The 57671-nt window shown below is 62.0% G+C and carries 48 protein-coding genes and 1 pseudogene (1 of these 49 only partly in view); 38 read left to right on the forward strand and 11 right to left on the reverse strand.

Annotated elements, in window-relative coordinates; translation table 11 throughout:
- Together IDH44_RS15535 and IDH44_RS15540 are read left to right on the forward strand one after the other, a co-directional pair.
- A protein-coding gene (locus tag IDH44_RS15535; RefSeq protein WP_190919179.1) for a sulfatase family protein crosses the window boundary here: on the forward strand, positions 1–419 show its 3' end. 1045 nt of this gene lie to the left of the window's left edge; the window shows 419 of its 1464 coding nt (coding positions 1046–1464); its start codon lies beyond the left edge, outside the window; it ends in the stop codon at positions 417–419.
- Between the two features lie 425 nt (positions 420–844).
- Positions 845–1615, forward strand: coding sequence for a nuclease-related domain-containing protein (locus IDH44_RS15540; protein ID WP_190919181.1), 771 nt, complete (start codon positions 845–847; stop codon positions 1613–1615).
- A gap of 408 nt (positions 1616–2023) precedes the next feature.
- Here IDH44_RS15540 and IDH44_RS26615 read toward each other — a convergent pair whose 3' ends face one another.
- Positions 2024–2263 (reverse strand): hypothetical protein, encoded by a 240-nt coding sequence (locus IDH44_RS26615; RefSeq protein WP_223869715.1) that lies wholly within the window; start codon positions 2261–2263, stop codon positions 2024–2026.
- Positions 2238–2495 (reverse strand): Rpn family recombination-promoting nuclease/putative transposase, encoded by a 258-nt coding sequence (locus tag IDH44_RS26620; protein ID WP_223869716.1) that lies wholly within the window; start codon positions 2493–2495, stop codon positions 2238–2240. The genes IDH44_RS26615 and IDH44_RS26620 overlap by 26 nt, the downstream gene beginning before the upstream one ends.
- Positions 2496–2705: 210 nt before the next feature.
- On the opposite strand from IDH44_RS26620, the gene IDH44_RS15550 reads away from it, so the two are divergent.
- The 7 genes from IDH44_RS15550 to IDH44_RS15580 all read left to right on the forward strand — a co-directional run bounded on the left by IDH44_RS15550 (position 2706) and on the right by IDH44_RS15580 (position 11229).
- Positions 2706–3857, forward strand: a complete 1152-nt coding sequence (locus tag IDH44_RS15550; protein WP_397326786.1) for a GntR family transcriptional regulator — start codon at positions 2706–2708, stop codon at positions 3855–3857.
- 378 nt (positions 3858–4235) lie between these two features.
- On the forward strand, positions 4236–5561 hold the full coding sequence (locus IDH44_RS15555) for an ABC transporter substrate-binding protein (protein WP_190919182.1): 1326 nt from the start codon (positions 4236–4238) through the stop codon (positions 5559–5561).
- Positions 5562–5619: 58 nt separating this feature from the next.
- The gene (locus tag IDH44_RS15560; protein ID WP_190919184.1) at positions 5620–6507 is read left to right on the forward strand and encodes a carbohydrate ABC transporter permease; all 888 of its coding nucleotides are present in this window, start codon (positions 5620–5622) and stop codon (positions 6505–6507) included.
- A 12-nt stretch (positions 6508–6519) separates the two neighbouring features.
- Positions 6520–7401 carry a carbohydrate ABC transporter permease gene (locus tag IDH44_RS15565; RefSeq protein WP_190919186.1) on the forward strand — a complete coding sequence of 294 codons (882 nt, stop codon included), beginning with the start codon at positions 6520–6522 and terminating at the stop codon, positions 7399–7401.
- 31 nt (positions 7402–7432) lie between these two features.
- Complete coding sequence (locus IDH44_RS15570; protein ID WP_190919188.1) at positions 7433–8551, forward strand: glycoside hydrolase family 76 protein; 1119 nt, start codon at positions 7433–7435, stop codon at positions 8549–8551.
- Positions 8548–9627, forward strand: coding sequence for a glycoside hydrolase family 76 protein (locus IDH44_RS15575; RefSeq protein ID WP_190919190.1), 1080 nt, complete (start codon positions 8548–8550; stop codon positions 9625–9627). Before IDH44_RS15570 ends, IDH44_RS15575 begins: the two co-directional genes overlap by 4 nt.
- A gap of 39 nt (positions 9628–9666) precedes the next feature.
- Entirely contained in the window at positions 9667–11229 is a 1563-nt protein-coding gene (locus tag IDH44_RS15580; protein WP_190919192.1) for a glycoside hydrolase family 76 protein, read from the forward strand.
- A 194-nt stretch (positions 11230–11423) separates the two neighbouring features.
- Here IDH44_RS15580 and IDH44_RS15585 read toward each other — a convergent pair whose 3' ends face one another.
- Positions 11424–12452 (reverse strand): Rpn family recombination-promoting nuclease/putative transposase, encoded by a 1029-nt coding sequence (locus IDH44_RS15585; RefSeq protein WP_190919194.1) that lies wholly within the window; start codon positions 12450–12452, stop codon positions 11424–11426.
- Between the two features lie 325 nt (positions 12453–12777).
- Here IDH44_RS15585 and IDH44_RS15590 point away from each other — a divergent pair, with 325 nt between their 5' ends.
- Complete coding sequence (locus IDH44_RS15590; RefSeq protein WP_190919195.1) at positions 12778–13677, forward strand: DUF5655 domain-containing protein; 900 nt, start codon at positions 12778–12780, stop codon at positions 13675–13677.
- A gap of 233 nt (positions 13678–13910) precedes the next feature.
- Here the strand turns inward: IDH44_RS15590 and IDH44_RS15595 are convergent, their stop codons facing one another.
- Positions 13911–14156, reverse strand: coding sequence for a helix-turn-helix domain-containing protein (locus tag IDH44_RS15595; RefSeq protein ID WP_190919197.1), 246 nt, complete (start codon positions 14154–14156; stop codon positions 13911–13913).
- Positions 14157–14327: 171 nt separating this feature from the next.
- On the opposite strand from IDH44_RS15595, the gene IDH44_RS15600 reads away from it, so the two are divergent.
- The 4 genes from IDH44_RS15600 to IDH44_RS15615 all read left to right on the forward strand — a co-directional run bounded on the left by IDH44_RS15600 (position 14328) and on the right by IDH44_RS15615 (position 17956).
- Positions 14328–14513, forward strand: coding sequence for an aspartyl-phosphate phosphatase Spo0E family protein (locus IDH44_RS15600; RefSeq protein ID WP_190919198.1), 186 nt, complete (start codon positions 14328–14330; stop codon positions 14511–14513).
- A 17-nt stretch (positions 14514–14530) separates the two neighbouring features.
- A complete protein-coding gene (locus IDH44_RS15605) occupies positions 14531–14914 on the forward strand; it encodes a hypothetical protein (protein ID WP_190919200.1) in 384 nt (127 codons plus the stop codon).
- 281 nt (positions 14915–15195) lie between these two features.
- Positions 15196–15522, forward strand: a complete 327-nt coding sequence (locus IDH44_RS15610; protein ID WP_190919201.1) for a nucleoside triphosphate pyrophosphohydrolase — start codon at positions 15196–15198, stop codon at positions 15520–15522.
- Positions 15506–17956, forward strand: coding sequence for a DEAD/DEAH box helicase family protein (locus tag IDH44_RS15615; protein ID WP_190919203.1), 2451 nt, complete (start codon positions 15506–15508; stop codon positions 17954–17956). The genes IDH44_RS15610 and IDH44_RS15615 overlap by 17 nt, the downstream gene beginning before the upstream one ends.
- A gap of 193 nt (positions 17957–18149) precedes the next feature.
- Here IDH44_RS15615 and IDH44_RS27435 read toward each other — a convergent pair whose 3' ends face one another.
- Positions 18150–18236, reverse strand: a complete 87-nt coding sequence (locus tag IDH44_RS27435) for a putative holin-like toxin (protein ID WP_223869731.1) — start codon at positions 18234–18236, stop codon at positions 18150–18152.
- 374 nt (positions 18237–18610) lie between these two features.
- Here IDH44_RS27435 and IDH44_RS15620 point away from each other — a divergent pair, with 374 nt between their 5' ends.
- The 6 genes from IDH44_RS15620 to IDH44_RS15645 all read left to right on the forward strand — a co-directional run bounded on the left by IDH44_RS15620 (position 18611) and on the right by IDH44_RS15645 (position 29915).
- Positions 18611–22474, forward strand: a complete 3864-nt coding sequence (locus IDH44_RS15620; RefSeq protein WP_190919205.1) for an AAA domain-containing protein — start codon at positions 18611–18613, stop codon at positions 22472–22474.
- Positions 22475–23113: 639 nt separating this feature from the next.
- Positions 23114–24043, forward strand: a complete 930-nt coding sequence (locus tag IDH44_RS15625) for a dihydrodipicolinate synthase family protein (protein WP_190919206.1) — start codon at positions 23114–23116, stop codon at positions 24041–24043.
- A gap of 178 nt (positions 24044–24221) precedes the next feature.
- Complete coding sequence (locus IDH44_RS15630; protein ID WP_190919208.1) at positions 24222–25613, forward strand: ABC transporter substrate-binding protein; 1392 nt, start codon at positions 24222–24224, stop codon at positions 25611–25613.
- A gap of 16 nt (positions 25614–25629) precedes the next feature.
- Entirely contained in the window at positions 25630–26508 is an 879-nt protein-coding gene (locus IDH44_RS15635; protein ID WP_190919209.1) for a carbohydrate ABC transporter permease, read from the forward strand.
- 24 nt (positions 26509–26532) lie between these two features.
- A complete protein-coding gene (locus tag IDH44_RS15640) occupies positions 26533–27378 on the forward strand; it encodes a carbohydrate ABC transporter permease (protein WP_190919211.1) in 846 nt (281 codons plus the stop codon).
- A 179-nt stretch (positions 27379–27557) separates the two neighbouring features.
- Positions 27558–29915 carry a sialidase family protein gene (locus IDH44_RS15645; protein WP_190919213.1) on the forward strand — a complete coding sequence of 786 codons (2358 nt, stop codon included), beginning with the start codon at positions 27558–27560 and terminating at the stop codon, positions 29913–29915.
- A gap of 344 nt (positions 29916–30259) precedes the next feature.
- On the opposite strand, the gene IDH44_RS15650 is transcribed toward IDH44_RS15645, so the two are convergent.
- Both IDH44_RS15650 and IDH44_RS15655 read right to left on the reverse strand, forming a co-directional pair.
- Positions 30260–30433, reverse strand: coding sequence for a hypothetical protein (locus IDH44_RS15650; RefSeq protein WP_190919214.1), 174 nt, complete (start codon positions 30431–30433; stop codon positions 30260–30262).
- Positions 30434–30481: 48 nt separating this feature from the next.
- Positions 30482–32359 (reverse strand): FAD-dependent oxidoreductase, encoded by a 1878-nt coding sequence (locus IDH44_RS15655; RefSeq protein ID WP_190919216.1) that lies wholly within the window; start codon positions 32357–32359, stop codon positions 30482–30484.
- 185 nt (positions 32360–32544) lie between these two features.
- Here IDH44_RS15655 and IDH44_RS15660 point away from each other — a divergent pair, with 185 nt between their 5' ends.
- Positions 32545–33360, forward strand: coding sequence for a helix-turn-helix domain-containing protein (locus IDH44_RS15660; RefSeq protein ID WP_190919217.1), 816 nt, complete (start codon positions 32545–32547; stop codon positions 33358–33360).
- Here IDH44_RS15660 and IDH44_RS15665 read toward each other — a convergent pair.
- Entirely contained in the window at positions 33348–34172 is an 825-nt protein-coding gene (locus tag IDH44_RS15665) for an IclR family transcriptional regulator (protein WP_190919219.1), read from the reverse strand. The two genes, IDH44_RS15660 and IDH44_RS15665, sit on opposite strands and share 13 nt — an antisense overlap.
- Positions 34173–34423: 251 nt before the next feature.
- On the opposite strand from IDH44_RS15665, the gene IDH44_RS15670 reads away from it, so the two are divergent.
- Positions 34424–34795, forward strand: a complete 372-nt coding sequence (locus IDH44_RS15670; protein ID WP_190919221.1) for a hypothetical protein — start codon at positions 34424–34426, stop codon at positions 34793–34795.
- Between the two features lie 3 nt (positions 34796–34798).
- Here IDH44_RS15670 and IDH44_RS15675 read toward each other — a convergent pair whose 3' ends face one another.
- Positions 34799–36007, reverse strand: a complete 1209-nt coding sequence (locus IDH44_RS15675) for an FAD-dependent oxidoreductase (RefSeq protein WP_190919222.1) — start codon at positions 36005–36007, stop codon at positions 34799–34801.
- Positions 36008–36235: 228 nt separating this feature from the next.
- Between IDH44_RS15675 and IDH44_RS15680 the strand changes: the two genes are divergently transcribed.
- The 3 genes from IDH44_RS15680 to IDH44_RS15690 all read left to right on the forward strand — a co-directional run bounded on the left by IDH44_RS15680 (position 36236) and on the right by IDH44_RS15690 (position 39704).
- Positions 36236–36727, forward strand: coding sequence for a MarR family winged helix-turn-helix transcriptional regulator (locus IDH44_RS15680; RefSeq protein WP_190919224.1), 492 nt, complete (start codon positions 36236–36238; stop codon positions 36725–36727).
- A gap of 34 nt (positions 36728–36761) precedes the next feature.
- Complete coding sequence (locus IDH44_RS15685) at positions 36762–37709, forward strand: ArsR/SmtB family transcription factor (protein ID WP_190919225.1); 948 nt, start codon at positions 36762–36764, stop codon at positions 37707–37709.
- A gap of 297 nt (positions 37710–38006) precedes the next feature.
- Positions 38007–39704: a glycoside hydrolase family 2 protein gene (locus tag IDH44_RS15690; RefSeq protein ID WP_223869732.1), complete on the forward strand. Its 1698-nt coding sequence runs from the start codon at positions 38007–38009 to the stop codon at positions 39702–39704.
- A 53-nt stretch (positions 39705–39757) separates the two neighbouring features.
- On the opposite strand, the gene IDH44_RS15695 is transcribed toward IDH44_RS15690, so the two are convergent.
- Positions 39758–40567 carry a helix-turn-helix transcriptional regulator gene (locus IDH44_RS15695; protein WP_190919230.1) on the reverse strand — a complete coding sequence of 270 codons (810 nt, stop codon included), beginning with the start codon at positions 40565–40567 and terminating at the stop codon, positions 39758–39760.
- Positions 40568–40751: 184 nt separating this feature from the next.
- Here IDH44_RS15695 and IDH44_RS15700 point away from each other — a divergent pair, with 184 nt between their 5' ends.
- Together IDH44_RS15700 and thpR are read left to right on the forward strand one after the other, a co-directional pair.
- On the forward strand, positions 40752–42134 hold the full coding sequence (locus tag IDH44_RS15700) for a TolB-like translocation protein (protein WP_190919232.1): 1383 nt from the start codon (positions 40752–40754) through the stop codon (positions 42132–42134).
- 70 nt (positions 42135–42204) lie between these two features.
- The gene (thpR, locus tag IDH44_RS15705; RefSeq protein ID WP_190919234.1) at positions 42205–42843 is read left to right on the forward strand and encodes an RNA 2',3'-cyclic phosphodiesterase; all 639 of its coding nucleotides are present in this window, start codon (positions 42205–42207) and stop codon (positions 42841–42843) included.
- A gap of 91 nt (positions 42844–42934) precedes the next feature.
- Here thpR and IDH44_RS15710 read toward each other — a convergent pair whose 3' ends face one another.
- The gene (locus IDH44_RS15710) at positions 42935–43252 is read right to left on the reverse strand and encodes a hypothetical protein (protein ID WP_190919236.1); all 318 of its coding nucleotides are present in this window, start codon (positions 43250–43252) and stop codon (positions 42935–42937) included.
- Positions 43253–43708: 456 nt separating this feature from the next.
- Here IDH44_RS15710 and IDH44_RS26630 point away from each other — a divergent pair.
- The 11 genes and pseudogenes from IDH44_RS26630 to IDH44_RS15760 form a co-directional block, all read left to right on the forward strand.
- Positions 43709–44305 (forward strand): annotated as a pseudogene (locus IDH44_RS26630) (rhamnogalacturonan acetylesterase); the annotation flags it as partial.
- Between the two features lie 93 nt (positions 44306–44398).
- A complete protein-coding gene (locus IDH44_RS15715) occupies positions 44399–46120 on the forward strand; it encodes a glycoside hydrolase 43 family protein (RefSeq protein WP_397326791.1) in 1722 nt (573 codons plus the stop codon).
- A gap of 370 nt (positions 46121–46490) precedes the next feature.
- A complete protein-coding gene (locus tag IDH44_RS15720; protein WP_190919239.1) occupies positions 46491–46949 on the forward strand; it encodes a RidA family protein in 459 nt (152 codons plus the stop codon).
- 551 nt (positions 46950–47500) lie between these two features.
- Positions 47501–48514 carry a tripartite tricarboxylate transporter substrate binding protein gene (locus tag IDH44_RS15725; RefSeq protein WP_190919241.1) on the forward strand — a complete coding sequence of 338 codons (1014 nt, stop codon included), beginning with the start codon at positions 47501–47503 and terminating at the stop codon, positions 48512–48514.
- A 42-nt stretch (positions 48515–48556) separates the two neighbouring features.
- Entirely contained in the window at positions 48557–49075 is a 519-nt protein-coding gene (locus IDH44_RS15730) for a tripartite tricarboxylate transporter TctB family protein (protein ID WP_190919243.1), read from the forward strand.
- Between the two features lie 12 nt (positions 49076–49087).
- Positions 49088–50593, forward strand: coding sequence for a tripartite tricarboxylate transporter permease (locus IDH44_RS15735; RefSeq protein ID WP_190919245.1), 1506 nt, complete (start codon positions 49088–49090; stop codon positions 50591–50593).
- A 62-nt stretch (positions 50594–50655) separates the two neighbouring features.
- Complete coding sequence (locus tag IDH44_RS15740) at positions 50656–52101, forward strand: sulfatase-like hydrolase/transferase (RefSeq protein ID WP_317890195.1); 1446 nt, start codon at positions 50656–50658, stop codon at positions 52099–52101.
- A gap of 88 nt (positions 52102–52189) precedes the next feature.
- Positions 52190–53395: an ROK family transcriptional regulator gene (locus IDH44_RS15745; RefSeq protein WP_190919249.1), complete on the forward strand. Its 1206-nt coding sequence runs from the start codon at positions 52190–52192 to the stop codon at positions 53393–53395.
- A gap of 268 nt (positions 53396–53663) precedes the next feature.
- Entirely contained in the window at positions 53664–54662 is a 999-nt protein-coding gene (locus tag IDH44_RS15750; RefSeq protein WP_190919251.1) for a LacI family DNA-binding transcriptional regulator, read from the forward strand.
- 142 nt (positions 54663–54804) lie between these two features.
- Positions 54805–56595 carry an L-fucose isomerase gene (locus tag IDH44_RS15755; RefSeq protein ID WP_190919253.1) on the forward strand — a complete coding sequence of 597 codons (1791 nt, stop codon included), beginning with the start codon at positions 54805–54807 and terminating at the stop codon, positions 56593–56595.
- 398 nt (positions 56596–56993) lie between these two features.
- A complete protein-coding gene (locus tag IDH44_RS15760) occupies positions 56994–57551 on the forward strand; it encodes a DinB family protein (RefSeq protein WP_190919255.1) in 558 nt (185 codons plus the stop codon).
- The last annotated feature ends 120 nt before the right edge of the window (positions 57552–57671 follow it).

Below are 57671 nucleotides of genomic sequence, written 5' to 3' on the forward strand. Positions count from 1 at the left end.
GCGAGGGGGACGAGGGGGGCGAACAGAAGGGCCGTCCGTATCTCGTCGTCAGCCAGATGGCCTGGAGCTGCCAGCGCGCGGTGCGCTTCGATCAGTGGATGCTGATCCGCACCTACCACGACGGGCTCAAGGAGCTGCCGCCGCTCATGCTGTTCGACGTCGAGCGCGACCCGCACGAGACGCGTAATCTGGCGGACGAGCGGCCGCAGGAGGTCGCCAAGGGGCTGCGCCTGCTGGACGAGTGGCTGACGGAGCGGATGTACGAGGCGGACAGCCCCGTCGATCCGATGTGGCAGGTCATCCGCGAGGGCGGACCGTATCACACGCGCGGTCTGCTGGACGACTATCTCCAGCGGCTCCGGGAGACCGGCCGGGAGGCCGCGGCGGAGCGGCTGGCGGCCCGGCATGCGGGGGCGTAAGGCAGGAGCGCGATGCAGGACGTAAGGTAGAACCTCTGGATGTACGTGAGGCAGGAGCCATGTCGGGAACCTGGGAAGCCAGACACGGGAAGGCGACGTTGCGAACGAGTGACGTCGTCTTTTTGGCATCCCCTTCGCTGATTCACGCCGCGGGTACACGCCGAAAAGCTGCTCCATGCGTCCTGCCCGCGTTAGCGCCTCGATATGGGCGAAAGCCATCTGTAATGGACATGAGAGTCGTGTCTTTTCGTCTGTAACTTGCGCCGCCATCTATACTACGGGGGGACCTGGTCTACAATGCTTGGTGCTATATCCCCTTCGCTCAGAATGGAAGAGCTTGACATGCCGTCGAATGTCAATGTCCAGAGGCGTGGGAGGGAAGCGAGGATAACGGATCTTAATAAGTGTGAAAGGGGGCGGGTGAAATGTTGGAAAAAATAAAGGCCTTTTTTCAAATGCGCACGCAATCGGAAAGCGGGAAGAAACAGACAGGTAAGGAGATAGACAAGGCCAAGCGCTCCTCTGGCTCGCAGGCAGCGCCCAAGCCGCCAAAGCAAAAGGTCGCAGCGGCTCGCATCGGCGAGCTGGGCGAGCATAAAATTGATCTGCAGCTCGATCAATTGCCCAAGGACTGCATGTACATGAGCGATCTGCTGCTGCCCAATTCGAAATCGCGGACCGGCTATTCGCAGCTTGATCATGCAGTGGTTTCGCCTTATGGCATCTTCGTCATCGAAACGAAAAACTATGCCGGCGAGATCAAGGGCGCTCGGCAAGACCGAAATTGGAGGGTCAGCAACCGCTACAATCTGTATAATCCACTGCTGCAAAATAAAGGACATATCAAGGCGTTGCAGGCCCACCTGTCGGAATTTAACGGCGTGAAATACATTTCGATGATTTCCTTCACGATGCGGTGCCGATTCAGCCTGGATCCTGATCTGCGCAAAATCCATTCGGACGAGCTGGTCGTCTACGATGTCGAGCTGTCTGAATACATTGCCCGGAAGCTGTTGCGCTTAAAGGCAGAGCTGCCGCAGCGGACGCTTAGTCGCGACGAGGTGGAAGCAATCTGCACAAAAATTAACGGTCTGAATGTCGATGATGCGAAAGCACGGGCGGAACACGCGAGGCTGGCCGGCGGAAGAAAAAAGGAGACGGGGGGAGTCGGCTATACGGGGGACGCCCAATCGTAGGGGCATTAGCCTGTTACATAACTATGCATACTGTGTGAAATAAAGGCGGTAGAAAGTTTGGCTGCCCAGCTAGCCTATGCTTATGGCATGTGGTCGTTCGGCTGTCGTCATGGCGCCGGGCCCGGCTCGCTGGGAGCTGCGCGAGAAAGCTTTTTTTGGCGGCAAGCGACGCCATGTGCCGAATAGGTGAGTGAAGCGAGTGGTCATATGAAGCGCCCCTTTGTACCAGTACGTCATTGCCAACAGTATAGCCTTTGGCTTGGCAGATTGCCAAATGAAGTGGATGAATAGGGTTTGGTTTGCGACTTCATAAATTGGCGGATTGGAAACAAAAAAGACCGCGCGCAGCGGTCTTTTTGATAGCATGGTGCAAAATGCGCGGATATGGAGATTCATGTGCCGCCCTAGTCAAGGCAAGCGATCGCGGAGCTGCTCCACCTCTTCAGGCGTGAAGCCGGTGGCTGCAGCGATCAGCGTGACGTCCATGTCCAGATCAATCATGCGCTTGGCGATTTCCTGTCTGCCTTCGAGCTTGCCCTCCAGCTTGCCCTCCAGCTTGCCCTCCAGCTTGCCTTCCAACTTGCCCTCGAGCTTGCCTTCAAGCTTACTTTCCCGCTTAATATCATCCAATACTTTTTCGAAGCCCATGATCGCTGCATCTCCTTTCGCATTCTGTATAGCGCGCGACGTCAATCAGCAAATATTCAAAGTTGAGCAATTCGGAGCCGAACATGTCTTCATGGCCGAGCAGCTTGCGAAATTGACGCTCGGCTGTCCACCGCTGTTTTCCGTTGTAGAGCACAATGGGCACAATCGGGGACAGGCGGTACGATGTGTCGTGACGCTGGTGGATCGATTCCCGGTGTTCGTCGGATGGCAAATCGGATCCTCCCTTTCGGTTCCTCCTCACCATTATACTGCGAACGGCAAACGAGGACAATGAAGGGTCACATTTGAATGGCTTGCAAGTAGCACGTATTCGGAAGCCTGGGCGTGTGCGCATGCAGGAGGCGGTTGCCAAAATCGGAATTGTCATATATCATGATATATTATTATGAGCTATATGGCTTGATGGAAATGAGGGAGCATCGTGGAAGAGACATCCTCGAAACCGCTATACGAGAAAATCTTTGAAAACGTGAAGCAAGACATCGTGGCCGCGAAATACGGCATCGGCGAACGAATCCCGTCGGAGAAGGAACTGGCGGACGCTTATGGCGTGAGCCGAATTACTAGCAAAAAGGCGCTGGAGCTGCTGGCAGCGGAGCGGCTGATCGTCCGCAAGCCGGGCAAGGGCTCGTTCGTGGCCGACGCCGAACGCGATTTTGCGGACAGCGCAGTGGCGGTACAGGAGCCCCCGGGTGCGGCGCCGACGAAAATGGTATCGATCGGCCTGGTCATTACCGACTTTGGCAATAGCTACGGTACCGGTCTTATCTACGGCATGGAGGAGGCGGCCCGCGAGCATGATTGCTTCCTGGTGCTGCGGCGTTCGTTCGGCATTCCGGACAATGAGGACGCCTCGATCCAGAAGCTGCTCGAGCTCGGCGTGGACGGGCTGATCGTGTTCCCCGCACAAGGCGAATACTTCAGCGCGGAGATCCTCAAGCTGGTCATCGAGCACTTCCCGCTGGTGCTGGTCGATCGCCATCTCAAGGGCGTGGCGGCGGCTTCGATCTCGACGGCGCACGCCGATGCGGCCCGCAATGCCACGGAGTATTTGTTCGACCTCGGGCACCGGCATATCGCCTTCCTCTCGCCGCCGACCGACACGACGGCCGTCGAGGAACGGATCGAAGGATTCATCCAGGCGCATGCCGAGCAGGGGGTGGCGGTGGACCGGGAGCTGTGGATCAACGCGGTCACCTCGACGCTGCCCAATTCGTTCAATGAGGCGAATATCGAGCGCGACATTGCGATAATCATGCGGCATCTGCAGGAACACCCGGCCATCACGGCCGTATTCGCGGTCGAGTACAACATTGCCCTGCTGGCACGCGAGGCCATCGTGCGCCTGGGACGCCGCATCCCAGAGGATTATTCGGTGGTGTGCTTCGATTCACCACCGACCTCGCTGGGCGGGGGATATGCCTTCACGCATATCCGCCAGGACGAGGAGCAGATCGGCCGGCTGGCGGTGGAGAATGTGCTGCGGATCATGAAGGGCGAAACTGTGCCGCGCAAACGGCTGCTCGGCGCCGAGCTGATGGTCGGCGAATCGACGGGCCCGGCGCGCGCTTAAGGTGCTTCCGTGCAGGCGGGCCCTGCAGCGCCGTTTTGCCGTTACCGGATTGGCAATGTCCGTCACCGGATGGGCGATAAGGGTACAAAGACTTCCGGCGGGAAGTCTTTTTGTTGTGGCGCTTCGCTTGAGACGAGGCGGCGAGCCCTCACTTGCGGAGCTGTAGCCCGGGTCGCTTTGCGGCGGGCGGGACTTTACTCCCTTTGTCATCTTGGTATATCAACTATACGGAATTTTAGAAAATTAAATATTGACATCATACTAATATAACAATATACTGACTGGTGTAAGCGCTATCCATTATGCAATATGGACTTTATGCAAGCGTATTCATTCATCTGTGCAAGACCTCGATTATAAAAAAGGGAGGCATCACCAATGAAGAAGAAATGGATGACCTTGACGGCAACTGTGCTGACGACGGCGCTGCTCGCCGGCTGCAGCGGCAATAGCGGCGGCAGCGCAGGCGGCAATGCAGGCGAGGGAGGGACCAACTCCGGCGCCGCCGGGAGCGGCGAATCGGGCGGTGCGCCGGTCGAGCTGACCTTCTGGGGCGATTGGGGCGGCGAAGGGCAGGCCCAGTTCGAGACGATGGCGGGCGCCTTCAATGCATCGCAGGACGACATTCGCGTCAAGTACGTGCTCCAGCAGGACATGATTACCAAGTTCCTGACCTCCGCGACCTCGGGCGGCACGCCGGACATTCTATTCTGGGATCGCTGGCGGACGTCGCTGTACGCGCCGAAGAACGTGCTGCACCCGATCGACGAGCTGATGGCTCGCGACGGGGTTGAGCGCGACCACTACTTCGAGGAGTCGCTCAAGGAGCTGACGTACAACGATCAGTTGTACGGCCTGCCGCTTACCGTCGATGCGCGGGCGTTGTTCTACAACAAGACGATGCTGGAGGAGGCCGGGCTCGAGCTGCCGACCACCTGGGAAGAGCTGGCGACGGCCGCCAAGGCGCTGACCAAGCGCAGCGGCGACCGGCTGGAGGTGGCTGGCTTCTCGATGGGCGATCCGGGACTGTTCAGCATGTATCTGCAGCAAGCGGGCGGCCAGATGCTGACCGCGGACGGCAAGACCAATTTCAATAATGCGCAGGGCCTGGAGGTCTTGTCCTTCTGGGATCGGCTGATGAATGAAGACAAGGTGTACAAGATCGGCTTCGAGCAGGGGCTGGGCGAGGGCACCGACGCCTTTGTCACCGGCAAGCTGGCGATGCACTACACCGGACCGTGGATGCTCAGCACCTACAAGAAGTACGGCAGCGAGCTCGACTTCGGCATTGTGCCGCCGCCGGCCGGACCCGGCGGCGATCTGGCCAGCGTGATGGGCGGCTTCGGCCTGGTCATTCCCGAGGGCTCGCAGCACAAGGAGGAGGCGTGGACGTTCATCAAGTGGTGGCTCGCCAACAAGGACAACGCCATGCTCTGGGCCGAGACGTCGCTTAATCTGCCCGGCTACAAGCCGGCGCTGGAGGACCCGTTCTTCGCCGACGATCCGCTGTGGCAGCCGTTCCTGGAGACGCTGGAGTTCGCCAAGATCCGGCCGCAGCACCCCGGCTATTCCGTCATGGAGGTCGATGGCCTGATCCCTAATCTGGAGCTGTTCCTGCAGCGCAAGCAGAGCGCCGAGGAGACGCTGGCCAAGGCGCAGACGCAAGGCGACAAGCTGCTCAAGGATAACGAGGTGATCGAGTAAGCCGCCGTCCGCGCGCAAGGCGGGAGGAGCAGGAGAAAGAGAAGAAGGAGGGATCCCGGTGTCCGCGATCAACAAGCTGGAGCGTCATCAGGCCAGAACCGCATACCTGTTCATCGCGCCGACGATGCTGCTGTTCGTCATCTTCATGGTCATCCCGGTCGGGATGGCGCTGTACCTGAGCTTCACCAACTACGATGTGCTCAGCCGCATGGACTGGGTCGGGCTGGACAATTACCGCAGGCTATGGGACGACAGCTTGCTCTGGCTGACTTTTCGCAATGTGCTGCTGTATGCGGTGCTCTTCGTCCCGCTCAATATCGTCGTCTCCTTCGGACTGGGGCTGCTGGTGAACAAGGCCTGGCGCGGCATCAAGCTGCTGCGCACCTTGTACTACCTGCCGACGCTGACCTCGGCAGTCGCAGCCGCCACCGTCTGGCTGTGGCTGCTGCATCCCGAGTTCGGCCTGGTCAACGGCGTGCTGTCCGGGCTGGGGATCACCGGGCCGGCTTGGGTCGCCGAGACGGAGACGGCGATGGTGGCGATCGTGCTCGTGACGCTCTGGCAGTCGGTCGGCTCTAATATGATCATCTATCTGGCGGGTCTGCAGGGCGTGCCGGGACATCTGTACGAGTCGGCGCGCCTGGACGGGGCCAACCGCTGGGACATGATCCGCTATATCACCTGGCCGCAATTGCGGCCGACGACGTTCCTCGTCAGCACGATGGCGATCATCGGCGCGCTGCAGCTGTTCGATCAGGCCTTCGTCCTGACCCAGGGCGGACCGGCCAATACGACCAAGACGCCCGTCTATCTGATCTATCAGCAGGGCTTCAATCAATTGCAGATGGGCTATGCCTCTGCGCAGGCCTTCGTGCTGGCGATGGCGATCCTGATCTTCACGATCGTCAACATGCGCATTACCCGAGCGGAAGAATCGGTTATATAGGAGGTGAATCCGATGGCGAACAGACTGACGGGGGCCGCGGCGGTGCGGCGGACACTCTTTTATGCAGGCAGCGCGATGATCGCGATCGTCATGTTCCTGCCGTTCTACTGGAGCTTGCTGACCGCCGTCAAGCCGAATGAGGAGATCTTCACCATCCCGATTCGCTGGGTCCCGACTTCGATCACCTTCGAGCATTTCGTGACGGCGTTTACGACGGTGCCGTTCGGCTTGTACTTTTGGAATTCCTTCGTACTGGCGGTGCTGGGCGTTGCGTTCAATCTGTTTTTCGGCTCCCTGAGCGGCTACGCCTTCGCCAAGCTGCGCTTCCGGCTCAATCAGCCGCTGTTCCGCATCCTGCTGGCGGCGATGATGATCCCGGGCGTCGTCACGATGATTCCGAGCGTGTACGTGCTGCAGCATTTCCCGCTGCTCGGCGGCAACAACCTGCTGGGCGAGGGCGGCTTCGGCCTGATGAACACGATCTGGGGCGTGATCCTGCCGGGCGCGTCGGGGTCGTTCGCGGTGTTCTTCATGCGCCAGTTCTTCGTCTCGCTGCCGAGCGACATGCAGGAGGTGGCGCGCATCGAGGGGGCGGGCGAGTTCCGCATCTTTTGGCGCATCTATCTGCCGCTGACGGCGCCGGCGCTGGCGACGCTGGGCATCTTCACCTTCCAGGCCGGATGGAACAGCTTCCTGTGGCCGATGATCGTGCTCAGCGATCCGCAGAAGCATACGATTCAGATGGGCCTGCAGGCCTTCTCGTACAATTACCAGACTGACTTCGGACCGATGATGGCGGGCGCGCTGGTGGCCATCGCCCCGATCCTGGTGCTGTTCCTGCTGCTGCAGCGCTATTTCGTCCAGGGCATCGCCTTCAGCGGGGTCAAGGGCTAGCGACACACTTCACAGGGAGGAGACACAAGCGATGAATCAAGCACGACACGCGCACGCCGCGTCGATCTGGCAAGCCCGGGCCGACGCGGCGCAGCGCACGCTCGATGAGCAGTACTGGAACACGGGGATAGGCATGTACAATATTCAGACGCCCTGTCCGAACGGCGATTGCAATACGATCTTCCACTACTGGTGGATGGCCCATGCGGTCGAAGCGCTGACCGACGCGCTGGAGCGTACAGGCGAGGCGCGATATGCCCGGCGGCTGGGGGAGCTGTACGACGGCCTGCTGGCGCGCAACGGAGGCGTATGGCCGAATCCGCTCTACGACGACATGGAATGGATGGCGATCGGCTGGCTGCGCGCGCATCGCGCGACCGGAGAGGCGCGCTATCAGGAGGCGGCGCTGGAGCTGTGGGCAGACATCCAGACCGGCTGGAACAATCATATGGGCGGCGGCATCGCCTGGCAGAAGTCGCAGCCGGACTACAAGAATACGCCGGCCAATGCGCCGGCCGCGATCCTCGCGGCGCGGCTGTACGACGCCTTCGGCGATCCGGCCGACCTGGCCTGGGCCCGCAGGATCTACGCGTGGGTGCGCGACGCGCTGGTCGACCCGCAGACGGGCTTCGTCTGGGACGGGATGAACCGGCTGCAGGATGGCGCGATCGACAAGGACTGGCGGTTCACCTACTGCCAGGGCGTGTATATAGGCGCCGCCTTGGAGCTGTACCGGATCACCGGCGAGCATGCGTACAGAGCGGATGCCGAGCGCACCTGGGCGGCGGCGCTGGCGGAGCTGACCCGTCCGGGGGACCGGCTGTTCCCGTACGAGGGCACGGGTGACGGCGGCTTGTTCAAGGGCATCCTGGCCCGCTATGCCGGTCAGTTGGCCCTGCTGCCGGAGCAGGATCGCGGTGTGGCGGAGGTGCTGGCGGCGAATGCCCGGGCGCTCTGGCAGGCGGCCGGGGCTGCAGCCGAGGACGGCGGCGATAATGGTGGCGCTGCTGGCAGCGGAGCGCTGCTGTTCGGCGGGAGCTGGGAGGAGCGGCCTGTAGGGGATGTGGAGCTCAGCACGCAGCTGAGCGGCGTCATCCTGCTGGAGACGGCGGCGCGGCTGGAGGCGGCGGCCCTGTCGGAGGGGAGGTGACAGGCGGCGCGGCGGGCTGGTCCGAGCGGGCGGAGTGGCTGCAGGAGCGACTGTATGCGAACTTCCACGATCGGCAGTCCGGTATCCTGCGGCAGTGGCATCCGGCGGAGGCCGGGGCGCCGGGCGAGAACTTCTACTATTGGTGGCAGGCGCATGTCATCGATGTCTGGGTCGACGGATATACGCGCACGCGGGACGCACGGTACCTGGCGCGCATTCGCTCCCATGCCGAGCAGCTGCGCCGGATCAACGGCGGCACCTTCCTGCACCCGTACTATGACGATATGGAGTGGCTGGCGCTCGCGCTGCTGCGGGTGTACGACGTCACCGGGGAGGCGTGCTGGCACGATCGGGTCCTGGAGCTGTGGGCGGATATCAAGGCCGGCTGGAACGACCAGATGGGTGGCGGCGTGGCCTGGAACAAGCATCAGCTGGATTACAAAAATACGCCGGCCAATGCGCCGGCGGCGATCCTCGCGGCACGGCTGCATCAGCGCTTCGGCGCTCCGGAGGATCTGGCGTGGGCGGAGCGGATCTATGCCTGGAACCGCACGCATCTGGTCGATCCGGCGAGCGGCTTCGTCTGGGACGGCATCAACCGGCTCGGGGACGGCGCGATCGACAAGGACTGGACGTTCACCTACTGCCAGGGCGTCATGATCGGCGCGGGACTGGCGCTGCATGCCTGCACGGGTGCGGCGGGATATCTGGCGCACGCCCGCCAGACGGCGGAAGCGGCGCGACAGCGCTACGTCGATCCCCGGAGCGGCCTGCTGCCGGACGAAGGCATCGACGATACCGGGCTGTTCAAGGGCATCCTGGTCCGGTACATCGCACTGTTGGTGGAGACGGGCGAGGCGCCCGGGTGGGAGGAGGCGTTGCTGCGCAGCGGCGAGACGCTCTGGTCGGCCGGCCTGTGCCGGGCGAGCGGCCTCGTCGGTCCGTCCTGGGCGGACCGCCCGGACGGACCGGTCCAACTGAGCGTGCAGCTCAGCGGCATCATGCTGTTCGAGGCGCTGGCCCGTCTCGCGCAGCGGCGGCATGCGGAGTGCGGCTCGAATACAAGCCAAGGGTAACGGGTAACGTGAACGATCTCTGAGAGAAGAGGTGTGAACATGAGGAAGTGGGAAAAAAGCGCGGCCGCCGTCCTGGCGGGTCTGCTGCTCCTGTCGCTGCTCGCCGCATCCGGCGGGCGCAGGGCGGAGGCCTTCACGGCGGCCAATGCCGACGACGCGATGACGGACTTTATCGATGTGTTCTACGATCCGGCAGCCCAATACTTCTATACGAACAGCGATCATCTGATCCATCCCGAGCATGCGCACGGCCCGGACGGCGGGCTGTACACCGACTTCTGGTGGGGGGCGCAGCTGTGGGAGACTGTGATGGATGCCTATGAGCGGACGAGCGACCCGGCGTATCGCACTCTGATCGACGACATCTATGCCGGCTTCAACGCCAAGTACCCGGATATGATGGCCAATGCCTTCAACGACGATCTCGGCTGGTGGGCGCTGGCTTGCCTGCGCGCCTACGAGCTGACCGGGACGGCGGAGTATCGCAATCGGGGCTCGTTCCTCTTCGACCGCATCGACGAGGAATGGGATACGAGCTACTACGGCGGCGGCATCTGGTGGCGTCGCGACGCCCACGATCCGACCGTCTCGGCCAACGCCCAGAAGAACGTCGCCACCAACGCGCCGCTGGTCATGACGGCGGTGAAGCTGTACCAGGCGACGGGGGACAGCGCCTACCTGACCAGCGCGACGCAGATCTACACCTGGGTCAAGACGAAGCTCGTGTCGGGCAGCAAGGTCAACGATCATCTGGAGGGTACGGGTGCCGGTACGGTCGTCGATTGGGACTTCACGTACAACTACGGCAATTATCTGGGCGCGGCCGTCTCGCTGTATGAGGCGACGGGGAACAGCGCCTACCTGAGCGATGCCAATACGGCTGCGACCTATGCGGTCAACAACCTGGTGTCGGCACAGACGCTGCTGTACGAGGGCGAGAATGACGGCGCCGGCTTCAAGATGATCTTCGCCCGCAATCTCAATCGGCTGCGCGTCATCGGCGGCCAGTCCCAATACTTGAACTTCCTGCAGCAGAATGCGACGCAGGCATGGAACCACCGCCGAACGAGCGACGGGATCATCGGCAGCGACTGGCTGCGGCCGACGGGCTCCAGTTACGTGCAGAGCCTCGCAGCAGCGGCGGGCGCATCGATCCTGCAGCTGACGCCGCCGGACAACTACACGGGCTACATCGCCGGCAATGGCGCGTACGAGGCCGAGAACGCACGGCGCACGCTGGTCAGCGGCGGCGGCATGATCAACGAGAGCACGCAGGGCGGCTATACCGGCCGCGGCTACGTCGCGGGGTGGAACACGAGCGGCACGTCGCTTGACTTCTACGTCAATCAGAATAGCGCCGGCACTCGCACCATCACGTTCCGCTATGCCGCGGGCGCAGGCGACGCTTCGCGCTATGTGCGCGTGAACGGCGCGTATGTGGCGAACAACCTGGTCTTCGGCAGCACCGCGGGCTGGGGCAGCTGGAACACCGTCTCGCTGACCGTACCGCTCAATGCCGGGTCCAATACGATTCAGCTCGGCTACGACAGTACAAGAGGCAACGGCAACTTCCTGAATGTGGATATCCTCAGCGGGTTGTAGATGCGGCGAACTGACGGGCATGTGCCGCCGTGGTCAAGTTGACGTCGACCAGATAAGTGGTTCGTCATGATCCAGGCAGTGGTTCGTCATGAAAGAGGAAAAAGACCGCGCGCAGCGCGGTCTTTTTGAATAGATAGAAAGCAATGACTTATGCAATGCGCGCGCCAACTTTGGAGAGACCGTGTGGCGCCTGGTCAGGGCAAGCGATCGCGAAGCTCTTCCACCTCTTCGGGCGTGAAGCCGGTGGCTGTAGCGATTAGCGTGACGTCCATGTCCAGATCAATCATGCGCTTGGCGATTTCCTGTCTGCCTTCGAGCTTGCCCTCCAGCTTGCCTTCACGTTTGCCTTCGAGCTTGCCTTCACGTTTGCCTTCCAACTTGCCCTCGAGCTTGCCCTCGAGCCTGCCTTCAAGCCTACCTTCACGCTTAATATCATCCAGTACTTTTTCGAAGCCCATGATCGCTGCATCTCCTTTCGCATTCTGAATAAACGCTTGTACCTCGGGCTCGTGCTCAGGTAATTTCTGGAGAAGGATGTTGGCCATCCATGCTATAAATTGTTGCAGGTGATCGTCCGGTAGTCGCTGCATCGTCTGCATCAGCTTGGCGAGACGCGCCAACAGCTGCGTCTGGTCCTCCGTCTGATCCAGCAAGAAGACAGAGCCAATGGTATTGGACAGGGAGAGAAGTTCTTCTTCGGTATAGCGCGCGACGTCAATCAGCAAATATTCAAAGTTGAGCAATTCGGAGCCGAACATCTCTTCATGGCCGAGCAGCTTGCGAAATTGACGCTCGGCTGTCCACCGCTGTTTTCCGTTGTACAGCACAATCGGCACAATCGGGGGCAGGCGGTACGATTTTTTGTTGAGTTGCGCCTTCTTCTGATCCTTCAACAAGTATCGCCAGATCTCCGTTTGGTATAACAGCAGGCGATAAGGCATCTGGAAGTCGACCTTGGACTGCATTTCTAATAGTAAATAGAACACAACTTCCTGTCCGTTTAACTGCACGCGGTAGACCAGATCGGCTTCCTTGCGTTTGAAATCCTGGAGTACGAAGGAATGCGGGATTTCCTGCACGCTGCTCTCGTCGATGTCTTGCACCCATCCTTTGTGAACAAAGGAACGGAGCAGCTCCACAAAGATCTTTTTGCTGGAAAGCAGGAAGCGGTACGATGTGTCGTGACGCTGGTGGATCGATTCCCGGTGTTCGTCGGATGGCAAATCGGATCCTCCCCCTCGATTCTTTCCTTCTATTATATCGCGATCGGCAAGTGAGGACAATGCAGTGTTGCATCTGAACGGCTTGCAATTAGCACTTTTTCGGAAGCCGGGGCCGAAGTTTGGGATGGAGCAATTGGTGGCGGATCAGCGTTGTTCGGCGGGAGCTGGGGTTTGTCGTGGTAACGCCGGGTGAGATAATCGACCTGCACGGGATTTCGCCATGGTGGGAATGCTAGGGTGCGAAGTTTTTCTAGGATGTGGTATGCTGTAAAAGTATGACCGTTACAGTTCTGGGGATTAAGAAGGGGAAAGGAAACTATAAAAAATGTCCGACATTAAGCTTTTTCATACAACGGGAGAGGTGAAAGAATTGCCGGCCAGCTCCGTTGTGCTGGAGAGAGAATTGCAACTATTAATTGAGAAGCATATGCCTATATTTTTTGGTGTTACGTTTCTGAAGAGCGAATATATCACATCTAACGGCGGTAGAATCGACAGCCTGGGCTTGGATGAAAACAACTGTCCGGTTATATTTGAATATAAAAGAACCAGTAACGAGAATGTCATTAACCAGGGGTTGTTTTATCTCGACTGGTTACTTGATCATAAAGCAGAATTTGAGTTGCTGGTGATGAAAACGCTTGGGAAAGAATGTTCGGATAAGCTGGATTGGAGTATGCCCAGACTGATTTGTGTGGCAGGAGATTTTACGAAATATGATGAATATGCAGTGAAACAAATTAATCGAAACATTGATCTGATTCGCTACAAAAAGTTTGGGGCAGATTTATTGATGCTAGAGCTTGTTAATTCAAGTACGGTGAAGCCCTTCAATATCCAAGAACAAGGAGAGAAAGGGACGAAGCCCTCGTGGGACAAGACCTTTCAAGAACAGCTCCGGTCCACCACGCCCATGCTTAGAGAAATGTACTATTCCATCCGAGCCTATATTCTTGCACTCGGGGATGACGTGACCGAAAATCAGCTTAAATTGTATACCGCGTTCAAAAAAATGAAAAACATCGTGTGTGCAGAGGTCTATCAAAAGCAGATCCTTTTACATATGAGATTGAATCCAGATGATCTTGACCTTGAGGATGGCTTTACTCGAGATATGCGGAATGTAGGACATTATGGCACCGGTGATGTACAAGTGATCATAAAATCGCCTGAGGATATGGAAAAGGCGAAGCCCTTAATTGAGCAAGCTTATTACTCAAACTAGGGCAGAGGAATCTTAGCAAGCTTAGCGTCTTGTTCAACCTTAGAAAAAGTGAGGAGTGTGTTAAATTGCAAAATTTAACACAGTCGCTTCCAGTGCTGTAGAAAACTTGCGTAGTGGATGTCTCCGAATACAAGATATCGTTATAGTTGAGCTTAAAACGTCTCCCAAATCAACGTTTTAAGCTCATTTTCATTCCTATTATTCCAGTCTATAATAATCCCCAAGTAACTCCGCTACTTCGAGCCCAACAACTCCGCCACCGTCACCTCGAGCGCCTGCGCGATGGCGAGGAGCTCGTAGTCCTGGACGAGCCGGTCCTGGCCCTCGAGCCGGGAGAGGCTGGTCGGGCTGATGTCGAGGCCGGCCGTCTGGAGGCGGGCGAGGAATTCCTTCTGCTTCATGCCCTTGGCCTTGCGGATCGCGGTGACCCGGGTGCCGATGATGTTTTTGTCGCCGGGCGGCGTCTTGCGTGGCTTCATCGTTCGCGCACCTCCCTGTTTTTTCTTCACATTGTAGAAGAGCTTCGTCTTGTTTTAATCCGATATTCGCATTAAAATAAAATAAACCGATAATCGCATTAAAATACGAGGGCAGGCATCACGGTCAGGCACAGGACGCGCTTAAGACGAAGAATGGGGGCTGACCCGCGAATGAAGGAACTGCTGCATCGATTCGAGGAAGAAAAGCGCAGGCTGCACGAGCTGGCGAGACAATCGCTGGAGCAAGGCATCCCGCTCGGACGCAACGAGGCGGTCCAGGCGCAGAGCCGCAAGGTGGACGAGTGGATACTGCGGCTGTATGAGATCAAAGGACGGCGCGGGCACAAGTCGCGCTGAGCCGGAAGGAGGTACCTATGTCGGATATCCCGCCCTGGTTCGAGCTGGCGATCCAGCAGCGCCTGGACACGGTGTCTGCCCGCATCGAGCGCGATCCCGATCTGCGCGTCCGCCGCTCGGAGGAGGCCGCCGCGCTGGAGTCGCTGCTGGACGGGCTGGAGCAGTCCCGGCTGCCGCAATACCTGGATTGGGAGGACAAGCATCATTACCGCCGGGCGCTCGAGCAGGAGCAGCTCTATGCTCAGGGGCTGCGCGACGGCGTGCAGCTCGTCGTGGCGCTGCTCGGCGAGCCGCAAGGGCCGTCGCTGGAGGAGGATGCAGCGACGGCGGCGGATGGCGATTCGCCGCGATCCGCGCCCGATCGCGATCCTACGCGCCATACCGAGCGCGACTCGGAGTAGCGTGTGACCGTAGATTGGAGTAGCGCGTGACCGTAGATTGGTGAGCCGTAGGGACGGCCTGCGAGCCGGTCTTTTGGACCCATCGGCTCATGATCGTACCAGCGGACGGCTCGCCCGGCCCATGTGTCAGGTCGTACGCCTGCGAGACGGGCAGCGCCGCCCAATAACGGCACAGTCCAATAACGGCACAGTCCGATTCGCAATTGGCGAAATATGGCGCTGCAGACCGAACGGGCGTGCTATAATAGGGGCACTAGAGCGCAGCAAAGGATGGAGATCGAATGCCCGTATACAACAAGCTCGTACGCGACCGGATCCCGGAGATCATCGCAGCGGGTGGCAAGACCTGCCGCACACGCACACTGGACGAGGCGGCGTACCGCAGTGAGCTGCTCGCCAAGCTCAAGGAGGAGTCGGCGGAATACTTCGCGGCGGAGCGGCCGGAGGAAGCGCTGGAGGAGCTGGCGGATATGCTGGAGGTGATGCGCGCGCTCGCCGTGACGCACGGCGTATCGTGGGAGGCGCTGGAGGCGCTGCGGGAGCGCAAGGCCGAGGCGCGCGGCGGATTCGCGGAGCGGGTGTACCTGATCGATGTCAGCGACGCTTAATGTCAAGCTGATCACGGAGAATCTGGCGGACGAGCTGATCGCCGGGATGCAGCAGGCCTCCGGCATCTATATCCTGACCTCCTTCGTGATGCAGTCGGGCGTGCGGCTGCTGGCCCCCCATCTGCGGCGAGCGCTGGAGCGCGGCGCAGAGGTCAAGGCACTGGCCGGCGACTACCTGTTCGTGACGCAGCCGGAGGGCCTGCAGGCGCTGACGGACATCGATTCGCGCATCGAGGCGCGGCTGTGGCGCAGCAACGGCACGTCCTTTCACCCCAAGGCGTACCTGTTCGACTATGACAACGGCGAAGGGCTGCTCGTCGTCGGCTCCTCGAACTTCTCGATGTCGGCGATGCGGATGGGGATGGAGTGGAACCTGGCGATGAACGCAAAGGCCGAACCGTACACGTTCCAGGTGGCGCTGGAGAAGTTCATGCACAGCTACTACCACGAGGCGACGCAGCCGCTCAATGCGCACACGATCGCCCGCTATGCCGAGGAATACCGCGAGTGCCACCGGCTCAATCCGGAGCTGACGCGCCTGATCGCCGAGATGGAGGAGGCGGAGGTGCGCGGGGGCGGCGAGGCAGACCCGGCGGGCGCATCGCCGGACGGCGGGACGGATTCGGCCGCGGTGACGCCGCGCTATGCGCAGATTGAGGCGCTGGAGGCGCTGGAGCGCACGTGCGAGGAGGAGTACGACAAGGCGATGGTCGTGATGGCGACCGGGCTGGGCAAGACGTACCTGGCGGCCTTCTTCGCCCGGCGCTATCCGCGCGTGCTGTTCGTCGCGCATCGCGAGGAGATCCTGCATCAGGGGCGGCGTTCCTTCCGCCATGTGCTGCCCGATCGCTCGCACGGCCTGTACAACGGCACGGTCAAGGAAGGCGGCGCCGACTGCGTGTTCGCCTCGATCTATACGCTCGGGATGAAGAAGCACCGCGAGGCGTTCGCGCCGGAGCGCTTCGATCTGATCGTGGTGGACGAGTTCCACCACGCCGCGGCGGCGTCGTATCAGGCGGTGATCGGCTATTTCCGGCCGCGCTTCCTGCTCGGCATCACGGCGACCCCCGACCGGATGGACGGCAAGGACGTGTACGCGCTATGCGAAGGCAATGTGGCGTACCAGTTGCACTTCATCGAGGCGATCCGGCGCGGCTGGCTGGCGCCGTTCCGGTATTACGGCGTCTACGACGATACCGACTACAGCACAATTCGCCGGATGGGCGGACGCTACGACGAGGAGCAGCTGGCGGCGGCGCAGCTGCGGCAGACGATGGCGGCGCGCATCCTGGAGGCGTGGGAGCGGCACCGGCAGACGCGGACGATCGGATTCTGCTCGTCGATCCGGCAGGCGGACTTTCTCGCGGGAGCGTTCCGAGCGCAAGGTCACGCGGCGCTAAGCCTCCACTCCGGCACGGTCGACGTGACGCGGGAGGCGGCGATCCGGCAGCTGACGGCGGGCGAGCTGGACGTGATCTTCACGGTCGATCTGTTCAACGAAGGGGTGGACATCCCCAGCGTGGACACGCTGCTGTTCGTGCGGCCGACGGAATCGCTGACGGTGTTCACCCAGCAGGTCGGGCGCGGGCTGCGGCTGTCGGAGACGAAGACGCACTGCGCGATCATCGACCTGATCGGCAATTACCGCAATGCCGACATCAAGCTGCGGCTGTTCGCCGGCGAGGCGGCGCAGCAGGCGGACGCGGGCGCGCGGGCCGCGATCGCCCCGGCCGTGCCGGACGGCTGCGCGCTGCAGCTGGAGACGGCGGTCGTCGATCTGCTGGAGGCGCTGCGCCGCAAGCGGATGCCGCAGCGGGAGCGGCTGCATCATGCCTTCGTGACGCTGCAGCAGGAGCTCGGGCGCATCCCGACGTATCTGGAGCTGCACCTGCACGGCGGCGCTTCGGGCCTGGAGTACCGCGCCGCATTCGGCTCGTATGTCGGCTTCCTGCACTGGGCGGGCTGTCTGAGCGAGGCGGCGGCGCAGGTGTACGAGCGGCATGCGGACTGGCTGCGCGACGTGGAGACGACGGGCATGACGAAGAGCTACAAGATGGTCGTGCTGCTCTACATGCTGGAGCGCGGCCCGCAGGCGTGGACGGACCCGGTGACGCCGGGGCAGGCGGCGCCGTTCTTCCATCGCTATCTGACGGTCAAGGCGCATCGGCGCCGCATTGATTTCTCCGACCGCGAGTCGCGGCGGCTCTGGACGTACGACGAGGCCGGGGTGAGCCGGCTGATCGCCCGCATGCCGATGGCCAAGTGGAGCGCGGCGCGCGGCAGCATGACCCGGTACGAGGACGGTGTGTTCCGCCTCGCCTTCGGGGCGGGTGCGGCGGACCGCGCTACGCTGCACCGCTGGACGCGGGAGGTGTGCCTGTACCGGCTGCACGCGCATTTCGAGCGGCGGGCAGGGCGGGGGGACGAGGCATGATTGCCGGGAGGCTGGTCTGCGGCCCCGAGCAGGTGACGCACCCCCCGACTCGTGGTATAATGTAATTATTCAAGCCGTATCTTGCAAAGAGAGCCGTGCTGCTAACACGACTCTCTCGGCAATAGCCGCTTTTAAGGGCTGTAGGCTTCTCAAAGAGTAGTCAAATAGACCGCGTCCTTGGTGGGTGGGCGGTCTATTTGCGTTGATGAGACAGTATCGCTACAATTAGCAGTCCGAAGGTCAATGTAAGCATGAGTGCTTCGAATACTGTCACAGGCATCCCTCCCTTCTGCAGAGAGGTAGCCGACCGCCCAAGGCGAAACGGCTACCGCCGTCCTTTGACGGCGGCGCACGTTTCGTTCCGAGAATATAGAGACCGTTTATAAGCGTGAAACTTATAAATGCTATATATTCAATAAAGCCTATTCTATTGCCTGGTCAGTATAGCACAGCGTGAAGCTTGCGACGAAGAGAATTCGTCCAGATGAATTTCGTTTGGGTATACCGCGTTGCCCCTTCAGGCACCGTGGTTTTTTGACGTACCCATTTCGCATGAAGGAATAAAATTTGACAAATCAGGAGGGATAAGTCGAATGGTGGAGAAAGTTTAGTATAGAGAGTTAGGTATTTCGAAGTGGCCCCGGAGGTTGTAGGATGTCGAATGAACTAAATCAAATGTTGAACTATTTTATTCTGTACGAAAAGTACGCCCGCTTTCTAACCAATACGCTTGAGTTGAAAGATGGAGAGCATCTGCCGGAAGCGGCGTTGGCCCAGCCGCAGGAGATGCAGGAAGCGATTCGCAACAGACAGGTCGCGGCTGTACTCGCGCTGTGGGAGCAATTTCCGGACATTAAAGGTCTGCTGCATAGGGACACGCGACAAGGTTGGCAGGCACGCATAGCAGACATATTGGAGGGCAAGGCGTCCCTGGATTCGCTAGTGGATGAGCTTGGTTTTGAGTATCCCGACAACCGCAATCAATTCACTGCATATGTACGGGAAATTAAAGATCAAGAAGAAATCACGATCTGCTACCCGCTGTTTTTGAACGGGCAATACAAAAGAAACGGCGTGCAGACATTCAGGCCGGTGATGACGTTTCGGTGCGGTCCTGCGATAGAAGGGCTCCCGGTCCGGTCATTCGTCATGAACCGGGAGTCGCTGGAAATCATACTCGCGCGCGGCTTGCAATGCGAGGTCGAGGATGCGCGAGCCTTCGCCGGGCAGGCCTATTCCGAGCTGTGCGACAAAATCGACAGCCTGGTGTCGACCAGCATCCCGCATATGATCGACCTTTTGGATCAATGCATTCGGGATGCCTTGCCGGGCAGATCGTTCGAAGGCATATTACGCTTCGACGGCTATGCTGATTGGACATTGATGCGGGCGGTCTATGTCACGCAGGACGATCTTCAGGATGTCGCGGAGCCGATCTTCCGCCACGAGCTGGAGCGGCTCGGACAGCGGCTTGCGGTGCAGCCCTCCGAATTACTGCGTCAATATATGCTCGGTCAGGAGCAGGCGCTGGATTTTGCGTCGCTGCCGGTAGCCGGTGGCTTCCACATGGGCAGCTATTCCGACGCCTATCCCGTCAATGAGAAGCAATGGCGGATCGTGCGCGCGCTGCCTGCTGCCGGATTATTCGCAGTCAGCGGTCCGCCGGGCACAGGGAAGACAACGCTCGTCAAGGAGATGATCGCGGACGCCCTTGTGCGAAAGGCGCGCCTGATCCTGGAGCAGTGGGATGCGCCATGGACGGAAGTGGACAAGGGGCAGTACCGAGCGTACCATCAATCGCCGCTGAAAGGAACCAACCCGTATTCGATGGTCATCGCCAGCACCAATAACAATGCGGTGGACAACATCGGCCTGGAGCTGTCGCGGGAGATTCCGTACCTATCCGATAGGCTGGCTCATGCATTGGAGCGGGATTCGGACTCGGGGGCGGGGGCGGAGTCGTCCGCGGAGGGGACGTTCTGCGCCCGATTGGGCAAGCATGCGAATCGCGAGGCCTTTCAGCGAGAAAAGCTGGAGCCGCTGCTCAGAGGACTGGAGCAGGCGGTATTCGATGAAGGGGACGCCAATGCCGCATGCGAGCGGTTCAATACGGTTCTGGAACACCAACAGCAGTTGAACGAAGGGGTAAATCGATTGTGGAGTGGCGTGCGCAAAGCGATCGAGCAAGGCGAGCTGGAAGCGGGGGGCGATCTCCGCGCCGGCGTGCGCGCCGCAGAAGAGAGGCTGGCAGCGCTGACGCAAGCGCGCGAGCATCGCATGCTCGTGCAGGCAGAGTGGATGCTGGTCGAGCTGGAACGGGCGGATGAACAGGTCGCGTTGGAGCGCGAGCAAGAGGAACTGGCGATCACCATCGGGCAGCAAGAAGAGCTGCGACGCCAGGCTTATCGGGATCTCGACAGGTATGGCAAGTGGAAGAGGCTGCCGAATCGTCTATTCAATTTTTTGCCCGGTCGGCGCGCCTTTTTGCGCGAGAATCCTTCGGAAGCCTATATTCGGGACACGCGCATTCAGCCGGCGACAGAGGCGATGGATCGCAGTCAGCGGCGAAGACTGGAGGGCGGTGAGCGGCTCGCGGCATGCCGATCGGAACTGGACGCGGCACGGATTCGCATACAAGAGGAAGAACGGGAAATGAATGCGCTGGGGGAGCAGACGGCGGCGGCGCAAGCCGCGCTGAGGGAACTCGGCATGCTGCGGGAGCTGGAGCAACGGCTTGATCTGGAGCTTGGACTCGGCGGGGGCTCGTCGGCTCGCACGCTTCATCAGTTGGCGAATGCGCCGGCGATTTTGCAATTGCGCAAGCAACTGTTCGACGCGTCGCTTGCCGTGCTTGAGCAGTATGTCGTGAAGAACAGCGCGGTCATTTTGCACAATTTGAGCATGGTCATGGAGGAGCAGAAGTGGTTCAAACGGTTTTACAGCCATGACGGCGTCAGACTGGATCAGTACCAAAAAGCGATCCGGGCCGTCTGGGAAACGTTCTTCCTCTGCTTCCCGGTCGTGACGACGACGCTGCATTCGTTCTCGGCGCAGACTTTCCACCCGCTCCATGAGCTGTTCGATCTGCTGTTCGTGGACGAGGCGGGTCAGATTATGCCGCATTACTTGTGCGCGCCATTGTACCGTGCCCGGCGCGCGGTGATTGTCGGCGATCCGGAGCAACTGGAGCCGGTGCGCACCTTCACGAAGAATCTGATCGAGCACAGCGAGGTGGATGAAGCGCGGCAGGAGACGACCTGCGTGCTGCGCAATAGCGCACAGGACTACGCCGATCGCGGTGGCATCTATTACGAGCGGATGGGCGAGAAGCAGAAGGGCGTCATTCTGAACGAGCACCGCCGCTGCGAAGCGACGATCATGGCGTTCTCCAATCGATATGTGTACGAAAGTGTGCTTCGGCTCATGCGACCGGATGATCAGGACAAGCCGTTCGGGGCCAATCTGGTGGGCTTTGACATTCGCGGCTTGAAGGAAGGGCAGGCGCATCGCAATACGGCCGAGGTTGCCGCCTGCCGCACGATTGTAGACATGCTTGTCCAGCAATTCGGGGCGGAAATCAAGCGCGAGATCGGCATTATCACGCCTTTTGCCGCGCAAGCAAAGCTGCTGCGCTCGAGTCTGCCCGGCATCGAGGCGGGGACGGTGCATACGTTCCAGGGCAGGGAGAAGCGCATCATCCTGCTCAGTACGGTGATCGATGGCATACATCCCCGAAATGCGGGGTTGTCCGGCGTCGTCGGCAACAAGCCGAACATGCTGAATGTCGCACTCTCTCGGGCCAAGGATCAATTTATTCTGGTAGGCAACATAGAGGCCGGTCTAAGCAGCGGCAATTATCTGGCCAAGGTCGTCGGGATCATCCGCCAACAGGGCGCAATCTACAGCTTGTACAATCAGGCATATGAAGAGGAACGAAACGCGAATTGGCGTACCACGGCCTATGCCGTGTACCAGACGGAGCGAGCTCCTGCGGGCGTGGACTCCAGATTGCAGGAGACGATGGAGCGATTGCTTCAAGCGAATGTTCTTTTGGGCCCCAACGCTCATTATGAATTGCTGCTTCAAGCGCTGGCTTATAGTCGCCGCTCCTTGGGAATTGTATCGCCTTGGTTGAACGGTGATGTGCTCAACAGCCATTTTTTTGTCCAGTTAAGCGCGGCTCAGGAGCGACAGGTAGAGGTCAAGGTTCAATTCGGATATAACAGGTCCGCCTATTCCCTCGATCAAATCGATAAAATCGTCGAGCTGGATAATGGAAGCTACCGGAATAAGATTCATACTGTGGCGGCAGCTCGGCAGCTCCATTCGCGGCTCGGCGGTCATTTTGTCTATAAGCCTCCTCTGCATACGAAGCTGCTTTTACTGGATGATCAGATTCTCTTTATCGGCTCGCATAACTGGCTGTCCAATGCGGGGAAGCAAGCGCGTGAGGAAATCAGTTATCGCGTCACGGACAAACTAACGATCGCATATGTCAAAAAGCGATTTGCTTTGTAAGCGGTGGAGTGTGATGCATGATTGCCTGATCTAGCTGATGAATGGAGCCTGACGCCGAGCGGCGGCGCGCAGACGGTCAATCCTGCCGTGGCGAGATCGAAGGACCAGTGAGCTAAGAGGCAATAGCCGAAAGAGGCCGTACGGGAATCGATTGTTCGATTCCCGTACGGCTTTTGTTTCGATGCGTCTTGTGCAGAACGTGAGGCCCGGCGCGGGCTTGTTGGTCGTTTCGGCACGAGCAGCTCCGGCTGCAAGGTCGCTTATGCATTACTCTGCGCAAAATCTGCTCGAACACTTGTACGAACTCCGCGCAAACTTCGCGCAAACTCCACGCGACATTGCAACTGCTCCGAAATAAGCGTCCATTACGGAATAAACGGATGCAATTGAACGATCCTATCCCTCCCTTCACAATTCCTCAACGAACCTAAACGGTTGCTACGGCGGCTATTGAGCCTGAAAAAGCGCTAATGAATTTTTATCGGTTGCCACAAGTATTTTTTTTGTGAAATTGATAAAACGGGATGTAACATTCTAATTATAAATAATAATTGCGTAATATGAATGGTTGGTTTATACTTTTAATTATTAACACGATAGACGCAGCACAGGCAGTTCAGCAGACAGGGAGGCTCATGTATGGAGCAAGCATGGGAAACGAAATTCGAAGGTGTGACGGTGGCGATGAACGCCTGCTACGACACCGACGGGGAGGTTGATCTCGCCGCGACGAAGCGGCTGACCCGCTTCCTTGTCGACAAGGGCGTACAGGGCTTGTACGTCGGCGGCGGCACGGGCGAGGGGCTGATGCAGAGTGTGGAGGAGCGCCAGCGCGTATTGGAAGCGGTGGCGGAGGAGAATCGCGGTCGCTTGACGCTGATCGCCCATGTCGGGGCGATGAATACGCGGGACAGCGTCGCGCTGGCCCGGCACGCCGACACGGCGGGGGCGGACGCGGTATCGGCGATTCCGCCGTACTACTATTCGTATTCGGAGCAAGCGGTCACCCGCCATTGGCAGGCGGTCATGGACGGCACTTCGCTCCCCTTCATTATTTATTACATCCCCGCGTCGACCGGCTTCCACATGTCGGCGGCCTATCTGAAGGAACTGTGCCAGCAAGAGCAACTGATGGGGATGAAGGTGACGTCGTTCAGTACGTACGAGCTGCAGCAGTTCAAGGCGGCGGGCGGCGAGCGCTTCATGGTGTTCAACGGACCGGACCAGCAGTATCTGGCCGGCCGCGTGATGGGCGCGAGCGGCGGCATCGGCGGTACGTACGGCGCGATGCCGGAGCTATTCGTCGAGATCGAGCGCTGCTACAGGGACAATCAGATGCAGGAGGCGCAGCGCTGGCAAGTGATTGTCAACGACATCATCACCGATATGCGCGCGCTCGGACTGTTCGGCAGTCTCAAGGCACTCATGCGGCTGCGCGGCGTAGACTGCGGCGAGCCGCGGCTCCCGCTGCCGCCGCTCGATCCGGCCGACCGGCCGGCGGTGCTGAGCGTGCACGACAAGATCATGCGGGCCGTGGCCGCGTGCGGCAAGTCGGCGCCGGTCCTGTAGAGGGGAGAGGGGGGGGCGTCACCGTAAGGCCGCCATGTCTCGGAGCCGGCGGGGCATGCTCAGATTATAGAAGGTCGCAACAGATCGAGGAACAGACGGGTAGGCTCACCCACACAGACGGCGCCGCCAGGCGGGACGACGAACGAGAGCGTATGAATGATTAGGAGGGGTTCTGACAATGGCAATGCACTATCGCAAGGCAATGGCACTGCTGCTCATGGTACTGCTCGTATGTACGGCATGCGGCGCGAATACGAATGACGGCAACGGGAGCGGCACTTCGCCCGGCGGCGCGGCGAGCGGCGGGGAATCGGATGAGCTGCCGGAGGTGGAGATCACCTACTGGACCGATCCGCGCTTCAAGCTGATCGAGGGCATGGAGGAGCAGACGCCGAATAACGGCGACTTCGAGAAGTGGCAGGCCGAGCAATTCATGGCGCAGTATCCGCATGTGAAGATCGACGTGCAGGTGGTGACGTTCGAGGATATGCCCAAGAAGGTGCCGGCCTCGATCGCCGCAGGTACGCAGCCCGACATCCTGCGCGACTACCTCGGCCGCACGTCGCAATACGCGTACCAGGGCGTGCTGGAGAACCTCGAGGAATCGGTGTCCGAGGAGGAGCTGGCCGATTACCACCAGGATTACCTCGACATGTACACGATCGACGGTCATCTGCACGCCTTGCCGGCCTATGCCTGGACGGCGACGATGATGCTGAACCGGGAGATGTGGGCAGAGCGGGACGCGCTCGATCTGCTGCCGACCCGCGAGGACCCGTACTGGACGATCGAGGAATTCGACACGGCCATTCGGGCGGTCGCCGAGCCGGGCAAGGTATTCCCGTATGCCGTGCATATCTCCAATTCGCAGAGCGACAACGGCATTCTCGAGCTGTTCTGGGGCTTCGGGGCGAAGCTGTACGCGGATGGCGACTATTCCAAGATCGCGCTGAACAGCCCCGAGGGCGCGGCCGCCATGGAGTATCTGGTGCAGCTCAACAAAGACGGCCTGCTCCCGCCGAGCATCTCGACGACCGGTCCGACGGATATCAACAATCTGATCTGGTCCGGCCAGGTCGGCGCGTACGTCGATACGCTGTACGCCAAGACCAAGCTCGCGGATGCGCGCGCCGAGGGTAAGACGCTGGGCGAGCCGGAGCTGCTATTCGTCAGCCATCCGAGCGCCGCGGGCGTCACGAGCGGCGTGCCGGTCGGTCCGACCGGCTACGCGGTGTTCAAGCAGGACGACGACTACAAGCGCGAATGGGTCGTCAAGTTCGTCGAATTCCTCAACAGTACGGAGTACCAGGAGATGTATGCGATCAACGCCGGCCAGTTCCCGGTCAAGAAGTCGGCCGGCGTGCCGCTCAGCGACGATCCGGACTTCGTCGTCATGCAGCAGTTGATCGAGGAGCGCGGGCTCGAGGACATGGGGCTGACCTCGCCCAAGTATGCCGAGGTGCGCGAGCTGCTGTATCCCGAGGTCCAGGCGGCGCTGCTCGGGATGAAGACGCCGGAGCAAGCGCTCGCCGACTACGAAAAAGCGGCGAACCGGGTGCTCGCGCAGTAGCGGGGGAGGTGACGATATGCAGTTGATGAAGCGCATCCTGGAGGCCAGATCCGCCTATTTTTTCATCCTGCCGGCCTATTTCTTCTTCGTCGTATTCACGCTGCTTCCGCTGCTGCAGGGCTTGCAGTTCAGCTTCTACGACGTCAAGCTGACCTCGCGCACGTGGGTCGGACTGGACAATTTCATCGGGCTGTACCAGGACCCGGTATTCTGGAAGGCGCTGACGAACACGGTCGTGCTCGTCGTCGGGATCGTCCCGGCGGCGATGGCGATCTCGCTGTTCATCGCGGTGATTGTGTATCCGCTCGGTCGAGGACTGCAGACGTTCTTTCGGATGGCCTTCTACATGCCGATCGTCGCCAGCGGCGTGGCGCTATCGCTTGTCTGGCTGTGGATTCTCAATCCGACTTACGGGCTGCTCAACTATGTGCTCGGCCTGCTCGGCGCAGGGCCGGTAGCATGGCTGGGTACCCCCAATATGGCTCTCCTGACGGTCGACATGGTCGTCATCACGATGATCGTCGGCCAGCCTGTCATTCTCTACATCGCCGCGCTCGGCGGCATCCCGCGCGATCTGTACGAGTCGGCGATGATCGACGGCGCCGGGGCGTGGCGCCAATTCCGCAGCATCACGCTGCCGCTGCTCAAGCCGACGACGCTGTTCGTGCTCGTCACCCAGACAATCGGCGTGTTCCAGGTGTTCGTCGTCATCCACCTGATGACGGGCGGCGGCCCGGCGCACGGCACGCAGACGATCGTGTATCGGATGTACCAGACGGGCTTCGACTTCTTCAACTTCGGCACGGCCTCGGCGCTCGGCGTCGTGCTGATCCTGCTCGTCAGCGTCGTGGCCTGGGCGCAATTCAAGTGGCTGGGCCAGGAGACGGAGTATTAATTCAACAGGAGAAGGGATACACATATGGACAATCTACAACGCACCCCGGCCGAGCGCATCGCGGGCGGGCTCGGCCTGCTGATCGTCTGCCTGCTGGCGGCGGTCCAGCTCATGCCGCTGTACTGGATGCTGACCGGCTCGCTCAAGGTGCTCACGGACACGATCGAGATCCCGCCGGACTGGTTCCCGACGACGATCACCTGGGACAATTACAAGCAATTGCTGCTGGACAATCCGACGCTGCGCTGGCTGTGGAACAGCCTGTTCATGGCGCTGGCGGCGACGCTGGGCACGCTCGTCACGAGCAGCCTGGCGGGCTACGCCTTCGGCAAGAAGTCGTTTCCGGGCAAGAATCTGCTCTTCTGGACGATGCTGATCACGATGATGCTGCCCAATCAGGTCATGCTGATCCCGCTCTATCTGTTGATCGCCAAGCTCGGCTGGGTCAATACCTACGCCGGACTGATCATGCCGTTCATCGCGTATCCGTTCGGCGTGTTCCTGATGAAGCAATTCATGCAGTCGATTCCGAGTGAGCTGCTCGACGCGGCCAAGATGGACGGTGCGGGCGAGCTGCGCATCTTCTCCAGCATCGTCGTGCCGATTGCGCTGCCGGCGATCGGATCGATCGGCATCTTCGCCTTCGTCGCGGTCTGGAACGAATACCTGTGGCAGCTGGTCGTGATCGACCGCGACATCATGCTGACGCTGCCGGTGGCGATCGCCAAGCTGGCCAAGGGCGTCGCCTCGCTCAATCTCGGTCTGGCAATGGCCGGGGCCACGGTGGCATTCATTCCGATGCTGATCTTCTTCCTGGCGTTCCAGCGCTTCTTCATCAAGGGCGTCATGGTCGGCTCGCTCAAGGGGTAGCGGCTCCGGAGCGGCCAGCGGCCAATGTAATCGCGGGCAAGTCGGGTATTCAAAGCAATACGGGGAAGCGGATCGCCGGCGCGCGCAAGACAAGCCGTGTGATCAAAATCACGCTGGGCAAGCGGACCGCCGGGATGCGGCAGGCAAGCCGGGCGACCATTACATGAGGAGGGCGCAGGATGAACGAGACATGGACGAAGGCAACGAACCGGTCGAATGCAGGACGAGGCGAATGGGAGGATGCCGCTCTGGAGATGCGCGTACGTCTTCGGGAGCCGAAGCTCGGGCTAGGGGCGCAAGGCCGAAGGCTGGGCTGGGCGCTCCTGACGGCGGCGCTGGGCTGCGCGGTCTTCGCGGCGTCGGCGCCTGCGGCGGATGCGGCGCCGACGCCGACGTACAAGCACGAGCAGGTGCTCGCGGACGGCGACGCGCTGGCGTCGAAGACGTTCCTGGCATTCCCGACCATCGTCAAGGTCGACGACAGCCGCGTCGTCATCTCGTACAAGCGCGGCGATCAGCACAGTCATGACAGCAGCGCGCTGCTGGAGACGATGGTATTCAACCCGGCGACCGGGACCGTCGTCAGCGTGACGGCGACGGACAGCACAGCTGCGGTCGTCAATCAGAATCCCGAGCTGGTGCAGATGCCTGGCGGCACGCTCGTCAACTACGTCGATTGGCAACAAGGCGGCACCAAGGATCGGCTCGGCGTGCGCGTATTCGCTTCTGGCGACGACGGCGATACGTTCGCCTCTGCGGGCGCGCTGCCGGCAGTCGGCGGCTACGAATACGGCTACACGTTCGACGATTACGTCGACGGCAGCGATGTATACATGCTGGCGATGTCCTTCCCCGAGCTGGGCAGCCCGCGCGCGGTCCATATGCTGAAGTCGAGCGACGACGGGGCGACGTGGAGCCATCTCAAGAATCTGAATACAGCGCTCGGCTATAGCTTCAATGAGAGCGCGCTGGAGAAGTATGGGAGCACCTACATCATCGCCGCGCGCGGCGACGCCGCAGGCAGCACGAAGCTGTTCAAGACGGATGCGGCGTTCGATCTGCTGGACGCGCGCGACCTGTCGGCCGAGTATCCCGGCCTGATCGGGCAGATCGGGCGGCCCAAGCTGTTCGTACAGGACGGCGGCTACTACTTGCTGTGCCGCAATGTCCAGGGCGGCGACGGCGTGCTGACGCTATATGAACTGGACCCGGACACGCTGGAGCTGGTAAGCGCCGTCGAGCTCGACCGCTCCATCGTCGATGCGTACTATGCGGAGCCGTACTTCCAGGAGGCGCTGGGCGAGACGTACTTCAATGTGGTCACGTACAAGCCCGGCGCCGCCAGCACGGTGCGCAGCATCGTGCGCCTGGAGTACGAATGGGAGGAATTGCTGGAGCTGCTCGTGCCGATCGAGGATCCGGGCTACTGGCAGGACGGCCTCGACGGCGAGCCGATCGGCAGCCCGCCCGGGCAGTGGACAGTCGGTACGGCGGGCGGCACGGTGACGGTGGCGGATGTGCCGGGCGCGGGCGACCGGAGTCTGGCGCTGAGCGACGGGAGCGCAAGTACGCTCGTAGAGGCGATCCGCCCGTTCACGGTCACCACTGCGACCGAGGTGACGGCGGCCTATCGGGTGCTGGCGGACGCGTCGGGCGGCGTATTCGGGTTCAGTCTGCGCGATGCCGCGGGCGTGAATGCCATCACGGTGGCGCTGGACGGGAGCGGTCAGCTCTACACGTATAATGGCGGGACCAAGACGAACGTCGCGGCCTACAGCGCCGATACGTGGTACGAGATCGAGGCGGTCGCCAATCTGGAGATGCAGACGTTCGACCTGTACGTAGACGGGGTCCCGGCGGCGGCGGGGTACGGCTTCCGCAGCGGCGCGAGCGAGCTGGCGAGCGTGCGCATCAATAGTACGGGCGCTTCGACCGGTGCGGCGTACTTCGACGATGTGTCGGTCAAGCGCAGCTTCGCCGTGATGGCGGACTTTGGAGACAATGCGACGGGCGCGGCGCCTGCGGCCTGGTCTGTCGGCACGGCAGGCGGCACGGTGACGGTGGAGGATGTGCCGGGCGGCGGCGACCGGAGTCTGGCGCTCAGCGACGGCAGTACGGGCGCGCTGGTCGATGCGGTGCGCGCCTTTAATCCGACGACGACGGACGAGGTGACGGCGGCCTATCGGGTGATGGCGGACGCGTCGGGCGGCGTATTCGGCTTCAGCCTGCGCGATGCCGCGGGCGTGAATGCCATTACAGTGGCGCTGGACGGCAGCGGTCAGCTCTATACGTACGACGGCGGGACCAAGTCTGATGTCGCGGCCTACAGCGCCGATACGTGGTACGAGGTCGAGGTGGTCGCGAACCTGGAGGCGCAGACGTTCGATCTGTACGTGGACGGTGTGCTGGCGGCTGCGGATTACGCCTTCCGCCATGCCGCGCCTTCGTTCGCAGACCTGCGGCTCAACAGCACGGGGGCCTCGGTCGGCACCGCTTATTTCGACGAGCTGACGGTGCGGGAGAGCTTTTCATTCTAGTGAGACGATAATGGGGACCAATTGAAGGAGGCACCGTGTCCGTTCGTTTATGAACGGATGCGGTGCCTTTTAAAGGAAACTTGCAAATCAACCGCTCCCGGACGCGTATTGCGTGCGGGAGCGGCTGTCGTCCAGTTAGCGGTTCCTGGTTCATGCAGTTGGCACATGACGCGAGCGGAGCCATGCGGCCTGCCTGCTTCGCGAATTGATCCACGAGTGGGCGCAGACCAGCTCTAATGGACATGGGAGCCGCTTAGCGCCGTTTTTTAGCTTCCTTCACGTTGTAACGGTCATAGGGAACGCTTAGCATCGGTTATTGGCCTCGTATCGGACTCAACCCCCGGCTAAGCGCCGCTGATGACCGTTACAGACGAGCACGTCTCCGTCCATCTCGCTCCGGGCAGGCGCGCGCTTGTCCCGTCGCGCCAGTCCGCCTCGCTCTGATCCGCCCGCTGCTGCCAGGCTGCACCTACCCGCTTCGTTCGTCTGGGATTGCGCGGCCATCTGCGTGTCCTCATCTGCGCTTCACGGAGACCTGTGCCGACACGCGAGCCTGGACGCTGCAGTTACTCGCAAAACAGCTCGACCACACGGGCGTGATCGAGGCCGTTGGTCTCCAGCGCCTCGAGCCGCAGGCGGCGCAGTCCGCGCAGCTCCGCCTCGAACCGTCGCATCCGCTGGTAGTTGCCCTGCACCTCGGCGATCGTGCGCGTCGTGCCGTCGGCCGTCTCGGCGACGAGCCGCCAGGCGCGCAGCGCCTCCGGCTGCGGCCGGCCCCAGCCCATCTCCTCCTGCAGGGCGTCGAGGTGGCACAGCATCAGCCGCCGGTGCAGACCGGTGTCGAGGACGACGGTGATGCCGCGCACGTCGACCGGCTCCGGCCAGGTCAGCTCGAGCCACGGGCTCGGGTCGTCCGGGGCGGCCATCCAGCGATGCGTGCCCGGCGGGGCCAGCTCGGGACGGGCGCCGTGCGGTCCGTGCACCGCGCGGGTGTGACCGCTGACGACGTTGGCCGCCGGGCCGTCCGGCTGCTCCGACGAGGCCCGCACCTGCGCCAGCCGCCCGAGATTGCCCTCCAGCGCGTGGCCGGGCAGATAGGCGCCCTGGCGCAGCAGGCGCTGCTGGGTGCGGCGGATCAGCGCGGCATCCTGCGAGGCTCGCCCAGGCGGCAGGCCCGCAGCGGCGGCCAGCGCGGCGAAGGTGCCGAGCCCCTCGCCCATCGCGGCGCAGGTGGCCATGACGCGGGTGCTGGAAAAGGCGATATGCGTCGCCGACAGGTTGCGCCCGGCGAACGTCAGATTGGCGACATTACGGCTGATCATTGCGCCGAGCGGGATGCTGTACAGGTACGGCGCATACGGCTGCTTCGCCGGCTCCTCGCCGGCGGCGTCGATGCCCTGCGGCGGATGCGTGTCCAGCGGCCAGCCGCCGTAGGCGACGGTGTCCGCAAACGGTTCGGCCTCCTCCAGGTCGCGCTGGGTCAGCACATGCCGGCCGAGGAAGCGCCGCGATTCGCGCTTGCCCGGGACGAAGCCGAACCAGTCGAGCGCCCAGTTCGCCGATTCCGGATGATGGCCGCTGTTCTTGATGTGATCCCAGACGCCGAGCATGATCGCCAGCAGCTCGTCGCGGATCGCTTCGTTGTCCTTGATCGTATCGCGCATGCCGCCGAACTCGACCCACCAGTAGCCGTATTCCCATTTGCTGTGCTCGCGCAAGCGCAGGTCCTCTTCGGTGAAGCGACGTGCCCACGGCGGCGCCTCGAACGGCATCGGCCGTCCCATGTCTCGCGTCTGGAAGAGCAGCGACGAGCCGAGGCGATGGCTGTCGCGATTGGGCCCGGCAGCGGGCTCGCCGTATTCCTCCTCGGCTTCGCGGCCGGTCGTGAAGGCGGCGCCCGCCTCGTAGCCGAGCCGCCCGTCCCCGGTGCAGTCGGCATAGAGGTCGGCTGTGAGCAGGAAGCGGTCCTCGGTGCTCTCCCGCGCCGCGTAGACGGAGGCGATACGGTCGCCGTCCATGCGCACGTCGGTGACGGTCGTGTTGAGCAGCAGCGTCAGACCGGGCTCGGCTCGGCACTTCTCGTAGAGGATCAGGTCGAGCATGCTGGCGCTGCGCTGCGGATTGCGCACTGAGCACTCCAGCATGATCTCCTCGATGATGCCGCTCTCCCGGCGCTCGCTGGCCAGCGGCGTGCCCTTGATCGAGGCGCCGGAGACGTTCATGCGGATTTCGGAGGAGGCATTGCCGCCGAGCACCGGACGGTCCTGGCAAAGGATGACGGACGCGCCGCCCCGCGCCGCCGCCAGCGCCGTAGCGACGCCGGTCATGCCGCCGCCGGCGACGAGCACTTGCGCTTCCAGCGCTTGGGTGGTGCCGGGATCCAGGGGACGCGCCGGGCTCGCTCCGGCGGCAGGTATGGCGTTTGACTGGATAAGTGGATTCATGGACTTCGCGCTCCTTTGCGTGCTATGATGGCTGTAATTACAAGCATAGCAGAGGTCGTTATTGGCATAGGATAGCGAATTTTATCGTCTTCATGTCCGAAATTTCATATTTGCGGCGGCGTGTGTCGACCGGAAAGGACGAGCGGAATGGACGATCGAAATAGACGAGCGGGAGGGGGGGCGGGATGGCAAGGGAAGCAGTCGAAATGCCGGAGTGGCGGACGCACCGCTACTGGGAAGGCAAGTCGAAATTTTTGTATGCGCAGGACACCTCTGCGACCTGGGTGTTTTTTGCAATGGAGGAGGGCGTGATCGAGTATCGGATCGGGGACCAGCACGGCCGCGCCGGCGCGGGGGATCTGGTGATATGTCCGCCGGGCACGCCCTTCCATCGCCGGATCGTCGAGCCGGCGAGCTTCCACGCGGTGACCTTCACGCTGGAGGCGCCGGAGGCGGGCGCTGCGACGGCGCTGCGCGAGCAGCCGCGGCTGCATCTGCCCTCTACAGTGAGGCTGCTGGAGAATTGGCGGGCGCTGCGCATGCTCCAAGCGCTGCCGGACCGGGAGGAGGGCGAGCTGGAGCCGGAAATGACGTCGCTCAAGCGTCACTATCTGCTCGATCTGTGGCTCATGCTCGGCCAGCGGCTCGAGCGAGCCGGCGAGCAAGCGGGCCCGTCGGAGGACCCGCTGATGGAAGAGGCGGCCCACTGGCTGCGGCGACATGCCGGGGAGCGGGTCTCGCTGAAGGCGCTATCAGCCCGGCTCGGCTTGACCCACGTGCAGCTCATCCGGCGCTTCAAGGCCGCCTATCGGCTGCCGCCGCTGCATTACTTGACGGCGCTGCGGCTGCACAAGGCGAAGGCGCTGCTGCTGGAGAGCGATTGGACGCTGGAGGCGATCGCCGCCGAATGCGGCTATGAGAGCGGCTACTCCCTGAGCCGCGTCTTCACCCGGCACGCCGGTCTTAGTCCTTCGGCGTACCGCAAGCATCATCGGCTGTGAGGAGTGCGGTTCATATGAACGGTCACGTGCCCCATCTTCATCGAGACGCGACCGGCGAGCTCGATCAACGCGGCAGCCAGCTCCTGCTCGCGGCCGGCCAGGTTCATTTTGGAGAGCGAGCCCGACACGCTGATGCCGGCTGCGATCTTGCCGGACTTGTCGAAGATCGGAGCAGCCAGGCAGGCCCGCCCCAGCGCGAGTTCCTCCAGCTCGATGGCATAGCCGCGTCTTTTGCAGGCGGCGAGCTGCTCCAGCAGGACGTTTTGATCGGTGACGGTTTTGTCGGTGTAGGCGTACATCTCGATCCGACCCAGCAGACGATCGCGCGCAGTCTCGTCCATGTGGGCGAGCAGCACTTTGCCGATGGCGGTGCAGTGCAGCGGGTTGCGGCGGCCGATGAACGTATACATGCGCGGCGACTCGTAGCTGTCGACGTGGGCGAGATAGAGGATCGTATCGTCATCGAGGATCGCCAGATTCGTGTCCAGGCCGAGGCGGCGCTCCATTTCATGCATCTCCGGCAAGCTTTGCTTGCGAATTTCGTAATTGTTGAGCGCGATGCCGCCGAGCGACACGATTTCCGTGCCGAGCCGGTAGTAGCCGCTAGATTCTTCTTTTTTGACATAGCCGATCGACACCATCGTCGACAGCAGACGCGAGACGTTGCTCTGCGTCAGATCGAGCTTGCGGCAAAAGTCGGCGACGCGCAGCTCAGGCTCCTCGTCCGAAAAACAAGACAGGATCGCGAGCGCACGCGTCACGCTCTGCGTCAGCATGGCCGCCGATTTGGCCGGCTTCTCCGTATTCACCATCCATCTTCCTCTCTAATGAAACGACTCGTGACTCTCGGATCGCCAATTTGGGCGATACCTATAATGTACATTTTTGTGTTGTAATACGCAAATTAAATTCAAATTTTATTGCATGACGACGTTAGAACGGAAGGTTAATTTGTAAAATGAATAAAAGATAACAAGAGACGCCGTGCCGAGGATAAGCTATAATCGGTATCGGACGACTACTGCGCGAAGGACATGCGCGCACGCGAAAGGAGGCGCTTCGAATGAAGCTGGCAGCGGGGTTGCTGCTCATCATTATGAGCGTGGTACATGTAATCTACGGCGAAAATATGCAGGTGCGCGCCTTGCGGGCGCAGGGAGCGGAAGAAAATCTGGTCGGCGCCTTCCGGGTCATGTCGCTGCAAGGCGGGCTGCTGCTGTTGGCGGTGGGCTCGATCGAGGTGCTCGGCTATGCCGGACTCCTGCGTCTCGACGGCTTCGCCGCTTACATGCCGGCCGGTCTCGTGGGCCTCAATGTGCTCGCCGCGCTGCTCGTCGCCTGTACGATGCACCGCAAGCTGCTGGGCATGATCGTCCCGCAGCTGCTTATCTTCGCCGTCATTCTGACGCTGCAGATCTGGAGCGCTGCGGGATGAGCCTCACCGTCCGGCTGCGGGCGCCGGCTCCTGCCAATCGATCCGGTGATCGTAGATCCACGTCTGGCCGTCCTTGTTCGCCGCCTTGAGGAAATGCGGCATCATCAGATCGCGGAAGAACACCTGCACGCGGCTGCGGGCGTATTTGCGGGCCCCGAGCGTGCGCGAATAGCGGACGATCCGCTCCACGCGCGCGCTGCGCAGCGCCTGGAAGGCGGCGAAGGCCTGCTGCGGGGCGGGATGATCGCGCAGACAACGGGCCAGCTCCATCGCGTCCTCCAGCGCCAGCGAGGCGCCCTGTCCGGCATTGGGCGAGATCGCGTGGATGGCGTCGCCGATCAGCACCGCATTGTCCCGATGCCAGAGGGGCTGCGGCGGCATGTCGTAGATCGGGAAGGCGCCGATTCCGCCGACCGTGCGGCGGATAATCCGCTCCACCTGCGGCGCTTCGCCGGCATACAGCGCCAGCGCCCGGCGCTCCCATTCGTCCTGCGGGATCGCCAGCATATCCCGGCGCGTCGGGCTGCCGGGGACCTCCTCGTTGCCGAACCAGTACACCTCGCCGGAAGCGTGCGCGACATAGCCGAAGAACGCCCGTCGGCCGAACATCATCTGCTGCACGCCCGGTACGAACGGCGTCTCGGGGTCCTGCGCAAAGCCGCCGAAGCTGATCAGACCGGTATACTGCGGGCTCGGCGCATCCGGCAGCACCTGCCGCCGCAGGGCGGAATGAATGCCGTCGCAGCCGACGATCAGACGCGCGCCGGCATGCGAGCCGTCCGCAAAGGTCATGAGCGCCCGCTCCCGACCCGTCTGCACGCTCGCGAGCTTGTGCCCGAGTCGAATCGGAATGCCGGCGCGCGCGGCCGCCTCCCGCAGCGCGCGCTGCAGCTCGCCGCGCTTCACGGTCCAGCCCTGGGGCTCGCCCCCGAGCCGGCCGACCTCGCCGAGCGCCTTGCCCGCTCCGCTGCGGAAGCGCATCAGCCGCATTTCGAAGCCGGCCCGGCGGATCGTATCGCCCACCCTGAGCTCGTCGAGGACGCGCATGCCGTTGCGCCCGAGATTGAGGAAGAGACCGGCGTAATCGTCATGCGCCTGCGCCGCCTCGTAGATGACCGGCGCGTAGCCGGCCCGTTGCAAGAACAGCGCCGCTGCTGGTCCTGCGATGCCGCAGCCGATGATCGCCGCTTGGTTGTCTGATGTACCGCTCATTGATTTGTCCACCTTTCGCATGGGCTAGTCTTGGTGACTCGAAGATACACAGAAGGCCCGCTCTGCGTCTTTCATATATCTTAACGACTAAGATATATCGTCTCGAGTCACGCTTTACCTTCTTATCTTAACGCATTATCGGATGACGGCTACGGTCTGCAGACGGAGGAGGCTCCTGGACCTCGGTCGAAATATGATATAATGCCGATAGATACAAGGAGGTGGGTCATGGAGCGGGAGTCTGACCGCCTGCACGCCGAGCTGCTCGAGGCGTCCAAGCAGCTGTCGACCGAGACGGTCATGTTCCACCACGCGGCGGCTGCGCGCCTGGGATTGCACATCACCGATCACAAGTGCCTGGAATTCGTGCTGAGCCGCGGCAAGGCGACGGCCGGCCAGCTGGCGCAGTGGAGCGGGCTGACGACCGGGGCGATCACCGGCGTGCTCAATCGTCTGGAGAAGGCCGGGTACATCAAGCGGGTCAAGGATCCGTCCGACCTGCGTGTCGTGTGCGCCGTACCGCTGCCGGAGCGGCTCGGCGCGCTCGGCGAGATCTTCGGGCCGCTCGGCGCGGCAATGGGGGAGCTGTACGGCCGATACAGCGCGCGCGAGCTGGAGGCGATGCTCGATTACATGACGCGCGCGCGCCGCATCCTGCAAGGGCAGGCCGCTCAGCTGCGCGCCGCCGATGCGGGAGCCGACCCGGAGGCGCGTCGCTGACGCGTCGAATGAACGAAGAGAGCGAGGAAGGGATATGCTGGAGCTGAGCTTTCGTGATCCCGAGCGGCTGGTGACGGTCGCGCACGCCCTGTCCACGCGGGCGCGCGTCGACATGCTCCAGCTGCTGAGCACGAAGAGCCTCAATATTATGGAGATGGCCGAGGCGCTAGGCCTGCCTGTCTCCACGGTCGCCAATAATGTCAAGGTGCTGGAGACGGCCGGGCTCATCAATACCGAGCTGCAGCCGGCCTCGCGCGGCGCGATGAAGATGTGCAGCCGCAATTACGACGACGTGCATATCGTGCTCAACGCCGGCAAGAGCGCCCCCAGGCAGGGGCTCGCCAAGTATGAGATGGAAATGCCGATCGGCCACTACAGCGACTGCGAGGTCCAACCGACCTGCGGCATGGCGGGTGCGGACGGCTTGCTCGTGCGGCATGACGAGCCGGCGAGCTTCTACCACCCCAAGCACGTCGCGGCGCAGCTGATCTGGCTGCGCAAGGGCTACCTCGAATACTTGCTGCCGCTGGAGATCCCGCTCGAGGCCCGGATCGAGGCGCTGGAGGTGTCGATGGAGCTGTGCGCGGAGGCGCCCAGCTACGACCCCGACTGGCCGTCGGACATCACGATGTGGATCAACGGCGTCGAGATCGGCACATGGACGTGTCCCGGCGACTTCGGCGATCGGCGCGGCCGGCTCAATCCCGCCTGGTGGCCGGACGGCTCGACGCAATACGGCGTGCTCAAGACGTGGCGTGTCGACGGCAGCGCCGCGACGCTCGACATGCAGCCGGTCTCGGCCGTGACGGTGGACGAGCTGGCGCTGCGCCGCCGGCCCAGCCTTCGACTGCGGCTCGGCGTCAAGCCGGACGCCCTGCATCAGGGCGGCATCAGCCTGTTCGGCCGGCAGTTCGGGGATTGCGAGCAGGACATTGTGCTGAAGGTGTTTTATTCGCTCGAATCGGAAGGAAAAAGCCTTTAATTACAATTATATTGTAGTTAAAGGCTTTTATTTGCGATTACGCGCTTTTTAATACAAAATTATTGACGATAAAGCGGAAATCAGCTAAAATCGGGCTTAATGATTCAATAATATTGTATTAAAAATTACCATGGCTATGTATTTAGCATCGCCGTATATTTAGCCGATAAGGAGCGAAATACGATGAGTCAATTGGAAACGCAACCCGGACACGGCAAGGAAAACGGGCAAGCCGGCGGGACCGATCAAACGCCGCGAAACGAATATCCGCGCCCGCAGTTCGTCCGCGAGGACTGGATGACGCTCAACGGCACGTGGGAATTTGCCTTCGACGATGCCGACGCCGGAGAGCGGGAGGGCTGGCAGGGCGGGGCGCATGCGCTGCCGCAGCGGATCGAAGTGCCATATACCTTTCAGAGCGAGCTGAGCGGGATCGGCGACCCGTCCTTTCACGACATCGTGTGGTACCGCCGCAGCTTCTCGGTCCCGGCCGATTATGCCGGCAAGCGGCTGCTGCTGCACTTCGGCGCGGTGGACTACGAGGCCAAGGTGTGGGTCAACGGCACGCTCGTCGCGACGCATGAGGGCGGGCATACGCCGTTCCGGGCGGATATCACGAACGCGCTGAACACAGGCGGCGAGCAGACGGTCGTCGTCCGGGCGCTCGATTACAGCCAGGACGTCACGCTGCCGCGCGGCAAGCAGTACTGGAAGGAGCACTCCAAGGGGATCTTCTACACGCGTACGACGGGCATCTGGCAGAGCGTCTGGCTGGAGCCGGTGGCGCCCGTCAGCATCGGCCGCATCCGGCTCACCCCGGACATCGATCGCAATGAGCTGCGGCTCCAGGCCTGGATCGAAGGGCTGGGGGCGGCGAGCAAGGCCTCGCTCCACGTGACAATCGCGTACGCGGGCGAGACGGTGGCCGAGGACGCGATCGCGCTCGCGCAGCCGACCGTGACGCGGGCGCTGGGCATCCATGACTTCAACGATCACAGCCATGGCCGCTGGTGGACGCCGGAGCATCCGCACCTGTACGATATCACGTTGACACTCCGGGTCGAGGGCGCGGAGGTCGATCGGGTCGCGAGCTACTTCGGCATGCGCAAGGTGTCGATCCAGGACGGCGTGCTGCAGCTCAACAATCGACCGTATCCGATGCGGCTCGTGCTCGATCAGGGCTACTTCCCGACCGGGCTGCTGACGGCGCCGGACGACGAGGCGCTGCGCCGCGACGTCGAGCTCACCAAGGCGATGGGCTTCAACGGCGCGCGCAAGCATCAGAAGATCGAGGACCCGCGCTACCTGTACTGGGCGGACCGGCTCGGCCTGCTCGTCTGGGGCGAGATGGCCAATGCGTACCACTTCACCGAAGAATATGCCGGACGCGTGACGCGGGAGTGGATCGAGGCGGTCGAGCGCGACTACAACCATCCGTGCCTCGTCGCCTGGGTGCCGCTCAACGAGAGCTGGGGCGTCGTCAACATCTGCAACGATCCGCAGCAGGAGCAGCATGCGCTGGCGATGTACCATCTGACCAAGTCGCTCGATCCGACGCGTCCGGTCGTCTCCAACGACGGCTGGGAGCATACCCGCACCGATCTGATCACGATCCACGACTACGCCTGGCAGCGCGAAGTGCTGGAGGCGCGCTACGCCGAGCGCGAGCGGGCGCTGCAGGCGCGGCCGAGCAACCGCTGGGTGCTCGTGCCGGGCTATCCGGACGAGGGCCAGCCGGTGCTGCTGACGGAATTCGGCGGCATTGCCTTCAAGAAGAGCGAGTGGGAGGGCTGGGGCTACTCCGGCGCCCAGGACGAGGAGGACTTCGCCCGGCGGCTGGCCGATGTCATCGAGCCGGTGCGGCGCGCGCCGGTGCTCCAGGGCTTCTGCTACACCCAGCTCACTGACGTCGAGCAGGAGATCAACGGCCTGCTCACCTACGACCGTCAGCCCAAGCTGCCGCTCGAGCAGATTCGGGCAATCGTCGAGGGCTAAGCCTCAATTCCCCTTCTTTCTTCCCCGCGCGGGAAGCGAGAAGGGGGATTTTTTTAGGATCGGCGCTTGCGATAGTGCAGCGGGCTGAGCCCGAGCTTGCGCTTGAAGAATCGCGAGAAATGCGCAGCGTCGTAAAAGCCGAGGCGGCGTCCGATCGTCTCCACGGGATCTGTGGAGGTGCGCAGCAGCAGGCATGCCTCGTCCAGCCGGATCCGATTGAATAGCGCGATCACGCCGCAGCCGAAGCACTGGCGGCATCGCCGTTCCAGGTGGGCGCCGCTCATGCGCATCGCCGCGCACAGCTCCTCCAGCGCGGGCGGCGCGGCGAGGCGTGCGCGCAGAGCGGCAACCAGCGCCTGCTGGAAAGGGTCGGCGCGCCCCGGCGCAGGCTCGGGCTCGGTCGCGGACAGCAGGAGGCCGTCGAGCGTATGCACCAGCTGGAGCCGCGAGCGGGGGGAGAGCGCGCGGCCCTCCTGCCAGAGCAGCTCGCCGGCCTCATGCCACTGGGGCCGCTCCAGGATGGCGAACGTCCGCGCGTGCGCGTCCAGCATCTCGACGATCCCGCGCGCATCCCGGCATGCGCGCAGATTGATCCCGATCTGCCTGTAGCCTGCCGGCGTGCGCAGGGCGTGGATGCAGCCGGGCGGGATCAGCGCGCATTGGCCGCGTCCGAGCAGATGCCGGCGCCCGCCCGTGGTCAGCTCGAGACTGCCGTCCGCTACGAAGATGAGCTGATACCACTCATGGAGATGAGCCTCCATCTCCCATCCGGGCGGACGCGCGTAGAAGGCCACCTCCCGATAGGGCTCGCCGGTCAGACCGACCACGTAATGCCCCTCCAGCTCCTGAAGCCATGCTTCCATCGTGCCCGCCCCCTGTCCGTGTCGCTCCGATCCTGGCCATGCAAGGTACAATCGCTGTATGAGTCATAAGGTGATCCAAAAGGTGATCCGAATATACAAAAAGGCGAGCCGATTGTCAATGTCGTGTCCAAACGGACTCTTCTATAATGGAAGGGAAGAGGGAATCCGAAAGGGGCACGAACTGATGAACAGGTACTTGCCGGATGGACCGGGCGTCGGGACAGCAGCTGACGACATACTCTCCTCACGCATTGCGCGGGCTGCGCCGCCTCGCACCGCTCAGCCGGACGAAGGAGGCGTTGCGCGTCTCACCCGGATCTCACCACTGGACGATTATCATTATTTTTATGGCTACTACGACACGCCCGCCTGGAGCGGAGATGATCGCCTGCACCTGTGTCACCGCGTGCGTTTCTTCGATCGGCTGCCCCAGCCTGGGGACGAGGCCGAGCTGGGCGTCTTGGACGTGGAGAAGGGCGTCTTCACCCGGCTGGCCGTGACGACGGCCTGGAACTTCCAACAGGGCGCGATGCTGCAGTGGCACCCGCAGGACCCGTCCGGCCGCGTGCTGTTCAATATGCGGACGGCGCCGGATCGTGCAGTCGGCGCGATGCTACGGTTGGACAACGGCGAGCTGCGGCGCTTCGGGCGACCGATTGCCAATGTCGATCCATGCGGGCGTTGGGCGCTGAGCGTCGACTTTGCCCGTATGTACAATTTTAGGCCGGGGTACGGCTACGCCGGGCTGCGCGATCCGCATGTCGCCGAGACGGCGCCAGCTTGCGATGGCATCTTCCGGATCGATCTGGAGACCGGCGCGGAGCAGCTCGTGCTCTCTTTGGCCCGGCTCGCCGAGCTGACTGGCGCCGCGCGACACGCGCCTGGCGCACGGCTGCTCGTGAATCACGTGACCTTCAACCCGGACGGCAGCCGCTTCGTCTGTCTGGTGCGGCACGAGCCGTTGACGGCCGGCGGGAGCTGGGGGACGGCGATCGTCACGGCCAATGCCGACGGGACGGATCTCTGCCTGCTCGCCGGCTACGGGTACGCCTCCCACTATTATTGGCGCGATCCCGCACATCTGCTGATTCATGCGGCGCTGCCCCGCGCCCAGGTGTCCGCGGGCACGCCGGGTCCCGCGTCGCGCGCAGCAGGCGACATGCGGATCGAGCGGGAGCCGGGCGCGGCGGAGGATGTGGAGGAGACAGCCGCGCAGGACGGGCTGTACGTGCTGCAGGACCGCACCGGACACTGCGTGCAGGTGGACCCGGCGTTCTTCCTGCGCGACGGGCATTGCAGCTATTCGCCGGACGGCGCCCGCGTGCTGTACGATAGCTATCCCGACGAGCGCGGGTACCGTCACTTGTATGTGTACGAGCCTGCTGCCCGTGCGGGCGTCCGATTCGCGTCCTGCTACTCGGACCCGGTCGCGGACGGGGACTATCGCTGCGATCTGCATCCGCGCTGGAGTCGGTCCGGTGCGCGCGTCTCCTTTGACTCCACGCACGAGGGCGTGCGCGCCATCTATGTGGCGGAGATGCCGAGGCAGCGGGGGTTGCGCCGCTAATCAAGCAGCTGGAGCTGTGGATGTCAACCGCGATGCAGATGGGTATACTGGTGAAAAGGAGTTGACCCAAGTGAAGCACGAGGAACGTAAGGAGCGCATGAACCGCATGAACGTCCAGGACCGCGAGGAGCACGTGGATCGTATTCGCTATTTCATCGGTCTCGCGCCCGACGCAGCTGCCCGTGCGCGTCTGGCCGAAGCGGCGGCGGCGCGGCAGCGTGACTGGCGCTTCGCCAAGTGGACGCATCCGCAGGACTTCCATATTACGCTTGCTTTTCTGGGCGATCTACCGCTGCCGCGGGCGGCCGCCGTGCGGGAGACGCTGGATGGCTATGTCTGCGCCACGGCTGCGTTCGAAGTGCGCGTCACGGGCTGGGGGACGTTCGGTCCGCCGCAGCGCCCTGCCATCCTGTGGGCGGGCGTCGCCGCCTCCGAGGGGCTGGGCGCGCTGCACGGCGAGTTGTGGCAGGCACTCGCGCCGCTTGGCTTCGAGCCGGAGACGCGGCCGTTCCGCCCGCATCTGACCGCGGCGCGGCGCTCGCAGGGCACGACGGCTGCCGACGTGGCGGCTATGCAGGAGGAGCAGGAGGCGCGGGAAGCGCTCGGAGTAGAGTGGGAGGCGCGGGAGGCGGTGCTGCTGCAGACGCATTTCGGCCGTCGGCCGGCCTACGCGCCGGTGCTTGGGCTGCCGCTGCGTCCGCGCGTCTAGCTGCCAGTGGCGGCGATGCGTGTCTGACCGCGGCAGCGGAGCGGGTGCGCTAGCTGACCCTGGGACGCGTGTGGGGGGCGGCAGCGTACGCTTAATTCGGTTGCGGGGTCTCGGCCGCGCACGTCCCGACGAGCAGCAGCTCGTGTGCAGGCGTATGCAGCTCGCCCAGCGCAGGATACAGGCTGTCCCAGAAGGCCTCCAGAATGAGCTGGTGCTCGTCTCTCCCCAGCATCGTATCGGCAATGCGGTCGTCCAGCATCAGCAATCCTTCGCCGATCGCGATGCCGACCGCGGCGGAGGTGACGCTTTGGCTCACCGAGAAGACCGCATGCGGCAACGCCGCCTCGAATGGCACATAGTACCCTTCAGCCGTCACCATGCCGCTGCGCAGCAGCATGAAGCTATGCAAGTTGACGCGGCAGCGTGCCGCTCATCGGGCGCACCGGCAGCAGGCGCCCGCTTCTTGCGCCGGCAGCTGACAATCCTTTGCTGCACCGGTTGCGCTGGCGCGGACGTAGAGATTGAGGCCAGGCATCATGGGGAGCACGCTCCTTTTCGCTTTTTTATCATCGTAGCGTATGGAACGGGCGACGGGTAGCGGTTCACGTGCCGAATCGCTCCTTTTTTTGCATTCTTTGTCCTCGGGCGCAAGAAAAATAAAAAAACCGGTCAGGAGCAATATTTCAACATTCCGAGCTGTATTTGCGGTACGATGATAGTGATGATAGAGACTCCAGTGACAAAGCTGCAAGGCTATCGGAAGGCGAAAGCCTTGCCGATTCGGGCATGGCATCAGGCTGTCGCCGGAAGCCGCCGCAGCGTACGACTTGCAGACAGCGAAAAGACAGCGAAAGGAGCATAAGCGATGCAGCTATTTCTGATCGGAGATTCGACCGTTTCCGGTTACGGGGAGGACGCCGCGCCGCGCGCCGGGTGGGGACAAGCGTTGGGCCGGTATTTGGACGACCGGGTCGAGGTCGTCAACGAGGCGGCCTCGGGACGCAGCTCGAAGAGCTTCCTGGCCGAGGGCCGCATGGAGCCGGTCACGGCCGGACTCCGGGCAGGCGATTATCTATTCATCCAATTCGGACATAACGACGAGAAGCGCGAAGATCCGTCGCGTCACACAGAGCCGGAGACCACATTCAAGCAGCATCTGACCCGCTATATTGAGATTGCGCGGGCGGCCGATGCGACGCCGGTGCTGCTGACGCCGGTCGAGCGCAGGCGCTTCGTCGCCGGGCGCGCTGCGGACACGCATGGCGGCTATGCGCAGGCGGTCCGTACGCTGGGGGAGGATCTGGAGGTGGCGGTCATCGATCTGGCGATCAGCAGCCGGGAATTGTACCAGTCGCTAGGCGAAGAGGCGTCCAAGGCGCTGTTCATGTGGCTGCGTCCCCGGGAGAGCGTCAATTACCCGGAGGGCGTGGCGGACAATACCCACTTTAGCCTGCGCGGCGCAGCGGCGATCGCAGGTCTGGTCGCCGAAGGCATTCGCGCCTCGCAGCTCGGACTGCGCGCTTATTTGCGCCCGTCCGCATCACCACGCGCATGGATATCAGATCAAGGAGACGGTACATATGTCAATCCGGTGCTGCACGCGGATTATTCCGACCTGGACGTGATCCGTGTCGGCGAGGACTTCTATATGACGGCTTCAAGTTTCGGGCATCTGCCGGGTCTGCCGATCCTGCATGCCAAGGATCTGGTCAACTGGACGCTGATCAATCATGTCCTGCCGCACATGACGCTGCCCGGCTATGAGCGGCCGCAGCACGGCGGCGGCGTATGGGCGCCGGCGCTGCGCTTCCACGCCGGCAAGTATTGGGTATTCTACGGCGATCCGGACGTCGGCATCTTCATGAGCACGGCCGAGGACCCGGCCGGGGAATGGACGCCGCTGCACCTCGTGCAGGCGGGCAAGGGGCTGATCGATCCGTGTCCGCTGTGGGACGACGACGGCCAGGCGTATCTGGTGCACGCCTTCGCCAAGAGTCGCAGCGGCATCAAGCACAAGCTGCGGCTGTGCCGGATGGCGCCGGACGGCAAGCGGCTGCTGGACGACGGTCCGATTATCTATGACGGGACCGAGCATCATCCGACGCTGGAGGGTCCCAAGCTGTACAAGCGGGACGGTTACTATTACATCTTCGCCCCGGCCGGCGGCGTCGCGACGGGATGGCAGACGGTGCTGCGGTCCACGTCGATCTACGGTCCGTACGAGGACCGGATCGTGCTGCAGCAAGGCGACACGCCGGTCAACGGACCGCATCAGGGCGGCTATGTGGAGCTGGACTCGGGGGAGTCGTGGTTCCTGCACTTCCAGGACAAAGGCGTCTACGGCCGCATCGTCCACTTGCAGCCGATGCGATGGGTAGATGGCTGGCCGCGGATGGGTACGTCCGCTGTGGTCCGGGGCGTCGAGGAGGCGGCTGGTGAGGCGATAGCCGGCGCAGCCGTCGGCGAGCCTGTACTGCGCCATACCAAGCCGAACGTGGGGCGGACGTACCCGACGCAGTGTCCGGATGACTCGGATGCCTTCGACGGGCCAGCGTTCGGGCTGCAGTGGCAGTGGCAGGCCAATCCGCAGCCGCACTGGTACGCGCTGCTGCGCGATCCGAGCCGCCTGCGGCTGACCGTTGCGGCTGTGCCGGAGGAGGTAGGCGCGACCGCCGCGGGCAGCCCGGCGAGCAGCGGCACGGAGGCAGGGGCGGCCAGCGGCGATCCATCCGTCCTCGGGGCGCCCGCTACCGGGCGCCCATCCGGCGAGCCGGTGGCCCGCACGGAAGCTGTCGAAGCCGTCGCCGCGACGACCGGGCTCTACCACGCGCCGCACCTGCTGCTGCAGAAGTTCCCCGCGGAGGTCTTCTGCGCGGAGACGAAGCTGGATGCGTCAGCCTTGCGTCCCGGGCAGCGGGCGGGACTGATCGTGTTCGGCTACCGCTACGCCTATGCGGGGCTGCGGTCGAAGGCGGACGGCAGCGGAGTCGAGCTGATCCTGGCCGAGGGCGATGCGGACGGCGAGCGCGTGCTGTGGTCGACGGACGTGCCGGCTGCGCAGGCGACCTTGCGCGTCGAGGTAAGCGCCGGCGCCGCTTGCGCATTCGCCTATGCGCTTGAGGACGAGCGCTTCCTGCGTTGCAGCGGGGACGCGCCGCCCTTCCAGGCGACGGAAGGGCACTGGGTCGGGGCCAAGCTCGGTCTGTTCGCCGCAGGCGAGAGTCCGGCGTCGCACCAGGGCCATGCCGACTTTGCGTGGTTCCGCGTCAGCGGCTAGTCGCGCAGCCAAGCATCTTGCATTGCTTTACATCCCGAAACAGTCCAAACAGCCCGAAGGGCCGCGGCATCCGAATCCGGATGCCGCGGCCCTTCGGGCTGTTGCATCCGCTCCAGTCAGGATTTTCATGCGCCACCCTCTCCGTGCTCCGTGTCTATCCTTATTATGCCCGGGCGCGGCGGCCGATTTCAAAAGTAACAGACGCAGCTAAATTGAATCTCGCTTTTTCGTTGCGAGGCTGTGAACGGGCATGTCTCGAGCAGGGATGAGCATGGACGAGTGGCGGCGCGTTGGCGGTGGCGCGTTTGACAGGCGGGGAGCCGATTCGGTATGCTGGGTGGTGGTCAAGCAACCGAAGGAGGAAACCAACATGAATCTTACCGAATGTTTGAAGGAATTGAACATTGAACTTCCCGGCCCGTCGCCGCTGCAGCTGCCTTTTGCCGCTGGCGTGGTCTCCGGCAACCTGGTGTTCCTGTCCGGCCAGACGCCGACCGTGGACGGCGTCCCGCAATATAAAGGCATCGTCGGCTCCACCGTGAGCGTCGAAGAGGCGCAAAAAGCGGCCGAAGTATGCACGCTCAACCTGCTCGCCGCACTGCGCGATCTGACCGGTCTGGACCGGATCAAGCGGGTAGTCAAGGTGAACGGCTATGTTGCGAGCGATCCGGCCTTTACGGGCCAGCCGCAGGTCATCAACGCGGCCACGACGATGCTCAACGGCATCTTCGGCGAAGCGCTGCCGCATGCCCGCGCCGCAGTCGGCGTCGCGGCGCTGCCCGGCGGCGTCTCGGTCGAGATCGAGATGGTCGTCGAGCTGGAGGACTGATCGAAGCGCCGGCGTCGCTGACCACGTCGGCGTCGCTGGCCTTGTCGGCCTCGCCAGTATCGCTGATCTGCCAGCCTCGCTGGCCCCGCCCTGCCTCACGCCATTTTTGGCGTCCGGGCGGGGCTTTTTTTAAAAAAAGGAATATGTGGGATTGTTTAACTTGTTATGGCCGCGCGGCGCAAGCAGCAGCCACACGGCATGTCGGCCCGTGGCCGAAATTTTGCGGATTGCACAGGTAATTTTTGGGCAACCTGAAGCGACCGCAGATCATCGGATGTGCGGGAGCGTCATCCAGCAAGTGGCGGTTGACAGAGTGAAGCGCTTCCGTTAGTATAAAAGACGTCAACTTATGACCATAAAATTAAAAAGTAGAAGTGGAAAGGGTGGTATTTTGATCTTTTTGTGGGTTTTTAGAATTAATCAGATCGATTTATGATAATTTTGGATTGACTTATGAATTTTATGGTCAAATGATGGTGTGACTTGTCTTATGGCGGTGCGACTCGGTTTATGAATGAAAGCGTTTTTTAAATTGGAGAGGGGACATTACGATGCAATACAAATCGCTGGATACGAAAAAGATAGTCTTTGGTTTGCTTGCGGCAATTCTCATGACGGTGCTGCTGGCCGGATGCGGAGGCAACTCCAATTCATCCGCCGAAAATGTCGAGTCTCAAGCTAACAATGCGGAGCATACTGCCGATTATCCCAAAAAAACGATTGAAGTCATTGTGCCCGCTGGCGCGGGGGGCGGGACGGACGTCGCGGCGAGGCTGGTTAGCCAGTACTTGCACGAAGAACTCGGCGTTTCACTTGTCGTCGTCAATGTCAACGGCGCAGGAGGGACGCTTGGCACGCGTCAGGTCAAGGATGCGGAGCCGGACGGCTACAAGGTCAGCTTCTACAACGAAGGCACGATCCTCAATGAAGTCATGGGTGTGGCCGACTATGGCATGGATGCGTTCAAGCAAGCCGGGATTGCGATGGATGTCAATTCGGTCGCCCTCGTGTCGAGCAGCAAATTTGAAAGCTTCGAAGCGATGATGACCTACGCCGAGGAGAATCCAGGAAAGCTCAAGTTCGGCGTCGAGATGGGCACCTACACGCAGTTACTGGGCGAGTATATTGAGCAGCAGCGCGGGGTCGACTTGCAATTGGTTGATGTGGGCGGCGTTAATGCCGCGATTGCTTCGTTGGCCGGCGGCCATGTTGATTTTATTCAGTCTCCGCTGGGGGTTGCCAAGGACTATGTCGAAAGCGGCGAATTCAACAGTCTGGTCGTGCTCGGCGAGCAGCGTTATGACAAGCTGCAGGATATTCCGACCCTGCAGGAGCAAGGCGTAGATTTTGTCCTGCCTAAATTTTATTACTTCGCTTTCCCGAAAGAGACGCCGGACGAGATCGTCGACGTGTTTACTTCAGCCCTGGAGAAGGTGACGGCCGGTCCGGCGTTCGCGGAGCGCGCCGAGGGATTATATCTGACGCCGAATTATCGCAATCCGGAGGATTCGATCGCCTTGTTCGAAAAGTACAAGCAATTGTTTGAATCCTACCAGGAGCAATGAGGACGGGCAAGATGAAGAGCGGGATTGAAGGGAGGGATATCCATGCTTAACCGGTACGGGGATATCATTTTCTCCGGTGCGCTAGCAGTGATTGCGATCATCTATCTCGGTCTGTCCTTTAATATTCCACAAAATTCCGCCATGCCGTATGGGTCCGATCTGCTCCCGAAGCTGGCCGGCGCGGGGTTGCTTGTCGCCTGTATCGCCGTCCTCATCGGCGCGACCAAGAGGCTTGTGACCGGCGCTTCGAAGTCCGCCCCAGCCGCTTCGCCGGCTGCCGGGGTCGAGGGCGAAGAAGCGGAAAGTGCCGCGCCGCCGTCCGATTACCGCAAGGTGTTGTACACGTTTATGTTGATTTTGCTGTATGTCGCGCTATGGGAGACGATCGGCTTTCTGATCATGACGGCTATTTATTTGTTCTTCCAATTCATCGTGCTCAGCGATCGGTCGGAGCGGCGTTATGTCGTGTTCGCGGTGACTTCGATCATCACGACTGCGGCGGTCTATTATGTATTTGTTCAGGTGCTGAGTCTGACGATACCTGGCGGCTTATTGGGATAGGAGGGGATATAAATGCCAAGCGGATTGCTCGAAGGCGCCTCAGCCGTCTTTTCCATTGAAGTGCTGCTGCTCGTCACATTCGGCGTGCTGGTGGGGATTCTGTTCGGGGCGAGTCCTGGACTGACCACCTCAATGGGAATTGCCCTGATGCTGCCGATTACGTTCGGCTTGCCGCTGGTCGAAGGGATGGCGCTGCTGCTCGGCCTGTATATCGGCGGCGTATCGGGTGGATTAATTACTGCCATATTGCTTAATATTCCGGGGACACCGGCTTCGATCGCTACGACTTTCGACGGCTACCCGCTTGCTCGTAGCGGCCAACCGGGCAAGGCGCTCGGGACGGGCATCCTGTTTTCGTTTATCGGCGGAATCGTGAGTTTGATCATTCTGGTTACCGTGTCGCCGTACCTGGCGAAAATTGCGATTAAGTTCGGTCCGGTCGAATATTTTGCGGTTAGCTTGTTTTCGCTGACGCTGATTGCGGGACTGTCCGGCGACTCGCTGCGCAAAGGCGCGGTCAGTGCGCTGCTTGGCGTGCTCGTCACGACGGTCGGCGCGGCGCCGATCGACGGTGTGCTCCGCTTCACTTTCGGCAATCACCAGCTCGACGGCGGGCTGCAACTGCTGCCGGTGCTGATTGGCATCTATGCGATCACGGAGGTGCTCAAGACCGCGGAGCTGAAGCCGGACAAGCTGGCCGAGGTCGTCGTCGGCAAGCTGCGCGGGTTCGGACTCAGTATGAAAGAGTTCGGCTCGCAAACGTGGAACGCGCTGCGTTCCAGCCTCATAGGTACGGCGATCGGGGTGCTGCCAGGGCTCGGCGCCGGCGTGGCGAATATTATCGCATATTCGGCGGCGCGTAAGCAATCCAAGCAGCCGGAGAAGTTTGGCAAGGGCTCGCTGGAGGGGCTTGTCGCCTCGGAGAGCTCCAACAATGCCGTCTCCGGCGGCGCCATGATTCCGCTGCTTACGATGGGTATTCCGGGGGACGCTGGCACGGCTATCTTGCTTGCTGGTCTGATGATACAGGGCATTACGCCGGGACCGCTGATGTTTAGCACGAGCGCAGATATCATTTACGGCATTTTCATTATTTTGTTGATCGCAAATGTTGTGATGATTGTAATGGAGTTTTTCGGACTTCGCGTGTTTCTGAAGCTGCTCAAAATTCCGAAGCACATTCTGCTGCCGATTATCGTCGTCATCTGTACAATCGGGGCTTTTAGCACGAATAATCGGATGTTTGACGTGTGGACGATTCTTTTTTTCGCGGCGATCGGGTATGCCCTCTATAAGTTCAAGTATCCGTCCGCACCGTTCATTCTCGGTTTCATACTCGGCCCGTTGCTTGAGACGAATCTGCGTAGAGGCATGATGTATACGTCGGGCGACTTTTTGCCGTTCCTGACGCGCCCGGCCTCCGGGCTGTTCATGCTGCTGACGGTTGTGTCGGTGGCGGTGATCGTATGGGGTAAGTACAAAAAGCGTCGGCAAGCGCCTGCCAATCGCGCGGGCTGAGCAGATAAGAGACAAGACAGCTTTTACTAAATAAAAAGAGGTTATACTCGGAGGAGATGCACGTGAGGACGAAACCTGCGAATCTGGTCTATATTTTCAGTGACGAACATAGCAAGGAAAAGCTGGGCTGCTACGGGCATCCGGTGGTGCAGACGCCGAATCTGGACGCACTGGCGAAACGCGGGGTGCGGTTCACCAACGCCTACTGCAACTTCCCGATCTGCATCCCTTCGCGGGCAAGCATGACGACCGGGAGCTATGCCTTCACCCAGCGTTATTGGGACAACGCGCATCCTTATGCGGGCGAGCATCCCGGCTGGGGACACCGGTTGACGGAAGCCGGCTACAAGGCAGTCACTGTGGGCAAGCTGCATTACAAGGACGGCGCGTCCCCGACCGGGTTCCCCGATCAGCGGCTGGCCATGCATGTCGTGGAGGGGATCGGCGATCTGTATGGCAGCATTCGCAGCAGGCGACAGCAGCGTCCTCGGTTGGCGGAAGCGATCCGGGACGCGGGACCGGGCGAGTCGGACTATACGCGCTACGATCGCGCGGTTGCTGAGCAGGCCGAGCAGTTCCTGCTGGAGGAAGCCGGGCGGGAGGAGGAGCCGTGGGTGCTGTACGTCGGCTTCGTGACGCCGCACTTCCCGCTGATCGCGCCGGAGGAGTATTATAATCTGTATTCGCACGATGAGGTGATCCTGCCGCGACAGTACGGCATGGACGAGCGTCCGATGCACCCGGTGCTGGAGGAGTTCCGGCGATATATGAATCTGGATAGCGCGTTCGACGAGCCGACTGTGCGCAAGGCGCTAGCGGCGTATTACGGGCTGTGCAGCTTCATGGACGCGCAGGTCGGGAGGGTGCTGCAGGCGCTGAAGAACGCCGGTCTCGAGGACAGTACGCGCATCATCTACAGCTCGGACCACGGCGATACGACCGGTGACCACGGGCTGTGGCACAAGCATACCATGTATGAGGGATCGATCGGTGTGCCGCTGATCTGCGCAGGTCCGGATATCCCGAGTGACGTGGTGCTGAACGCGAACGTCTCACTGATTGACCTGTATCCGACGATTGTGGACGGGGCCGGTCTGAAGCTGGACGCGCGCGAGCAGGCGTTGCCTGGCACTTCGCTATGGCCGATCGCCAGAGGCGAGCATGTGCCCCGGCGCTCGGTATTTGCCGAATATCATGCGGCGGGTTCGATTACCGGGATGTTCATGCTGCGAGGCGAGCGCTACAAGTATGTCTATTATGTAGACTATGAACCGCAACTGTTCGACCTGCTGGAGGACCCGGAGGAACTGCACGATCTGGCCGGACGGCCCGAATACGGGGACGTGCTGGCGCGCTGCGAATGCGAGCTTCGCGAGATTGTCGATCCAGAAGCGGTCCATGCGCAGTGCAGGGCCGACCAGCACGCGCTCCTGAACAAGTACGGCGGGGCGGAGGAAGTGCTGCGCCAAGGCGAGAAGTTCGCATTCTCGCCGACGCCGACATCATGACCGCTCTGCGGACGGTGCGCGGAACATGGTATACTGGTAGCAACCGCTTGATTCACGTAAATTTACTGCCTGCTAAAGAAGGAGAGCCATGAATCGGACAAACCCATTCTCCAATCTGGAACCGGAGAGCAAAACGGTCTTCGATTATATCCATAAACGAGGTCCGATGACCAAAAAAGAACTGGCGGCCGCTGCGGGGGTAAGTCTGACGACGCTGAACCGGATGATGCTGCCGCTTGAAGAACGGCGACTGATCGTTCAGACGCGGATCGGCGCGTCGACAGGCGGCCGCAAGCCCGCCTTGTTCGATATTGGGAGAGACGCGTATTATACGGTTGGCGTCGACATCTCACGCACCTATACGAAAGTTGCGCTCATCGATCTGAAAATGAACATTGTCGCGAAGCGCGAATTTTTAATGGATGAAGAAGCGACGCCGGAGCACACCGTGCGGCAGATCGGCACGTTCGTTCGCGAGCAGGCGGATCGGCTTGCGGCCACTCGAGCGAGCATTATCGGCGTGGGCGTCGGCACGGTCGGTCCGCTGGATCGCGAGCGCGGCGTCATCCTCAGTCCGCAGCTCTTCCCAGCAGCCGGGTGGTCGAACACACCCGTTGTGGAGATGCTGGAGCGCGAGACGGGCATTCCGGTGCAACTGGAAATCGGTGTGAACACCGCGGTCGTCGCCGAATATTACTTCGGTTGGGGCAAGGATACGGCCAATCTTGCCTATGTCAACTGCGGTATCGGCATCAAGCTGGGCATGATGATCGCCGGTTCGATCGTCCGTACGGTCAACGACGCGGATGACGCGTTCGGCCATATGATCGTCAACGTCGACGGCGCGAAGTGCAGCTGTGGCAATTATGGGTGCATCGAGGCCTACACGTCGATTCCCTCCGTCGTAAGGGCGTTTACTAATGAATTGAAGAAGGGGCGCCAATCCAGTGTGGAAGAGCCGCCGGAAGCCGTGAATTATGCCCGGCTATGCGAGGCCGCGGAGCAAGGCGACCCTCTGGCCCGCGAAGTGATTTCTAACGCGGCCGCGACATTGGGGACCGGCCTGGCCAACTTTATCAATCTGCTTAACCCGAGTATGGTAGTGCTCAGCGGTCCGCTCGTCAAGCTTTCGCCGCTCTATTACGACATCGCGACCTCAATTGCCCGCAAGCGCTGCAACGCCATGCATGAAAGCAAGGTGCAGTTCAAGCGGGACGGCTGGTTCGGCGGCGAGTCGATCGTCGTCGGTGCGGCTGCTATCGTAATCGAGCGCCTGCTCGGCAATGTACTCTAGCAGAAAAGAAATTCGTCCCTGGCGAGGTCACTGAAGAGCTTATGGTTTTTCGGCGAGGTCCAAACGATAGACGGAAAATGCGGCACTTAATCCAGATTTTCTGGAGGGTGTCGCATTTAAAGTTTAGCGCTTGCCTGAACGGCGAGGGATGTGATACATTTGAATGTGTAAACGTTAACTTATTATAGGGAATTAACCGTCAATTAGCCGTCGTGTCGGCGGGAGCGCGTATGTCGAGGGAGAGCCGAGGTGAAGACAGGTGTGCGCAATGACGATCAAGGACGTGGCTAGGGCGGCAGGGGTGTCTACCGCGACGGTCTCGCGGGTGCTCAACGAGAGCGGCTACGTCAGCCAAGGCGCCCGCGAGCGCATCGCCCAGGTCATGCGGGAGATGAACTATCAGCCCAATGCGCTGGCCCGCAGCCTCAAGCAGGAGCGGACGCGAACGGTCGGACTGATCCTGCCGGATATGACGAACGCGTATTTCATGGCGGCGGCCAGGCGGCTCCAGCAGCAGCTGCTCGAGCAGGATTATCATCTCATCTATATGGACTCGGGCGAGGATCCCGACAAGGAGCTGGAGGCGATCGGGCTGCTGCGGCAGATGCGCGTGGAGGCGCTCATCCTGGCGGGGACGGGCGCGCATGCCGCGCTGCTCGCCCAGCTGCAGGCGGCGGGCACGCCGGTCGTGCTGCTCGATCGCCGGGTAGAGGGCCTCGCGGCGGATCTGGTGGTCGAGGACAATGCCGCCGCCGCGGAGCAGGCCGCGCTGTACTTGCTCGACCGCTACGGCGCCGATATCGGCTTCATCGCCGGGCCGGACCGGGTGAGCACGGCGCGCGAGCGCCGAAGCGGCTTGACGCGCGCGCTGCAGGCGCGCGGCGTGCAGCTGGCGCCGGAGCGCATCTATGCGGGGGACTATACGCGCGCGTCGGGACGAGCGGCGGCGGCGCATTTCCTCGGCTTGGCGCGCCGGCCGCAGGCGGTCTTCTCGGCGAACAACGAGATGACCTTCGGCTTGTATCTGGGCATGAAGGAGCACGGCCTGGCGCTGGATGCGATGGAGGTCGTCTCCTTCGGGCGTCTGGACGCGGCCGCGCTGTTCACCGCGCGGCTGTCGGTTATCGTGCAGCAGCCGGAGCGCATCGGCGAAGCGGCGGCCGAGCTGACGCTGAGGCGGGTGCTGCACAAGCAGCAGCGCGACGCAGCGGGCGGGGAGTCGCTCGTGTTCGCACCCCGGCTCGAGTGGGCGAGTGCGAATGACTAGACGATAGTGCGCCGGCGTGGCACGCCCTTTGCAGAGCAGGAACATGCCGGTCCAGCAATCGGAGCACGGAAGATGGGCGAGCTGTGTACTCGAAGTGTAAACGTTAACACCCAGGCTTCATATGATGAGGAGGAATGAATCAATGGCTAACGGGGAAGCAAGGAATCGACTGGTAGGCGAGATGGCGAAGATCGGCATCCGGCCGGTCATCGACGGGCGGCGCGGCGGCATTCGGGAGTCGCTGGAAGCGGTCACAATGGAAATGGCGCAAGGTGTGGCGAAGCTGCTGTCGGCCAAGCTGCGGCACAGCAACGGCCTGCCGGTGGAATGCGTCGTCGCGGATACGTGCATCGGCGGCGTCGCCGAAGCGGCGCAGGCGGCGGCCAAGTTCGAGCGCGCGGGCGTCGGGGTGTCGATCACGGTGACGCCGTCGTGGTGCTACCCGCTGGAGACGATCGACGCGCACCGGGCGATGCCCAAAGCGATCTGGGGCTTCAACGGCACCGAGCGGCCGGGCGCGGTCTACCTGGCGGCGGCCAACTCGGCGCATAATCAGAAGGGGCTGCCGGTGTTCAGTGTCTACGGCCGCGACGTGCAGGATATGGGCGACAGCTCGATCCCGGCGGACGTGGAGGAGCAGTTGCTGCGCTTCGCCAAGGCGGGACTGGCGGTCGCGACGATGCGCGGCAAGTCGTATCTGTCGCTCGGCTCGGTGTCGATGGGCATCGCCGGCTGCATCGCCGACGAGACGTTCTTCCAGCGGTACCTGGGCATGCGCAACGAATACGTGGATATGACCGAATTCGTGCGGCGCATGAATCTCGGCATCTACGATCCGGAGGAATACGAGCGCGCGCTGGCCTGGACGAAGACGAATTGCAAGGAGGGCCGCGACGTCAACCCGCCGGAGCTGCAGCGCACCGCCGAGCAGAAGGCCGTGGACTGGGAGACGGTCGTCAAGATGACGCTGATCGCCCGCGATCTGATGATCGGCAACCCCAAGCTCGCGGAGCTCGGCTACGGCGAGGAGGCGCTCGGTCGCAATGCGATCGCGGCCGGCTTTCAGGGGCAGCGGATGTGGACGGATTATTTCCCCAACGGGGACTTCATGGAGGCGATGCTCACCTCGTCTTTCGACTGGAATGGCATCCGCGAGCCGTATGTGCTCTCGACCGAGAACGATACGCTCAACGCCGTGACGATGCTGATGGGCCACCTGCTCACCGATGCCGCGCAGATCTTCGCCGACGTGCGCACGTACTGGAGCCCGGACGCGGTGAAGCGCGTGACCGGGCACACGCTGGAGGGGGCGGCGCAGCACGGGCTCATCCATCTGACCAACTCCGGTCCGGCCGCGCTGGACGGCACCGGCCTGCAGCGCAAGGACGGCGCGCCGGCGATGAAGCCGTTCTGGGACATTGCCGAGGCCGAGGCGAGCGCCTGTCTGGCGGCCACCGAGTGGTGCCCGGCGGTCGACTTCTTCCGCGGCGGCGGCTTCTCGACGGACTATCAGACCGCGGGCGGCATGCCGGTGACGATGGCGCGGCTCAATCTGGTGGACGGCCTTGGGCCGGTGCTGCAGCTGGCCGAGGGCTATACGGCCGAATTGCCCCAGGACGTGCACGACGTGCTCGACGCGCGCACCAACGAGACCTGGCCGACTACGTGGTTCGTGCCGCGGCTGACCGGCAGCGGCGTATTCCGCGACGTCTATTCGGTGATGCATGCGTGGGGGTCCAATCACTGCGCGCTCAGCTACGGCCATGTCGGCGCCGAGCTGATCACGCTCGCCGCCATGCTGCGCATTCCGGTCAACATGCACAATGTCGACGAGGCGCGTATCTTCAGGCCCAGCGCCTGGAAGGCATTCGGCACCGCGGATCTCGAAGGGGCGGACTTCCGCGCCTGCGAGAAGTACGGCCCGCTTTATTAATGGAGAGCCTGTGCTGCCTGGTGCGGTCTGTTGCTGCCTGTATTGCTTGACGGTATTGCAGATTGCAACGGCGTAGCAGTCCATTGACGGCTGTTGCGGGCGGGCGGCGGCGTGAGGACGGACATCAGCGGGACTGTCGTATCCGTGAGCGGCGCTCTCTGGCCATGTCCGGTATTGAGCTTGTGAACAGCCATGCGCGCAGCAGCCGCATGGCTGTTTTTGGCGCTGTGGGAGCAGGGGAGCAGGGAAGCAGCGTGCGAAGCTGTCAGGAACCGCGGGTGCCGGACGGGTACAGTCTTGCATTCGGCCGGCGCCGGGACTAGGATGGTAGTAGATATAGAAAGGCGCAGCTGTGCGCGGGCACAACAGCCGAGAACGATACCGAAGGAGGAGCCGGGATGAGCGTGAAGATCGAAGAGGCCGCAGCGCTGCTGGAGCGGACGCCGAGCGCGCTGGAGAGTCTGCTTGGTGGCCTGCCGGAGAGCTGGTTAGCCTGCAATGAAGGGCCGGGGACATGGACCGCTGACCAAGTCGTGGCCCATCTGGTCGAAGCGGAGAAGACGAACTGGATGCCGAGGCTGGAATGGATGCTGCGGGAGGGCGAGTCGCGGCCGTTTCCGCTTTTCGACCGCGAGGCGCATCTGCGCGGGGAAGAGACGGACGAACCGCGGAGCGGCGGGAGCGGCGCTGCCGCTGCATCCGGCATCGAACGGAAGCTGGCGGAATTTCGTGCTTGCCGGGCGGACAGTCTGGCGCGTCTGCGGGCGAGTCTGACGGATCGTGCGTTGTTGGAGCGAGTCGGGATGCACCCGGAGCTGGGGCGGGTCAAGGTTGGCGAACTGCTCGCGACCTGGACCGTGCACGATCTGACGCATCTGGCCCAGATTACGCGTGTCATGGCAGTCCGGTATCGCGCGGACGTCGGTCCGTGGTCGCGTTTTTTTCGTCGATTGTAGCCCGGCAGCGACCGCATGGACACGCCTCAGGTCGTCTCGCTCCGGGCCGCCGGGACGGCGATGCCGATTGCCGCCCGCGCCAAGGCGGCGTGCGCATCAAGAACGGCGCCCGCCCGCGCC

Origin of the sequence: Paenibacillus sabuli (assembly GCF_014705605.1) — a bacterium.
Classification (GTDB): domain Bacteria; phylum Bacillota; class Bacilli; order Paenibacillales; family Paenibacillaceae; genus Paenibacillus_D; species Paenibacillus_D sabuli.

Bases quoted from the DNA above. Each gene is read 5' to 3' on its own strand.
- IDH44_RS15540 (WP_190919181.1), top strand. From the start codon at position 845: ATGTTGGAAAAAATAAAGGCCTTTTTTCAAATGCGCACGCAATCGGAA.
- IDH44_RS26615 (WP_223869715.1), bottom strand. From the start codon at position 2,263: ATGGGCTTCGAAAAAGTATTGGATGATATTAAGCGGGAAAGTAAGCTT.
- IDH44_RS15555 (WP_190919182.1), top strand. From the start codon at position 4,236: ATGAAGAAGAAATGGATGACCTTGACGGCAACTGTGCTGACGACGGCG.
- IDH44_RS15565 (WP_190919186.1), top strand. From the start codon at position 6,520: ATGGCGAACAGACTGACGGGGGCCGCGGCGGTGCGGCGGACACTCTTT.
- IDH44_RS15570 (WP_190919188.1), top strand. From the start codon at position 7,433: ATGAATCAAGCACGACACGCGCACGCCGCGTCGATCTGGCAAGCCCGG.
- IDH44_RS15580 (WP_190919192.1), top strand. From the start codon at position 9,667: ATGAGGAAGTGGGAAAAAAGCGCGGCCGCCGTCCTGGCGGGTCTGCTG.
- IDH44_RS15590 (WP_190919195.1), top strand. From the start codon at position 12,778: ATGTCCGACATTAAGCTTTTTCATACAACGGGAGAGGTGAAAGAATTG.
- IDH44_RS15595 (WP_190919197.1), bottom strand. From the start codon at position 14,156: ATGAAGCCACGCAAGACGCCGCCCGGCGACAAAAACATCATCGGCACC.
- IDH44_RS15600 (WP_190919198.1), top strand. From the start codon at position 14,328: ATGAAGGAACTGCTGCATCGATTCGAGGAAGAAAAGCGCAGGCTGCAC.
- IDH44_RS15605 (WP_190919200.1), top strand. From the start codon at position 14,531: ATGTCGGATATCCCGCCCTGGTTCGAGCTGGCGATCCAGCAGCGCCTG.
- IDH44_RS15610 (WP_190919201.1), top strand. From the start codon at position 15,196: ATGCCCGTATACAACAAGCTCGTACGCGACCGGATCCCGGAGATCATC.
- IDH44_RS15615 (WP_190919203.1), top strand. From the start codon at position 15,506: ATGTCAGCGACGCTTAATGTCAAGCTGATCACGGAGAATCTGGCGGAC.
- IDH44_RS27435 (WP_223869731.1), bottom strand. From the start codon at position 18,236: ATGCCTGTGACAGTATTCGAAGCACTCATGCTTACATTGACCTTCGGA.
- IDH44_RS15620 (WP_190919205.1), top strand. From the start codon at position 18,611: ATGTCGAATGAACTAAATCAAATGTTGAACTATTTTATTCTGTACGAA.
- IDH44_RS15625 (WP_190919206.1), top strand. From the start codon at position 23,114: ATGGAGCAAGCATGGGAAACGAAATTCGAAGGTGTGACGGTGGCGATG.
- IDH44_RS15630 (WP_190919208.1), top strand. From the start codon at position 24,222: ATGGCAATGCACTATCGCAAGGCAATGGCACTGCTGCTCATGGTACTG.
- IDH44_RS15635 (WP_190919209.1), top strand. From the start codon at position 25,630: ATGCAGTTGATGAAGCGCATCCTGGAGGCCAGATCCGCCTATTTTTTC.
- IDH44_RS15640 (WP_190919211.1), top strand. From the start codon at position 26,533: ATGGACAATCTACAACGCACCCCGGCCGAGCGCATCGCGGGCGGGCTC.
- IDH44_RS15645 (WP_190919213.1), top strand. From the start codon at position 27,558: ATGAACGAGACATGGACGAAGGCAACGAACCGGTCGAATGCAGGACGA.
- IDH44_RS15650 (WP_190919214.1), bottom strand. From the start codon at position 30,433: ATGAGGACACGCAGATGGCCGCGCAATCCCAGACGAACGAAGCGGGTA.
- IDH44_RS15655 (WP_190919216.1), bottom strand. From the start codon at position 32,359: ATGAATCCACTTATCCAGTCAAACGCCATACCTGCCGCCGGAGCGAGC.
- IDH44_RS15660 (WP_190919217.1), top strand. From the start codon at position 32,545: ATGGCAAGGGAAGCAGTCGAAATGCCGGAGTGGCGGACGCACCGCTAC.
- IDH44_RS15665 (WP_190919219.1), bottom strand. From the start codon at position 34,172: ATGGTGAATACGGAGAAGCCGGCCAAATCGGCGGCCATGCTGACGCAG.
- IDH44_RS15670 (WP_190919221.1), top strand. From the start codon at position 34,424: ATGAAGCTGGCAGCGGGGTTGCTGCTCATCATTATGAGCGTGGTACAT.
- IDH44_RS15675 (WP_190919222.1), bottom strand. From the start codon at position 36,007: ATGAGCGGTACATCAGACAACCAAGCGGCGATCATCGGCTGCGGCATC.
- IDH44_RS15680 (WP_190919224.1), top strand. From the start codon at position 36,236: ATGGAGCGGGAGTCTGACCGCCTGCACGCCGAGCTGCTCGAGGCGTCC.
- IDH44_RS15685 (WP_190919225.1), top strand. From the start codon at position 36,762: ATGCTGGAGCTGAGCTTTCGTGATCCCGAGCGGCTGGTGACGGTCGCG.
- IDH44_RS15690 (WP_223869732.1), top strand. From the start codon at position 38,007: ATGACGCTCAACGGCACGTGGGAATTTGCCTTCGACGATGCCGACGCC.
- IDH44_RS15695 (WP_190919230.1), bottom strand. From the start codon at position 40,567: ATGGAAGCATGGCTTCAGGAGCTGGAGGGGCATTACGTGGTCGGTCTG.
- IDH44_RS15700 (WP_190919232.1), top strand. From the start codon at position 40,752: ATGAACAGGTACTTGCCGGATGGACCGGGCGTCGGGACAGCAGCTGAC.
- IDH44_RS15720 (WP_190919239.1), top strand. From the start codon at position 46,491: ATGAATCTTACCGAATGTTTGAAGGAATTGAACATTGAACTTCCCGGC.
- IDH44_RS15725 (WP_190919241.1), top strand. From the start codon at position 47,501: ATGCAATACAAATCGCTGGATACGAAAAAGATAGTCTTTGGTTTGCTT.
- IDH44_RS15730 (WP_190919243.1), top strand. From the start codon at position 48,557: ATGCTTAACCGGTACGGGGATATCATTTTCTCCGGTGCGCTAGCAGTG.
- IDH44_RS15735 (WP_190919245.1), top strand. From the start codon at position 49,088: ATGCCAAGCGGATTGCTCGAAGGCGCCTCAGCCGTCTTTTCCATTGAA.
- IDH44_RS15745 (WP_190919249.1), top strand. From the start codon at position 52,190: ATGAATCGGACAAACCCATTCTCCAATCTGGAACCGGAGAGCAAAACG.
- IDH44_RS15750 (WP_190919251.1), top strand. From the start codon at position 53,664: ATGACGATCAAGGACGTGGCTAGGGCGGCAGGGGTGTCTACCGCGACG.
- IDH44_RS15755 (WP_190919253.1), top strand. From the start codon at position 54,805: ATGGCTAACGGGGAAGCAAGGAATCGACTGGTAGGCGAGATGGCGAAG.
- IDH44_RS15760 (WP_190919255.1), top strand. From the start codon at position 56,994: ATGAGCGTGAAGATCGAAGAGGCCGCAGCGCTGCTGGAGCGGACGCCG.